Below are 56,944 nucleotides of genomic sequence, written 5' to 3'. Positions count from 1 at the left end.
CGACCGAGAAGCCGTCGAACGCGCCGCCGGTGAGCTCCTCGACCAGGTCCAGGGCCTCGAACAGGGTCGCGCCGGCCCACCACCAGTACGTGGCACCCTCGTCGCAGCTGCCGTCGGCGTCGTAGCCGGCGCGGAACCGGTCGAGGATCACGAGCGCACGGTCGATCGTCGCGGCGAGGCGATCGCGGTCGGGCTCGACCACGGCGGCGCACACGAGCACGTTCGACACGATCCACGGCGCCCAGTTGTTCGGCGGCCCGTCGACCCCGTGCCAGAAGTAGACCTCCTGCTCCCACGGGTCGAGCACGCGGCGGCGGATCTCGTGGTGGACGTGCGCGCGGATGCCGGGGCGGTCCTGCTCGAGGCGCTCCCCCGCGATCGCGTCGATCGCCGCGAGCATGCCGCCGACGTAGGCGTCGGACAGGTCGAGCACGTCCCGACCGGGCACGGGCAGGAACGGCCGGCTGCCGTCCTCGGGCAGCGCGTAGTGCGACGGCAGGCACCAGGCGCGCAGCTCCAGGATCCGCCAGACCTGGTCGCCGAGCACGTCCGCCCACTCGGCGTCGCCGGTCACGCCGAGAGCCAGGGCCGCGGTCGCGGCGGACTCGAGCAGGTTCCGCTGGGCCCGCTCGTACGGCTGGCGGTTCCCGTCGCGACTGTACGTCGCCCACAGGGCGAGGGTCGGGAAGGTGACCGCCGCGGCGGCGCGACGGTCGTGCGCGACCGCGAGCAGGGCCTCCCGGTCGGCGTCCGCGACGTGCGCCCACGCCGGGCGGTCGCTGACGGGAGGCGCGGGTCGCCACGTGCGCGGACGGAGCGCCGCGCGCGCTGCCGGGGTGAACCGGTCGGTGAAGGACGGGGCGTCGACGGTGACGGTCATGGGGTGGGTCTCCGGGTGGTGACGGTGGTGGACGGGTGGTGGCGGCTGGTGGGTGGCGGCTGGTGGCGGCGGCTGGTGGCGGGCCTCAGGCCTGGACGGCGAAGCCGTCGGGGACGATGGGGTCGGTGAACGCGCCGGTGGCCGCGAACACGATGGTCTCGCGCACCGCGTTGTCGGCGAGCCGACGCAGCTCGTTGCCAAGGGACCCGGCGATGTGCGGCGTGATGAAGGTGTTCGGCGTCGACCGCAGTCGGGCGTCCGGTGGCAGGCGTTCCGGCTCGGTGACGTCGAGGACGGCGGCCAGGTCGCCGCGGTCCAGGCGGTCGGCGAGGGCGTCCTGGTCGACGATCGCCCCGCGCGCGGTGTTCACGAGCGTGGTACCCGGCCGCATCCGCCCGATCACGGCACGGTCGACGAGCCCCCGCGTCGACGGCAGCAGCGGCGCGTGCAGGGTGACGACGTCGCTCGAGGCGGCGAGGGTGCCGAGGTCGACGGCGGTGACGCCGAGCAGAGCGGCCTCGGCGTCGTCCAGGTACGGGTCGCTCACGAGCACGCGGACGTCGTAGTCGCGGAGCCGTTCGATGACGGCCCGCCCGACGCGCGAGGCGCCGACGACACCGACGGTCACGCCGTGCATGCCGACGACCGGCCACGAGCCCTCGACGTCGACCGGGGCTTCGTCCGAAAGCAGCGCGGCGGCGCTGGCGAAGGCCCGCTTGGCGGCGAGCACGATCACGGCGACCGTGAACTCGGCGACGGGGACGGCGTTCGCGGCGGCGCTCGACGCAACTGCGATCCGTCGCGCCCACACGTCGGTGTCGACGACGGGCTTGACCGACCCGGCGGAGTGCACGACGGCGCGGAGCCGCGGCATCCGGTCCAGACGGTCCGCGGACAGCACGGGGCTGCCCCACCCGGTGACGAGCACCTCGGCGTCGGCGAGCAGCGGGAGGTCGCACGGGTCGTCCGGGTCGAGCGGACGGTCGGCGACCAGCCGGACGGCCTCGGAGGCGTGCAGGGCGGCGAGGTCGCCGGGGTCGAACACCCGGGTGAAGGTCGCCTCGGGCATCACGAAGGCGACGGGGACGGGCGAGCGGTGCGCGTGGCCGCGTGGGGCGGGGGGCACGGGCACCGCCGGGGGCGCGGGCTGCGCTCGGGGCGCGGGCTGCGCTCGGGGCGTGACGGGGCGTGACGTCATCGTCGGACGGTTCCTCTCCGGGGGTACGGCGTCCCCATGCCAGCGTTCGGCGGTGTGCGGAGTCAAGCCGCGGGGCGCAAACGCTCACGAAGTGAACACGACGGGCGCGCGGATCGCGCGCCGGCCGCTCACCGGCCGTGGACGACCGCCGCCGTGGACGCCCGCACGCTCAACGTGGGCGCCAGGGTCATGTGCCGACGGGCGAAGCCGACCTGCGCCGTCGCCGAGATGCGCTCGAAGCACATCGTCGCCGCGAACCGGCCGACGTCGTTCTTCGGGGGCGCGACCGCGGTGAGCGGCACCCCGGCGAGCGCCGCGACCTCGTCGTCGTACGCGACCACGGACAGGTCGTCCGGGATCGAGAGGCCCATCTCGGTGACGGTCTCGACGAACTCGACGGCGTACTGGTCGGAGTGCACGAAGACGGCGGTGGTGCCGGTGGCGAGGCAGCGCTCGATGAAGGCCCTGGTCGCGGCACCCACACCCTGGTCGTCCGGGATGACCTGGACCGGGGCGTCGGGGTCGAGGCCGAGTTGCCGGACGGCGCGGTCGTACCCGGTGCGGAGCTGCGGGGTGGTCGGGGTGTCGAACACGGCCATGCCGATGCGGCGGTGCCCGAGTTCGGCGAGGTGGCGGACCGCGATGCCGGCGCCGGACTCGTGGTCGCTGCGGACGGACTCGAGCGCGGAGCCGACGGGGGCCTCGACCACGGAGCGTTCGACCACGACGACGGGCATCGGTGCGTGGTCGAGGAGCTCGAGGGTGGTGAAGGCGTCGGCGACGGTGGTGGTGACGAGGAGCCCGTCGACGCCGGCGGCGATGAGGCGTTCGACCTGCTGGCGTTCGCGGGCGGGTTCGTAGCGGGAGACGCCGAGCACGACGCGTCCGCCCAGGGCCTCGGTGCGTTCGGCGACGCCGGCGACGATCTTCGGGAAGTAGTAGCCGGGGTCGGGGACGACGAGCCCGAGGGTGAAGAGCGCGCCGCTGCCGTCGGTGGTGTCCCGGTCGGGGCGCGGTGCGGGTCGGTGCGGTGCGCCGGCGGTGGGCAGGGTCTCGACGGAGACGGCGCCGCCGTGCACGCGCCGGAGCACGCCGCGGTCGGCGAGTTCGGACAGGTCGCGGCGGACCGTCATGGCCGAGATCCCCTCGCGCTCGGCGAAGTCCGAGGCGGACAGGGTCCCGTGCACGCGGAGCTCGGCGAGGATCCGTTCGTGGCGTCTGGTCGGGTGCATCGTCGCTCCCAGTGTTCGATTCGTGTGCGGGTGAATACCGCGGCTTGACCGTCATCATACGGACGCCACAGGATGACGAAACCCCCAGCCACGTGAGCAAAGGAGCCACATGAGCGCGACGCTGGTCGATCCGACCACCGAGCCCCGGACCACCCGGTCCGGTGGTGCCCCGGCCCCGCGGAAGGTCCCGTTCCTCGCTCGGCTGCGGCGCGACTACCCGCTGCTGCTCATGGTGGCGCCGGCGGTGGTCCTGCTGCTGCTGTTCGTGTACGTGCCGATGATCGGCAACGTCATCGCGTTCATGGACTACCAGCCGTACATCCCGATCGCCCAGAGCCCGTGGGTCGGGTTCACGAACTTCCAGCTGATGTTCGCCGACCCGGAGTTCTGGCGGGCGACGGTGAACACGCTGGAGATCACGTTCCTGCAGCTCATCCTGTTCTTCCCGGTGCCGATCGCGCTGGCCATCCTCATCCACTCGCTGGTGTGGCCGTGGCTCCGGGCGACGGTGCAGTCGGTGCTCTACCTGCCGCACTTCCTGTCGTGGGTGATCGTCGTGGGGTTCTTCCAGCAGTCGCTCGGGTCCGGCGGTGTGGTCAACCACACGCTGCGGCAGCTCGACATGGGGACCATCGGGGTCATGAGCGACCCGGAGACGTTCAAGCTGCTGCTGACGTCACAGGTGATCTGGAAGGACGCCGGCTGGGGCACGATCATCTTCCTGGCGGCGCTCGCGGCGATCGACGACAACCTGTACGAGGCGGCGGCGATCGACGGGTCGGGAGCGTGGAGCCGGTTCTGGCACGTCACGCTGCCGGGCATCCGTCCCATCATCGTGCTCCTGCTGATCCTGCGGCTCGGCGAGGCCCTGTCCGTCGGGTTCGAGCAGATCATCCTGCAACGGAACGCCGTGGGGGCCGATGCCGCCGAGGTCCTCGACACCTACGTCTACTACCACGGCGTCGTCGACGGGAACTGGTCCACGGGCATCGCGGTCGGTCTGGTCAAGGGCCTGGTCGGGTTCGTCCTCATCATGGCGGCGAACAAGGCCGCCCACATGCTCGGTGAGCAGGGAGTGTATTCACGGTCATGAGCACCATCGCCCGTCCGGTCTGGGCCGGAAAACCCACACCCGTCGTCCTCGCACTCAAGGCCGTCGCGATCGTCCTGATCCTCGCCGTCGTCCTGTTCCCGTTCCTCATCGTCTTCTCGACGAGCGTGTCGAGCCAGGCGGACGTCACCGCTGCCGGTGGCTACGTCGTGTGGCCGCGGTCGTTCGACCTGTCCGCGTACGTGCAGATCCTGTCCGGCGGGGTCGTCACCCGCGCCGTGGTGGTCACGTTGCTCGTCACGGTCGTGGGCACCGTCATCAGTCTGGCGTCGACGGTGCTCGCCGCGTGGGCGCTCAGCCGACAGGGATCGCTGTTCCAGCGGCCGCTGCTGACCTTCGTGCTCATCACGTTCCTGTTCGCGCCGGGGATGATCCCGCTGTACCTGATGGTGAAGCAGCTCGGACTCCTCGACAACTACTGGGCGCTGATCCTGCCGAGCGCGTTCAGCGTGTTCAACATGGTGGTCGTCCGCGGCTTCATGATGAGCATCCCGCAGGAGCTCATCGACAGCGCGAAGATCGACGGTGCCGGCGAGTTCCGCATCCTGTGGCAGCTCGTCCTGCCGCTGTCCCGCGCGGTCATCGCTGTCGTCGGCCTGTTCTACGCCGTCGGCTACTGGAACGCGTTCTTCAACGCGCTGCTCTACCTGTCGGACTCGACGAAGTGGACGCTGCAGCTGGTGCTGCGCACCTACGTCCTGCAGGGCTCCAGCCTGGTGTCCGGTGCCGGGTCCGACGCCTCGATGCAGCCGCCGGCGGAGTCGATCCAGATGGCCGTCGTGATGATCGCGATCATCCCCATCCTCGCCGCCTACCCCCTGGTGCAGCGCCATCTCACCAAGGGCGTCCTGACGGGCGCCGTCAAGGGCTGACACGGCCCCACCACCCCACTGCCACCCGACGCTTCAAGGGAGAAGCCATGACCGACACCACCACCGGCGGCCTCAGCCGCCGGACCCTCATCTCCGGCGCCGCCTTCGGCCTCGTCGCCCTCGGCGCTGCCGGCAGCCTGACCGGGTGCTCCACCGGCGGCAACGCCGCGACCATCTCGGACCAGGTGGCCGCGCTGCCGACCTACGTTCCCATCACCAAGGGGCCGAAGCCCGACCTGCCCGGCAACGGCGTCGTGCAGCCCGTGTACTACTCGTACCCGCAGGACAGCGAGCTCTTCACCTCGGTCACCGGCAAGGTCGGCGACGGCGAGAAGACCACCGGGTTCGTCGTGACCTACGCGGCGCCGCCGCCGGCGCAGAACTCGTTCCTCGACTACGTCGGGGGCCTGACGGACACCGAGTACGACCTGACGTTCGTGCCCGGCGACTCGTTCGCCGCGAAGTTCGCGACGATGACCGCCGGTAACGACATCCCCGGCATCGTCGAGTTCCTGACGTTCGCGATGCCGCCCCGGTTCCCGCAGCTGCTCGACGCGAAGTTCGCGGACCTGTCGGAGCACCTCTCCGGCGACGCCGTCAAGGACTACCCGAACCTGGCGAACATCCCCACCGCGTCGTGGCGGAGCGCCCGCATCAACGGGAAGATCTACGGCGTCCCCGAACACCGGCCGCCGTTCGGGTCGGTGATGATCTGCCGCCCCGACCTCATCGAGCAGCTGACGGGCGCAGGACCGGCCCCGAAGGACAAGGACGAGTTCACCGAGCTGTGCACGGCCGTCACCGACGCCAAGGCCGGCCGGTACGCGATCGCCGGCCAAGGCGGGGCGAGCGGCGTCGACTGGGCGTACGACTTCATCGGCGCCACCTTCGGCGTGCCGAACCAGTGGGCGATGTCGAAGGGCGGCGAACTCACCCACAAGAACGAGACCGACGCGTGGCTCGAGACCCTCGCCTACGTCAAGAAGCTCTGGAACCTCGGCGTCTTCCACCCGGACACCCCGAGCCTCGAGAGCGCGAAGGCGAAGACGTACATCAACAACGGCACCGTGCTCATGCACCTCGACGGCATCTCCGCACTGCTCGACGTGTCCATGCCGAAGGGGATCGTCACGGGTGGCATCGTGCCCTTCGGAGCGACGGGCGGCCCCGGTGCGAACTACCAGGGCACGTCGAGCTTCTCGTTCGCCGCCCTGAAGAAGACGACGCCCGAACGCATCAGGGCCCAGCTCCGGCTCATCGACTACCTCTCCGCACCGTTCGGGTCGAAGGAGGCGTTCACGCTGACCCACGGCGAGAAGGGCGTCCACCACACCGGCAGCGGCCCGGACGCGACGCTGACGAAGGCCGGCGAGCAGACCATCAACGCGAGCGCGCTGTACCGACTCGGCGCCGGCCCGCAGGTGCTGAACACCGCGGTCCGCATCGACGAGCAGCTGCGGCAGTCGCACCAGTACCAGACCAAGACGCAGGACATGCTCGTGAAGAACCCGGTGGACGGCTTCTACTCCCCCTCGGCCGCGGCGACGGCGTCGGCGAGCACCGCGTTCAACAGCGTGTGCAACGACTACGTGCTCGGGCGGACGAACCTGGCGAAGGTGAAGGCCGCGCGGGCGACGTGGGTGTCGGCCGCCGGGGACAAGATGCGCCGCGAGTACTCCGAGGCGATCGAGAAGCAGAGCTAGCCCGGGCGGCGGCTCGCACGCGTTCTGCGACGTTCCACCAGTCGATCACCGGGTGCTTCGTCGCACCATGCACACGCATCCGATGCACGTGCATGGTGCGACGTTCCACGAGTCGATCGACGCGTGGATCGTCGGAACCTGCACACGCGTCGACCCCCGCGCAGGCGGTCAGGCGGTCCAGGCAGCCGGGTGCCGCCGCTGCCAGCGCAGCCGCCGCTCGAGCTGGGCCCCGATCGCGAGCAGCACCCGCTCGCCCCCGGGACGCCCGATCAACTGGACGCCCATCGGCAGGCCGCCGCCGTCCGGGTGGTCGTCGGCGGTGACCCCGACGGGCAGGGTGATCGCGGGCAGCCCGGCCACGTTCGCCATCGAGGTCCACGGCGAGTACGCGCACTGGCGGCGGAAGTCCTCGTCCGGGTCGTCGCCGTACCAGCCGAGCGGCCGCGGGGTCAGTGCGAGGGTCGGTGACAGGACGGCGTCGAACCGGTCGAACGCACCGATCAGCGTCGCCGAGAACGTGTCGAGCACGGTCATCGCGTCGAGCACCTGCGTGCCGGTGAGCCGCTGTCCCCGCTCCACGAGCCACGCCACCAGCGGCGTGAGCGCCGTCAGGTCGATGCCGGGGACCATCGGCAGCCGCGCCGCGGAGCTCTCCCACGCCACCCGGAACGCGTCGGCGTACGGCGCCCGCGGCATCTGCACGTCCTCGACGCCGTGCCCCAGTTCGCCGAGCACCCGCACAGCGGTCTCGACGGCAGCGCGCGCCGCGGGGTCGACCACGACGTCGACGGTGTCGTCCCACGGTGAGCCGTCGAGCAGCCCGACGACGAAGCGTCCCTCACCGCGGACGGCCGCCGCGGTGAACGGGCCGTCACCGCGCGACGGCGTGACCAGGGCGTACGGCGACGGTTCCGGCAGGCCGGTCGGCGCGACGAGGGCGTCGAGCAGCATCCCTGCGTCCGCGACGGACCGGGTCAGCGGCCCGGCGACGGAGAGCCCGCCGACACCGGAGCGACCGGGCATCGACGGCACCCGCCCGCGGCTCGGCTTCAGGCCGACGAGTCCGGTCGCGGCGGCCGGGATCCGGACCGATCCCCCGCCGTCGGACCCGACGGCCGCGGGCAGCAGCCCGGCCGCCACGGCGACCGCCGCCCCGCTCGACGACCCCCCGGGCGCGCGGGTCGTGTCGTAGGGGTTCCGCGTCACGCCGAACCGCGTCTCCGACGACGAGGACATCCCGAACTCCGGCGACGCCGTCTTGCCGAGGCTCACCGTGCCGGCGGCGTCGAGCGCCGCGACGAGCGGGTGGTCGGCCCCGGCAGGGCGCTCCGGCAGACTCGCGGTGCCGGAGCGCGTGGGGACCCCGGCGCGGTCGTACAGGTCCTTGTCGGCGGACGGGAGGCCCCACAACGGTCTGGACGTCGGCACCAGGTGCCCGAGACGGTCGGCTCTCGTGCGCGCGGCGGTCGCCGTGACCGTCACGAACGCACCGAGGGCTGGGTCGAGGCGCTCGATGCGGGCGAGGTAGTGCTCCGTCACCTCGAGCGCGGTCGCCTCCCCCCGGCGGATCCAGTCCCAGAGTTCCTGCGCGGCGAGGTGGTGGAGTTCGAACACGGTTCCCGAGCCTAGGCGGCGACGGTGCCGGTCGTGCGTCAGTGCTGGTCGTACGTCAGTGCTGGTCGTACGTCAGTGCTGGTCGTACGCGTAGAAGCCGCGGCCGGTCTTCACGCCCAGGTGCCCCGCGTCGACGTACTGCCGGAGCAGCTGCCGCGGGCCCTCGGGCAGGTGCGGGTCCTCCGCCGCGTAGTGCTCCTCGATGTCCAGGACCACGTCGAGCCCCACCTGGTCCATCATCCGGAACGGCCCCGCGGGCGAACCGGTGTTCACCGCGAACATGGCGTCGACGTCCTCCGGCGTGGAGACCCCGTCGGCCACGACCGCCAGGGACTCGCGCTTGATGGCCGCCCAGATGCGGTTGAAGATGAACCCGGTCGACTCCTTGCGGGCGACGAACGGCCGGACGCCGTAGGTCGGCAGGACCTCGAGCAGCAGGTCGATGACCGCGGGGTCGGTCTCCCCGTCGCTCATCAGGTCGACGGCGTTCTGCGCCGGCGGCATGTAGAAGTGCATGTTCAGCACGCGCTCGGGGTGCTCGACCTCGTCGATCACGAGTCGGCTCGCGTACGACGACGAGTTGCTCGCCAGGATCGTGTCCGCCCCGACGGCGCGGTCGAGCTGCCCGAACACCGTCGTCTTGAGGTCGAGGCGCTCCGGGATCGCCTCGACGACGAGCCACGAACCGGCGACGGCCTCGTCCAGGTCGTCGAACGCGCGGACGGTGCCGACCGCGCCCCCGTCCCGCGCCGCGGCGAGCGCCGGGAGCTCGCGCTCGACGTACTCGACGGCGGCCGTGCGGACCGGCTCGGCGAGGTCGTACACGCGGGACTCGCCGCCGGCGCTGGCGAACACCAGGGCGATGCGACGACCGAGGGTCCCACCGCCGATCACGGTGACGGGTCGGTTGCGGATGTCGGTCGGCAGGGAGAAGCCCATGGTGTCCTTCGTTCTCGGGTGTACGTTCGATACACAACGTACTCAGTACGGAACGTATCGCAACTCGACAAGGAGTTCCCATGCAGGCCTCGGACGTCCTCCGCCACGCCACCACCCCCCTCACCGGGCCGGTCTATCCGCTGCGCCCGACGCGCTTCACCGATCGCGAGTACTTCAACGTCGTGTACCGGACCGACCCCGACGCCCTCCGCGCCGTCGTGCCGGAGCCGCTGCAGGTCGACGCGCCGCTGGTCCGGTTCGAGGTCATGAAGATGGGCGACGTCGACGGCTACGGCCCCTACGTCGAGTCCGGTCAGGCGATCCAGGTCACCCACGACGGCGAGGTCGGCGAGTACCTGCACGCCATGTACCTCGACAACTCCGCGGCGACGCTCGCCGGTCGCGAACTGAGCGCCTACCCGAAGGTGCTCGGGACCCCGGGGTTGCGCGTCGACCAGGGCGCCCTCGTCGGCACGCTCGACCGCGGTGCCGAACGCGTGGCGACGGCGACCATGGCGTACCAGTGGGAACCGATGGACCCGGTCGAGGCCGCGGCGCAGATCACGGTGCCGACCTGGATGGTGAAGCTCGTCCCCGACGTGACGACCCTGGGGCTGCGCGCCGCCGATCTCGTGCGGACCGAGATCACCGACATCGTCGTGAAGGGGGCCTGGACCGGGCCCGCCCGCCTGCAGCTGTTCGAGCACGCCCTCGCGCCGATGGCCGACCTGCCGGTGCTCGAGGTCATCAGCGCCTCGCACGTCCTGACCGACCTGACGCTCGCGCCGGTGCGGTCCGTGCACGACTACCTGGCCGACCCGCGCCGGTCGGACGACGCCTCCTAGGATGAGCCGATGTCCCCACGAGTGAGCGACGACACCGCCGCACCCGCCCGCCCCACCCGGCGGCGCAGCAGCACCCGCGCGGAGCTCGTCCGCGCGGCCGAGGCGCTGTTCGACGAGACCGGCTCGGCCTCGGCCAGCGTCGAGGCGATCGTCGCACGTGCGGGGTTCACGCGCGGGGCCTTCTACTCGAACTTCGCGACGACCGACGAGCTCTTCTTCGCGGTGTACGAAGCGCAGGAGGCCGTGGTCGTCGAGCGGCTCGAGGACGGCTTCCGGGCCGCGCTCGGCACGACCGACCCGCAGTCCGTCGACGCGATCGTCTCCGGGGTCCTCGGCGGCCTGCCCCCCGAGGGCAAGTGGTACGCGATCCGCTCGGTCCTGCTGTCCCGGGCGCGACACGAACCCGAGCTCCGGGCACTGCTCCGAGCGCACACCGACGCCTTCCACGCGGCACTCGAACCGCTGCTCGTCGAGTCGGTCACGGCACAGGGCCGGCGCCTCACCGTCGCCCCGGACGTCTTCACCCGGGCGGTCGTCGCCGCGCACGTCGGCGCGGTCAGCCAGACGGTGCTGTACGACGACGCCGCGACCATCCGCGTCGCCGCGGTGCGGGGTGCACTCCTCGGACTCAGCGAGCCCGCGCGCGAGCCCGACGGTGCCGACGACACCGCCGACTCGGGAGGTACAGCGTGATCGTGCCCGAAGCCGCGGTCCCGCTGTTCCTGCGGGCCACGCACGCGAACGCGCCGTTCGTCACCGAAGCGGGAGCGCACCGAGCCGTCCGCCGACAGGCCCTCCGCCCCGAGCCGTTCGGACCACCGAAGCGCCTCCGGCCCGACGTGCGCGTCGACGTCCACCGGCAGGGTGGCACCCCGGTGTACACCGTGACGCCGAGCCGCCAGCCACCGCTCCGCGACGTCGTGTACGTGCACGGCGGCGGGTGGGTCCACGAGATCGCCCCGCAGCACTGGGCGCTCATCGCCCAGCTCGCCGCTGAGGCGCGCGCCACCGTGACCGTGCCGATCTACCGACTCCTGCCGGACGGCAACGCTCGGCAGGCGCACGACCTGGTCCTCGACGTCGCACGCCGCGTCATCGACCGGCGCGGACGGGTGCAGCTCGCCGGCGACTCCGCCGGTGGGCAGATCGCGCTTTCCGTCGCCCAGACCCTGCGCGACCAGGGCGTCCCGTCGCTCCGGACCGTCCTGGTGTCACCGGCGCTCGACCTCGGCTTCTCGAACCCGCGCATCCCCCAGGTCCAACCGAGCGACCCGTGGCTCGGTCGCGACGGGGGCCGTGTCCTCGGTCACCTGTGGGCCGATGGCCTGTCGATCGACGACCCGGTCGTCAGTCCCCTGGCCGGCTCGTTCCTCGGCCTCGGCCCGATGCTCGTCCACACCGGGACCCACGACGTGCTGAACCCCGACGCGCACCTGCTCGTCGAGGCCGCCCGGTCCGCGGGCGTGGACGTCACGCTGCGCGAGCGCCCCGGCGCCCTGCACGTGTTCCCCCTGCTGCCGACGCGCAGCGGACGAGCAGCACGGCAGGAGATCGTCGCGGCCGTCCGCAGAGCCTGACGGTCAGCGCAGGACCCGGCCGCGTGCCCGAGACGGCCACGGCGGCGGACCGCCGGCCGTCCTGCGCGACGCGGGGCGGGCCTCCCGGTCGGACCGTCAGACGCCCAGGTGGGCGGCGAGCACGTCCCGGACGCTCGTCCACCCGTGCGGACCGGAGCGGTCGTCGTCGACGTGGTGGAGCTCGGCCTCGCCGCTGAACATGCTCACGAAGTACTGCATGCCCTGCCAGGCCGGGAACGGTTCGGTGTCGTCCTTCGACAGCCGACGGCCGATCCGTGCCATCGCCGACAGCGTGCCGGTCGTCCCCGCCCACTGCAGCCGGAACGGGGTGCCGGTCAGTCGGGACATCGTGTCGACGATCGACCGTGCCGTGACGCGGTCACCGGCGACCTCGACCACACGGGGTGCGTCCGCGTCGAGTGCGACGAGCGCCGTCACGCGCGCGACGTCGTCCTTCGTGGTGAAGTCGAGGACCTGGTCGGCCGACGACCAGTAGAGCACCCGCTGGCGGTCGAACAGGATCAGCGGTGCCTGACCGGTGAGCATGTCCGTGAACGCCCCGTTCAGCACCGAGGTCGCACGGATCGGTGCGGCGTCGAGGGCGGCGGCGAACTCGCGGCGGAGCTCGAAGTTCCGGTTCGAGCCGGGCGTGATCGAACGGTAGTCGGCGGCGTAGTCCGAGGGGATGAACCGCGGGACGCCGGCCTGGACCGCGGCGTCGAGCAGGGCGCGCTGGGCGTCCACGATCACCGCTCGGGTACCGCTGACCGCGGAGACGACGACGTCGAACCCGGCGAGCGCCGTGACCAGCGCCGGTGCGTCCGTGTAGTCCGCGGTGACGACGTCGATGCGGTCGTCGTCGGCGAACTGCCGCTGGGCGCCGGTGCTGGACGGGCGGGTGAGGACGCGGACGCGGGTGTCGTGCTGCAGGAGCTCGCGGACGATGCGTCCGCCGAGGTCTCCGGTGGCGCCGGCGACGAGGACGGTGGTGGTCATGGCCGCCACGCTACGGGTGCGCGGGTGCGGCGGGCACAGGTGCGCTGGCGGCGGCGCCGGTGCGCTGGCGCCGGGTTCTGTGGCCCTATCCTGCGGAGGTGGACACGACTCTCCCCTCCGGCACGACGAAGCGCCGGATCGAGCTCCGGCTCGCTCGCCCCCTGCTCACCTGGTTCGCCCGCCCGACCGTCACGATCGACGGGGTCGGACACCCGGCGCAGTGGGGCACCGGCACGTGGACCGTGGCCGACGACGGCCGGACCGTGATCGGGGTGTACCTGTTCAACCGGGCATGGCGCTTCGGTGCGGCGACGGTGACGGTCGGCGATGCCGAGGTGCTCGAGTACCGCGCGGGTGTGCTGCCCGTCGGCGTGGGCCGGTTGGCGCCCGTGCCGATGCCGGGCCTGCCGGGCCTGCCGGGCCTGCCGGGCCGAGATTCGCGCTGAGCGACACTCCACGCGGCGCGGGACCCGAGGAGTGTCGCTGAGCCCGAGACCCGGGCACGGGCCCGGCGCGGCCCGGCCCTGCACCCGGCCAGGCCCGGCCCGGTGCTACTCGTGCTCGATGTCGGAGAACAGGCCGGTGAACGTGGCGCCGGTGCCGCCGAGCTGCTGGAAGAACGCGCCGGCCTCGGTGGTCGCCACCGCGTCGGAGGCGTCCCCGTACGAGGCGAAGTACAGGTCGAGGGTGCGGTGCGCCGGTGTGGGCGTGCCGTCCTCCTTCGGCCAGACCTTCGCCGCCTCGAGCCGCTGCAGGCCGGGCAGCTTCGCGGCGAGTGCCTCGAGCTCCACGTAGGACTGCTCGAACGCCGACGGGTCGGCCGGGTTGTCGATGATCAGGGTGATCTTCGTGGTCATGGTGTGCTCCTGCGGGTGTCGGTGGGACGGGTGAAGGTGCAGCGCCCACTCCACTCCGTTCCGCGCACCGCTGCCCGGGATCGGCTACTCGAACATCTCGGCGAGGAGTGCGTGCGGGTCACCGTCGACGACGTGTGCCGAGGGCGGCTCCGGCCAGTGCGTCGTGCCGTCGTCCGGCCAGCACGGCACGACGTGGAAGTGCAGGTGCCGCACGCTCTGCCCGGCATCGGCGCCGGAGGCCTGCAGCACGACGGTGCCGGTGGCGCCGAGTGCGCCCCGCATCGCCCGTGCGACACGCTGCGCGAGCGCGACGGTGGCGGCCAGTGCCACCGGGGCGGCACCGAGCAGGTCGTCGGCGTGCTCGACCGGTACGACGAGGGTGTGCCCGGGTGCAAGTGCGGACCCGGGCAGCGGCGCGAACGCGACGGCGTGTTCCTCGCGCTCGACCCACACGGCCGGTTCGTCGCCGGCGATGATCGCGCAGAAGACGCAGGATGCCATCCGTCCAGTGTGCTGCACCCGGAGCACCGGGCGCTCCGAGGGCGGTGCCGTGCGCGCGCCGCCGCGTGGGACGATTGGCGCATGACCGCCACGCTCGTCGCCAAGGGCCTGTCCGGCGGGTACGCCGCTCGCACGCTGTTCGACTCCCTCGACCTCACGGTGGCACCGGGCGACGTGATCGGCGTCGTCGGCGTGAACGGTGCCGGCAAGTCCACCCTGCTCCGACTGCTGGCGGGTGTCGACGAGCCCCTGGCGGGCACGGTGTCGCTCGCGCCGACCGACGCGTTCGTCGGCTGGCTCCCCCAGGAGCACGAACGGATCGCGGGCGAGACCGTCGCCGCGTACATCGCCCGACGGACCGGCTCGGCCGAGGCGACCGAGGCCATGGACGCCGCGGCTGCCGCGCTCGGCGACCCGGACGCCGGCGACGCTGCCGCGGACCGCTACTCGACGGCGCTCGACCGCTGGCTCGCCGCGGGCGCCGCCGATCTGGAGGACAGGATCCCCGCCGTCCTGGCCGACCTCGGCCTCGAGACCGGAACCGATGACGACGGCGTCGGGCCGGACTCGCTCATGACCGCGCTGTCCGGTGGGCAGGCCGCTCGGGTCGGGCTGGCGGCGCTGCTGCTGTCGCGGTTCGACATCGTCCTGCTCGACGAGCCCACCAACGACCTCGACCTCGACGGGCTGGACCGGCTCGAGGGGTTCGTCCGGGGCCTGCGCGGCGGGGTCGTGCTCGTCAGCCACGACCGGGAGTTCCTGGCACGGTCGGTGACGAGCGTGCTCGAGCTCGACCTGGCGCAGTCGTCCAACCGGCTGTTCGGCGGCGGCTACGACTCGTTCCTCGAGGAGCGCGAGATCGCCCGGCAGCACAAGCGCGACGCGTACGAGGACTACGCCTCCACCAAGGCCGACCTGGTCTCCCGCGCCCGCACACAGCGCGAGTGGTCGAGCCAGGGCGTGCGCAACGCCATGAAGAAGGCCCCGGACAACGACAAGATCCGGCGCAAGGCCGCCTCGGAGTCGAGCGAGAAGCAGGCGCAGAAGGTCCGCCAGATGGAGTCCCGCATCGCGCGGCTCGACGAGGTCGAGGAGCCCCGCAAGGAGTGGCAGCTCGAGTTCACGATCGGCAGCGCGCCCCGGTCCTCGGCCGTCGTGGCCACCCTGTCCGACGCCACCTTCACGCAGGGCGACTTCACGCTCGGCCCGGTGTCGTTGCAGGTCGACGGCGGCGACCGCATCGGCATCACCGGACCGAACGGCGCCGGCAAGTCCACGTTGCTCCGGGCACTGCTCGGCAAGCAGGCGCCGACGACCGGCACCGCCTCGCTCGGGTCGAGCGTCGCCGTCGGCGAGGTCGACCAGGCCCGTGCGGCCTTCACCGGCGACCAGTCGCTCGCCGCGGCGTTCGAGGCGATCGTGCCCGAGTCCACCACCGCCGACGTCCGGACGCTGCTCGCGAAGTTCGGGCTGAAGGCCGACCACGTCGGACGGCCCGCGTCGGCGCTCTCCCCCGGCGAACGGACCCGCGCCGGACTCGCGCTGCTGCAGGCCCGCGGGGTGAACGTGCTCGTGCTCGACGAACCGACGAACCACCTCGACCTGGTGGCCATCGAGCAGCTCGAACAGGCACTGGAGTCGTACGACGGCACCCTGCTGCTCGTCACGCACGACCGGCGCATGCTGGAGACCGTCCGCCTCGACCGGCAGTGGCACGTCGACGCCGGCCGGGTCACCGAACGCTGACGACACCAGGAGCACACACCCAGACGACGAGCGCACGCTGGACCAGGAGCACAGGGGGATGCCGATGCGACGCAGGGGCTGGATCGCCGTGGTCGGGGCTGCTGCTGCGCTCGCCGTCGCGGCCGCCGTCGTCGTCGGGGTGACCGCCGACCGGCCGGACGCCGACCCGACCCACGTCGCACGGGCCACACCGACCGCGACGCCGACGCCGACCCCCACCCCGACGCTCGCGGCCGTCCCCCGAGCACCGTCGGCCGCCGCCCTCGCCGCCCTGCCGTTGGCGTTCCACGACGGCGTCGTCCCCGAACTGCTCGACGGCGGGGACGTCCGCCCCGCGGACACCTGGCAGATAGCCACCCCACGGCACGACCTCGTGGCCCTGTACGCCAGCCCGTCCAGCCGCGCCCGCCCGGTGGCCACCCTGTCGCACCGGGTGTCGACGATCGACCTGCCCGCCGCCACCGCCGTCTGGGGCCGGTCGCCCGGCGTCGACGGCGGCATGCTCCTCGTCTCGACCCCGGCCCGGAACCGCACCCCGGGCGACGGCGGTGACCCGGACGCGCCGAGCGCCACGTTCGCCTGGGCACGGGCCGCCGACTTCACGGTCGCCGACACCGACCGGATGATCCGCGTCGATGTCGCCCGGAGCACGGTCTCCGTCGTCACCCGGAGCGGCCAGGTCACCGCGACCGAGGCGGCCCGGCTCGGCACCCCCGAGGACCCCACACCGTCCGACACCGCCACCTACGTCGAAGCGGCGTACGTGGACACCCGCGTGACCTACACGCAGGGCAACCCGATCATCCTGACCGGCGCGCACTCGTCGCGGATCCCGTCGTACGGCGGCAACGCGGCACTGACGGCGCTGCACTACTACCCCGACCCGACCGGCAGTTCGCACGGGTGCGTGCGGATCTCGGCGGAGATGACCCGCACCCTCGCCGCCCTGCCCGTCGGCACCCCGATCCGGTTCAGCTAGCGGCCGCCGCCGAGCCCGAGCCGCTCGACGACCTCGGCGCTCTCCTCCTCCGGAGTGCGGTTGGCCGCGATCGTCAGGTGCGCCTCGTCGTCCTGCGGCGGCTCGAGCGTCGCGAGCTGGGACTGCAGCAGCGACATCGGCATGAAGTGGCCCGACCGCTGCGACATGCGCTGCTCGATCAACGCGCCGTCACCGGCCACGTGCACGAACACCACGCCGGGCGCCCGCAGCACGTCGCGGTACGACCGCTTCAGCGCCGAGCAGGTCACGACACCGTGGGTGCCGGCGTCGAGGTGCCCGCGGATCCAGCCGGCGACGACGTCGAGCCACGGCCAGCGGTCCTCGTCCGTCAGTGGCGTACCGGCGTGCATCTTGTCGACGTTGGCCTGCGGGTGCATGGCGTCGCCCTCGGCGAAGTCCCACCCGAGCTGCTCGGCGACCATCGCGGCGACGGTCGACTTGCCGGAACCGGAGACCCCCATGACGACCAGGACACTCGCATCCAGAGCGGAGTCGCCGCTCATCGGATGAAGACCCCGGCCAGCAGCACCCCGAGCAGACCGAGCACCGAGATGAGGCACTCGAGCACCGTCCACGTCTTGAAGGTCTGTCCCACGGTGGTGTTGAGGTAGCCCTTGACGAGCCAGAACCCGGCGTCGTTGACGTGCGACAGGAACACCGAGCCCGCACCGATCGCCAGCACGAGCAGCGAGGTCATCGGCGTGGACAGGTCGGCGGCGATCGGGGCCATGATGCCCGCCGCGGTCACGGTGGCGACCGTGGCCGACCCGGTGGCGACGCGCACCAGGGCCGACACGACCCAGGCGACGAGGAGCACCGAGACGCCGGAGTCCTTCACGGCGTCGGCGATCACCCCGCCGATGCCCGTGTCGATGAGCACCTGCTTGAACCCACCGCCGGCACCGACGATGAGCAGCACCCCGGCGACCGGGGGCAGCGCGCTCTCGAGCGACTTCGCCACGGCGGACCGGTCCATGCCGCCGCCGATCGCGAAGAAGACCATCGCGTAGATCGCCGCGATGCCGATCGCGATCATCGGCGACCCGAGGAAGTCGAGCAGGCTCACCCACGAGCCAGCGGCGTCGGGCATCGTGGCCTCGCGGACGGCCTGGGCGAGCATGAGGACGACGGGCAGCAGGATGCCGATGAGCGCGACGGTGAACGACGGGCTGCGGGGCTCGCTGATGACGCGCGTGAAGTCGCTCTTGCCGTTGGGAAGGGACGCGGTGTCCTGCGTGGCGGGGCCGCGCCGGGCCTCCCGTCCGCCCGAGGCGGGGTCCTGCGGACCGGACGCCGAGCCGGAGTCCGACCCACGCGACCCGAACATGTCGGGCGCGGGGATGTCGACCCAGCGGGCCGCGAACTGGGCGAACACCGGACCGGCCAGGATGATGACCGGGATCGCCAGCACGATGCCGAAGGCGAGCGTGGTGCCGAGGTTCGCGCCGACCGTCGAGATCGCGACGAGCGGGCCGGGGTGCGGCGGAACGAACGCGTGCATCGTCGACAGGCCGACCAGGGCGGGCACGGCGATCTTCATGATCGGCACGGAGCTGCGCTTCGCGACGAGCACGATGATCGGGATGAGGAGCACGAGGCCGACCTCGAAGAACATCGGCAGGCCGATCAGCGCACCGATCAGGGCCATCGTCCACGGCAGCGCGGCCTTCGACGACCTGCGCACCAGGGTGTCGACCACGCGGTCGGCGGCGCCGGAGTCGACGAGCATCTTGCCGAACATCGACCCGAGCCCGACCAGGATGCCGACGCTCGTCATCGTCGCACCGAAGCCGTTGCCGAAGCTCACGACGGCCTTGTCCGGTGCGAGCCCCGCACCGATGCCGACGCCCAGGGCACCGATCACGAGCGCGATGAACGGGTGCACCTTGAGCCAGGTGATGAGCGCGATGATCACGACGATGCCGACGAGGGCCGCGATGATCAGCTGCGGGATCGGCCCGGACGGGTCGACGGTCTCGGTGCCGCCGCCCTCGGCCGCGAGGACCGTGCCCACGGGGTGGGCGAGCAGGTGGACTGGAGCGTGAGGCATCGGTGCCCCTTCCTGGAGCCGCTGCCGCGCGGCTCCGTCGCCTTCGTGTCGAGGGGCAGCTGGCGCTGCGCGAGCCGACCCTCAATAATCTGATTAATCAGACTATACGACGATCCGCCGCGCGCCATCCGCCCTCGGACGCAGTCTGCCGTTTCGATGGGACCGACGTCACGCCGATCGCGCGACCCGTACTGCACGGAGGAACGATGCCCCCAGCCCGCGGACTCCACGCCCACGTGCTCGACACCCTCGGGCAGCGCATCGTCGACGGTGCGCTCGACCCCGGCACGGTGGTCCGCCCCGAGCTCGTGGCGGACGAGTTCGGCGTGTCCCGGTCGGTCGTGCGCGAGGCGCTCCGCGTCCTGCAGTCGCTCGGACTCGTCGAACCCCGGCAGCGCGTCGGCACGCAGGTGCTCGGCATCGGGTCGTGGGAACTGCTCGCCCCGACGGTCATCCGGTGGCGTGGCGCCTCGCCCGCCTACTTCGTGCAGCAGCGGGAACTCCTCGAACTGCGGCTCGGCGTCGAACCCGTCGCAGCGTCGCTCACCGCCGGCGGCTCCGGGGCGTCCGCCGTCCTCGACGCCGCGCAGGACATGCTCGCCGCCTGCGCGCGCGAGGACAGCCGCGCGTACCTCGAGGCCGACGTCCGCTTCCACCGCGCCCTGCTCACCGGCTCCGGCAACGCCGTCTTCGCGCACTTCGCCGGCACCGTCGAGGCGCTGCTGCGCACCCGCACGTCGGAGTCGCGCGACACCATCACGCGCTGGACGCGCGAGGCAGCACTCCGCCACGAGGCCGTCGGGCACGCGCTCGTCGCGGGTGACGGGGCCGCCGCGGCGGCCGCGACGACGGCGCTCGTCGGCGTCACGCGCGACGAGTTCATCGCGGAGGCCCCGCGGCCCTGACGGGGTGTGCGGGGTGCGGGGCGGGCGCGGGGCGGCACGCCGTGCGCTGACCGTCGAGGTTCCACAACGCGCCGTGCGCTGGTCGTCGAGGTTCCACAACGCGCGCGATCGCACGCCGAGATGCGCAGATCTCGGAACCTCGGCGCGGCCCGAGACGCGACCAGACGACGGACGGGAGGCCCGTGGCAACGCGCCCACGGGCCTCCCGTCCGACAGCCGCCCGGGTTCCACAACGCGCCGTGCGCTGGTCGTCGAGGTTCCACAACGCGCGCGATCGCACGCCGAGATGCGCAGATCTCGGAACCTCGGCGCTGCCTGAGACCGCACCGAACGACGACGGACGACGGACCGGCTACTTGCGCGCGAAGAGGCGGGGACCGCGCAACCGCAGGCGCATCGTCACCGTGCCGAGCCACCGGTCGTACTTGTAGCCGACCTTGCCCATCCGGCCGACCTCCTCGAAGCCGAGCCGCTCGTGCAGGCGGATCGAGGCCTCGGCCTGCCGGTCGGCGATCACGGCGACGACCTCGCGGACCCCGGCGGACCGGCACTCGTCGAGCAGGGCTTCCATGAGCGCACGGCCCAGCCCCTTGCCACCCGAGGCCGCTCCGAGGTAGATCGAGTCCTCGACCACCCGGTTCGACCGGTCGCGCGGGTTCCAGGCGTCCACGAGCGCGTAGCCGAGGATCTGCCCGGCGGGGTTCTCGGCCACCAGGAAGGGCAGCTTGCGCTTCCGGATGTCGTCGTAGCGCTGCTTCCACCGGGCGAAGGTGAACGCCGACGGGTCGAAGGTCACCGACGAGTTGCGGACGTAGTGCGTGTGGATCTCACGGACGTCGGGCAGGTCGCTCGCCTCGGCGGCACGGATCCGGTACTCGAACGCGGTCTCGCTCGCCGGCCGGGCACGCAGGTGTCGCGGCAGGACCCGCCGTCGCTGGTATTCCTCCTCGAGCACGTGCCGAGCCTACTGAGCGGGCAGCGACCAGTCGACCGGTGCCGCGCCCTGTTCCTGCAGCAGCGCGTTGACCTGCGAGAACGGCCGGCTGCCGAAGAAGCCCCGCGACGCACTCAACGGGCTCGGGTGCGCCGACGCCACCACCGGGGTGTCGCCGAGCAGCGGCCGGACGGACGCGGCCTGCGCGCCCCACAGCACGGCGACGAGCGGGGTCCCCCGGGCGACGAGTGCGCGGACCGCCTGGTCGGTGACGGCTTCCCAGCCCTTGCCGCGGTGACTGCCGGCGTCGCCCGCACGGACCGTGAGCACACGGTTGAGCAGCAGCACGCCCTGGTCCGACCACGCACGCAGGTCACCGTGCGCCGGCGGGGCCACGCCGACGTCGGCGCTGAGCTCCTTGTAGATGTTCGCCAGGCTGCGCGGCACCGGACGAACTGCCGGGTCGACGGCGAACGACAGCCCGATCGGGTTGCCCGGCGTCGGGTAGGGGTCCTGCCCCACCACGAGCACCTTCACGGCGTCGAACGGCGTGGTGAAGGCCCGGAGCACGTCGGCGCCGGCCGGCAGGTAGGTGCGGCCGGCCGCTGTCTCGTCACGGAGCCAGGCACCCATGCGGTGCACGTCGGCCTCCACCGGAGCGAGCGCCGACGCCCAGCCCGGGTCGACCAGGTCGGCGAGCGGTCGTGGTTCCACGACGGCTACGCGCCCATCGTGGCGACGGCCACCGACTCCTCGCCGGCCATGACCCGCCAGACGCTGCCGGTGCCCCGGACCTCGAGCGCGCCCTCGCCGACGACGAGGGCGGTGTCCTCGTCGATCGCCAGGCCGGCGGTGACGAACTCCGCCTCGGCGCTCGCGATCAAGCGGGCGAGGGTGCCGGCCTGCACCGCGTGGACGTCGATGGTCAGGTCGACCAGGCCGAGCCCTTCGCGGAGTTCGACCTCGTCGAGTCCTTCAGAGGCTGCCTCGGGGCAGATCTCGACGCCGCCGATGCGCCAGCCGCCCACGAGCGCGCGGTCGGCGGCGATCATCGCACCGGCCGAGTAGCCCAGGTAGGGCAGGCCGTCGGCGACGAGCAGCCGAAGCTGGTCGACGAGTGGGGCGATCGCGCCCAGGTAGTCGGGGGTGACGCCGCCACCGACGACGAGCGCGTCGACGTCGCTCAGGACGGTCGTGTCGAACACCTGGCCGGCCGCGACCTCGGTGACGACGACCTCGGCCGCGCGGGCACCACCGAGCACCTCGGCGATGTCGGCGGTCGACGACGGACTGCCGCCGTCCGGGCCGGCGACGGAGAGCAGGGCGATGCGCGGGACCGTCCGGCCGACGGCGGCCGAGCGTGCGGTGGCCTCGGCGAGGAAGGGCGCTGCGGCGTCCGAGGCGGCGAAGAGTCCGCCGCCGACGAGGTGGATGCTCACGACTCGGCCGTCACCGGTGCGAGGGCGCTCCACGGGAACGTGATCCAGCCGTCGACCCGGCGCCACACGTGGTCGGGCTCGAGGACGGTGCCGGGCTTCGAGTACAGGCAGGCGCTGCGGACGTCGGCACCGGCGTTCCGGATGATGTCGACCACCAGGCGCAGGGTCCGACCGGAGTCCGACACGTCGTCGACGACGAGCACGCGCTTGCCGGCGAGGCTCGGGGCGTCGAGCGCGGGTGCGAGCACGACGGGCTCGTCCAGGCGCTGCTCGACGTCGGTGTAGAACTCGACGTTGATCGAGCCGCACTCCTTGGTGCCGAGCGCGTAGGCCACGGCACCGGCGATGATCAGCCCGCCGCGGGCGACGGCGACGACGACCTCGGGCTCGAAGCCGGAGGACAGCACGTCCTTCGCGAGCAGGCGTGCGGCGTCACCGAACTCCAGCCATCCGAGCACCTCGGGCCCGCTCGTCACGGTCACGGTCGACTGAGCCGGGGCCGTGGGCTCGGGTTCGCTGCTGATCGGCATCCGTCCACGGTACCGGCAGGGACCCCGCGCCCGCGACCCGTGGCCACCGCCCGGGCGCTGCGCAGGCGATCAGCGCGGCGTGAGCGTGCCGCGCGCGAGCTTGTGCTGCGCCGACTGCGCGACCGGTCGGATCGTGACGAGGTCGAGGTTCACGTGCGGCGGCAGTTCCACCGCGTGCACGATCGCCTCGGCGACGTCGTCGGCCACGAGCGGGTCCGGCACGTCGTCGTAGACCGCAGCGGCCTTCTGCTCGTCGCCGCGGAAGCGGGTGAGCGCGAACTCGTCGGTCTTCACCAGGCCGGGGGCGATCTCGACGACGCGGATCGGTTCGCCGTTCAGCTCGAGCCGGAGCGCGCCGACCAGGGCGTGCTCGGCGAACTTCGCGGCGTTGTAGCCGCCGCCGTTCTCGTACGCCACGAACCCGGCCGTGCTCGTCACCGTGACGATGTCCGCTCCCCCGCTGTCGCGTGCACGGTCCCGCAGGTGCGGCAGCAACGCGGCGACGACGCGCTTCGTACCGATCACGTTCACCTCGAACATGGCCCGCCAGTCGTCGACGTCGGACTCCTCGACGCTGGCCGAGCCGAACGCGCCACCGGCGTTGTTGACGAGGACGTCGGCGCCGCCGAGCTCGGCGACGCGGGCGGCGAGCTCCTCGACGTCGGCGGCGCTCGTGATGTCCGCCACCAGGACCTCGGCCCCGGTCTCCGCGGCGAGCGCCTCGAGCTTCGACGCCCGGCGGGCGACGGCGAGCACGTCCCAGCCCCGCGAACGGAACAGCCGGACGGTGGCCGCCCCGATGCCCGAGCTCGCTCCGGTGACGACTGCGCGCCGTGCTGCCATGTGATCTGCCTCCTGCGTCGGTGTCGGGGCAACGGATCGCCCCGGTGTCGGGACGACTGCTCGCCCCGGTGTCGGGACGACTGCTCGCCCCGGTCCCCACCGTACCGACCCTCCCAGGTCACGATCCGGTAACGTGACCGACGATGACGACGGATGCCGCCCCTCCCGCACCCTCGGCCCCGGCGACGCAGCTCGAACCCGGCCGGGCACCGCGCCGTATCCCGATGTGGGACACCGCGCGGTTCGTCGCGGTGACCCTCGTGGTGATCGGCCACGCGATCCAGCGCCAGACGACGGCGAGCGAGCACGCCCTGGCGCTCTACACGTTCATCTACGCGTTCCACATGCCCGCGTTCGGTGTGATCAGCGGCTACTTCTCGTCGGCCGACACCCCGACGGCGAAGCGCATGCGCCGGACGATCACCGACATCGTCGTGCCGTACATCATCATGCAGACGATCTGGACCGTGGTGCAGGGCATCGTCGAGGGCGGCAAGGACTTCAACCCGACGCAGCCGACCTGGACCCTGTGGTTCCTGCTGGCCCTCGGCATCTTCAAGCTGATCCTGCCGTACCTGGCGCAGCTGCGGTGGCCGTTGTTCTGGGCCGTCGTGTTCAGCATCGGCGTCGGCTACTTCGACAACGTCGACTCCACGCTCTCGTTGTCCCGTGCGATCAGCCTGCTGCCGTTCTTCCTGCTCGGGTGGCAGGTCAAGCAGTGGGGGCTCTTCGACCGCTGGTACGAGGCCTCGCGCCGCACCGTGGTCCGGGTGCGCGTCGCCGCCGGCGCCGTGTTCGCCGCGTGGGCCGTGTCGTGCGCGGTGTGGATCCCGCAGTTCAAGGAGTTCGACCTGCACCACTGGTTCTTCTACGACGACTCGTACTCGGGTCTCGGCGAGGACGCGTGGTGGGCCGGCGCCGTCCGCTTCGGCCTGATGCTGCTCGCGACACTGCTGACCGCGTCGTTCCTGGTGCTCATCCCCCGCCGGAACATCTGGCTCACGCAGTTCGGTGCGGCGACGATGTACGTGTACCTGCTGCACACGTTCGTGCTCTACCCGATTCGCGAGTCCGGCGTGCTCGCCGGTCCGCACTCCGCGTGGCCGTTCGTGCTCCTGATGGTCGCGATCGCCTGCGCGGTGAGCCTCTTCCTCGCGCAGCCCTTCGTGCGGCGCGGGATGCGCTGGCTGCTCGAACCGAACGTCGGCTGGCTGTTCCGTCGCGACAATTGACATTTCCGCGCAAGCAGTCGTCTTCGCTGCGCTCAGTCGGCAGCGCGCGACGTCGCGGCAGGCCGCGACCGATCCCCGTGGTCGCCGCCGTCAGACGAGCGCGCAGGCTCGACCGGGAGGCCCGTGGTGCGTCGGGCGTGCGCGTTACGTCCCGAGGCGGGTGCGCTGGTACCAGCGCGACCACCTGCGTACCGTGACACCCGACGCACAGTCGCGCCGCGCCTCCGGGCCGAGCGCAAGGCGACCCGACGACCAGCCGCACCGGACAGGAGCACCAAGATGACCGAGCACGACGCCGCGCAGTGGCGGTTCGAGACCACGCAGGTCCACGCCGGCGCACAGCCGGACCCGACCACGGGCGCCCGCGCCACCCCGATCTACAAGACGACCTCGTACGTCTTCGCGAACTCGGACGAGGCCCGCGACCTGTTCGCCCTCGCCAAGCCGGGCAACATCTACTCCCGCATCATGAACCCGACGAACGACGTCGTGGAGCAGCGCATCGCGGCACTCGAGGGCGGCAGCGGCGCACTCCTCGTGGCGTCCGGCCAGGCGGCGGAGACGTACGCCGTACTGAACATCGCGGGTGCTGGCGACCACATCGTGTCGTCGTCGTCGATCTACGGCGGCACGTACAACCTGTTCAAGTACACGCTGGCGAAGCTCGGCATCGAGACCACGTTCGTCGAGGACCAGGACGACCTCGAGGAGTGGCGCCGCGCCGTCCGCCCGAACACGAAGCTCTTCTTCGCCGAGACCATCGGCAACCCGCGGATCAACGTCCTCGACATCACCGGCGTCAGCGACGTCGCGCACGAGTCCGGCGTCCCGCTGATCGTCGACAACACGATCGCGACGCCGTACCTGATCCGTCCGTTCGAGCACGGGGCCGACATCGTCGTGCACTCGGCGACGAAGTTCCTCGGCGGCCACGGCACGGTCATCGGCGGCATCATCGTCGACGGCGGGAAGTTCGCCTGGTCCCAGCACCCGGACAAGTTCCCGGAGTTCAACACGCCCGACCCGTCGTACCACGGCGCGGTCTTCGCCGAGGCAGTCGGCAACGAGCTCGCCTACATCGTGAAGGCCCGCGTGCAGCTGCTCCGCGACCTCGGCGCGTCGAACTCGGCGGACACCGCGTTCGCACTCCTGCAGGGCATCGAGACGCTGTCGCTCCGCATCGAGCGCCACGTGTCGAACGCCCAGGAGATCGCCGAGTGGCTCGACCAGCACCCGGACGTCGCGACCGTCGCCTACGCCGGCCTGCCGACGTCGCCGTGGTACGCCGCGGCGAACCGGTACGCGCCGAAGGGCGTCGGCGCCGTGCTGTCGTTCGAACTCAAGGGCGGGGTGCCCGCGGGCAAGGCGTTCGTCGACAACCTGCAGCTGTTCTCGCACCTGGCGAACATCGGCGACGTGCGCTCGCTGGTGATCCACCCGGCGTCGACCACGCACTCGCAGCTCACGCCCGAGCAGCAGCTCACGACCGGGGTGACGCCGGGCCTGGTGCGCCTGTCCGTCGGCATCGAGAACATCGAGGACCTGAAGGCCGACCTCGAGGCCGGGCTCGCCGCGGCCCGTGCGGTCTCGCAGGAAGGGCAGCGCGCCTAGCGTTCCTCCCGCCCGGGCACCGAGGCACGGCGCGCTCGATGCCTGTGCATGTTGCGACGTCCCACGAGTCGATCGACTCGTGGGACGTCGCTCGTTGCGCACGCATACGGTGCGTGTGCATGGTGCGACGATCCACGAGTCGAACAACGCGCACGATGTCGGAACATGCGCACGCACGCAAACGGCGAGCGCGGCCCGGGACCCGGCCACGGGGTGGGCGTGACGTAACACGGCGGCGGCGACCCGCGCCTCCCGGCAGACTGGACGCACCATGGACTGGCAGACGACCCCCGAGGACTCCGTGCCGTCCACCCTGGTGCCCGGCGCCGAACTCGGCACCATCGGCAAGCCGCCGGTCACCGGCGCCTGGCGCCCCGGGGACCACCCGGGTGCCCGCCACTTCGCGTCCCTCGGCGAGCAGTGGGTGCGCGGCGGGCGGCTCCCGGCCGTGCGGGTGGCGTACGAGTCGTGGGGCACGCTCAACGCGGCGCGCGACAACGCCGTCCTGCTGTTCCACGCGCTGACCGGTGACTCGCACGTCTCGGGCGCACCCGGTCCGGGGCACCGCACCGCCGGCTGGTGGGGCGACGTCGTCGGACCCGGCCTGGCGATCGACACCGACCGCTGGTTCGTGATCGCGCCCAACATGCTCGGCGGCTGCCAGGGCACGACCGGGCCGTCGTCGGTGGCACCCACCGGGGTCGAGTGGGGCTCGCGGTTCCCGTTCGTCACCGTGCGCGACCAGGTCGAGGTGCAGCGCCAACTCGCCGACCGGATCGGCATCGACGTGTTCGCGGCCGTCGTCGGCGGGTCGATGGGCGGGATGCACGCCCTCGAGTTCGCGGTGTCGCACCCCGCACGCGTCCAGCGGCTGGCGGTGCTGGCATCGACGGCGCAGACCACGGCGGACCAGATCGCGGCGAACTCCCTGCAGCGCTCGGCGATCCAGATGGACCCGGCGTTCGCGGGCGGCGACTACTACGAGGCCGACGCCGGCGAAGGCCCGCACCGCGGGTTGGCGCTCGCGCGGCGGATGGCGTTGATGACCTACCGGGCGTCCGACGAGCTGAACGGCCGGTTCGCCCGGTCGTGGCAGAGCGACGTGTCCCCGCTCGGCGACGACGGGCGGTTCTCGGTCGAGAGCTACCTCGACTTCCACGGCAACAAGTTCACCCGGCGCTTCGACGCGTCGTCGTACATCACGCTCACGCATGCGATGGACTCCCACGACGTCGGGGCCGGGCGGGGCGGTGTCGCTGCCGCGCTCGAACTCGTGACGGCCCGCACGCTCGTCGTGGGGATCTCGAGCGACCGACTGTTCCCGATCGAGGACCAGCACCGGATCGCCGCGGGGGTGCCGGACACGCTCGACGGTGACACGGCCGCGGTGATCGAGAGCGAGTTCGGGCACGACGGGTTCCTCATCGAGCACGAGCAGGTCGGCGCGCACCTGCGGCGGTTGCTCGACGGCTGAGCGCGACACGGCGCGCCGGGGCGGCGGCACGCACCGGGGCGGCGGCGGTACGCACCGGGGCGGCGGCGGCACGCACGCCACCCGCGGCGGCACGCACCGGGGCAGCGGCACGCGCGGCACGGCGCGCCGAACACCCCCCAACGGGTGTCGCCCGTGGTTGGATGGCTGCGAGCCCGGACTGAACGAGGCTCGGTTTCCCCGCACGACCCGTCACACCAGCTCGTCACCAACCAGGACATCGATGGAATTCATCGCACAGGAACGCGACCGCTTGCTGCGGGCGACGACCCGTGTCGTGGGCATCGTCTGCGCGCTCATCAGCGTCGTCGGCGTGGTCTCCGCCGCCGCGGTCTCCGCCCTGCCGCTCGTGGGCGCCCTGCTGTGCATCGCCGCGATGGTCGCCGCGTTCGTGTTCTTCGGGCGCAGTGGCACCGTGTGGTGGACCGCCGCGATCCTCGTCACGGGCCTCGCCTCGCTCGCGCTGCTGTTCTCCGGCGTGGACGAGTCGGTCCGCCCGCTCGTCGCCAGCGCCGTCATGCCGCTCGCGGGCGGCTCGCTGTCCGCCCCGCTGATGGCGCAGCGCGGCCAGCCGTTCGGCCTCGGACTCACGATCGGCACCGGCGCGATCGTCGTCGTCGTGATGGTGTGGGCCACCGGCGGGCTCCTGTCGACGCCCGTCAGCGGCGCCCTGCTCGGCTGGGTGCTCATCGCGGTCGTGGCCGTGTGGATCTCGCGCAGCATCCCCCGCGTCGCCCGACGGATCTACAGCATCGGCACCGCGCACCGCGCTGAACGCCAGGCCAGCGAGACCGAGGCGCAGCGGCGGCAGGGTGCTCGGCTGCTGCACGACACGGTCCTCGCGACGCTCACGCTCCTCGCCCACTCCGGCGTCGGGGTCTCCGAGCAGGCCATGCGCGAGCAGGCCGCCGAGGACGCCAGACTCCTGCGCCACCTGCGACTCGGCGCGACCCCGCAGCCGTCGCAGTCGGGCGACTACTCGCTCACCCGCGAAGAGGAGTCGCCGCTCGGCCAGACCCTCGAGTCGGTGAAGCAGCGCTTCGGGCGGATGGGCCTCGAGGTCAGCTGGCACGGCACCGGCCAGGTGCTGCTGCCGTCGCACGTGCTCGACGCCTTCCTGCTGGCGCTGGGCGAGTGCCTCGAGAACGTCCGCCGGCACGCCGGTGTCGGCGAGGCGCACGTCACGATCGTCCACGACAACGACATGGTGCGGGCCATGGTCACGGACTCCGGCGTCGGGTTCGACCTGACCACCGTCAGCGCCGAACGACTCGGCTTCAAGGAGAGCGTCGTGAGCCGCCTGCGCGAGGTCGGCGGCGACGCGAAGCTGTTCTCCGCGCCGGGCTCCGGCACCACCGTCGTCCTGGAGGCACCGCGATGACCCGGGTCCCCGAGGACACCATCAGCCGAGGCCTGCCCGGCGAGTCGACCGGCCAGCAGCCGCCCCGCACCCGCCGCGAGGCGCGCGAGCGCTACCGCACCAGCGAGCGTCGGCAGGCCCGCGGGCTCCCCTCGACCTCGACCGGCGCACGGTCGCTCCGCCAGGCCGCCAAGCCCGGTGCCTCGCTCGGAGCCGGGTACCTCGGCCTCGGCGCCGCGGTGCTCACCGCGATCGAGGCCGTCTCCGGCATCGTGTACTTCCTGGTCCGCTGGTCCGACTTCTCCGACCCGTGGTTGCCCGCAGCCGCCTGGATGCTCTACATCGTCGCCGCGGTCGGTGTCGGCCTGAGCGTGCTGACTTACGGCGAGCGGTTGACCGGGCTGGCCTTCGTGCTGATCTGCGTCGTGCTCGCCTGCGTCGTGACCCTCGACTTCATCGGCATCTGGCCCGAGCACGACATCGCGCACACGGCGTCGGCGTCGATCGCCGCCGGGTTCGCCCTGTTGCCGATCGCGACGCTCCGACCCGCCCGCGAGGTCGCCGCGGCCATCGCGGTCCTCGGTCTGGCCTTCGTCGGCATGAGCGTCGCGTCGACCCCGATCACCAACGACACGCTGCCGGGCATCGTGTCCCTGCTGGCCCTGGTCGTCGTGCCGCCGTCGATCGCCCTGTACGTCGTGCAGCGGTTCCGGCAGCTCGTGCAGCGGGAACTCGACCGGGTGCTCGTGCAGAGCAACGTGCAGGCGCCGCAGTTCGCCGTCGGCATGCTCGCCTCGGACGAGCTCGCCCGACTCGACCTGGCCGCCGAGAAGCTGCTCGACGCCGTCGCGAACGGCACCGATCCCCTGCCGCTGTCGGACGCCTCGAGCTCCGTCGCGGCCTCACTCGCGACCGAGCTCCGCCTGCACCTCATCGAGGGCCGACGCGAGACCTGGCTCTACCACGCGATCACGGAGTCCGACCACCTCGGGCGTTCGGTGAGCGTCGCCGATCCGGGCGCCCTCGCCGGACACCTCTCGCCCGCCCAGCGCGACGGACTGCTGCAGGCTCTGTGGCAGATGGTCGGCGACGGCCGCACCGCCACCCCAGGCCTGCCGGTCGTCTCGGTCACGCTCGGCCCGGTCGGGTCCGACGGCCACCCCGTCACCGACGAGCGGATGGACGTGCCGGTCGTGATCGAGTCCCGCGGCGTCCAGCGCCGACGCCTCGGCCCCACCGCCTGGAGTGCCCTGCAGCGCATCGGTCCGTACACCGAGACCGTCCGCGACGGCGCGCTCCACATCGTCGCCCACTGCGTCGTGGACCGACATCCGTCGATGTAGCTGCCGGACACCCGGACAGCCTGCCCGTGCCACGTGCCCCTCCCTCCTAGGATCGGGCACGAACTGCCCCCGAGAAAGGACGCCCGCATGGCGACTCCAGAGGAACCCATCCGACTCGCACTGGTCGACGACCACAGGATGCTCCTCGGCGCGCTCACGGAGTGGATCCGGAGCGCCGCCGACGACATCACGTTGGTGGCCGCGGTCACGACCTGGCCCGAGCTCCTGACGAGCCCGGCGTTCCCGGTGGACGTGGTGCTGCTCGACCTGGACCTCAAGGACTCCATCCCGGTGTCGCTGAAGATCTCGACGCTCAAGACCGCCGGTGTGAAGACCGTCGTGATGAGCACCTACTCGGAGCCGAACGTCGTGCGCGAGGCCCTGGCGGCCGGCGCACTCGGCTACCTGGTGAAGAGCGAGGACGCCGACATGATCGTCGAGGCGATCCGCTCCGCCCAGCGCGGCGAGCAGTACGTCTCCGCCGAGCTCGACCTGGCCATCAACAGCGGCGACGTCGGTGGCGTCCCGAAGCTCAGCGCCCAGGAGCGCCGCGTGATGGCCCTGTACGGCGGTGGCGAGCCCGTGAAGAGCGTCGCGTACCAGCTCGGCATCTCCGAGGAGACCGCGAAGAGTTACCTCAAGCGCATCCGCGAGAAGTACCGCGTCGCGGGCTTCGACGTGGGCACGAAGGTGGCGCTCCGGAAGCGGGCGATCACCGACGGCATCATCGTGCAGGACGGCGGCCCGCTGGGCCTGTAGCGCGGCGCGCGCGCACTCGCTTCGTGAGCACAAATGGTCGGGTCCCATCACGGGACCCGACCATTTCTGCTCACCATGGGCGGTCTGCCGCACACCACGTCGGACGGGAGGCCCGTGGCGGCGTCGCCACGGGCCTCCCGTCCGGTGCGTGGGCACGCCCACTGCGCGCGGTCAGTGGATGGGGACCGGCCTGCGGTCTGTCCCGCCACAGCGACACGGTGCCGCCGATGCCGGCGGTCCGTTCCACGAAAGCGACAGTCTGCCGCGAACAGTTCGCGGCAGACTGTCGCTTTCGCGAACCGCGCTGGCGGCGCCTGCGCGCGATCAGTGGATGGGGACCGGCGCGGTGATCGGGCCGGTGCTCGGCGACGGGGAGCGCAGCGCGGCACGGCGCGTGGTGCGACGCTCGACCGAGTAGCTGAACATCGTGACGAGGACACCGAGCAGCGCGAGGACGATGCCGAGCCAGCCCGGTGCGACGAACCCGAAGCCGGCAGCGATGACCGCACCGCCGAGTGCTGCGCCGAGCGAGTTGCCGATGTTGAACGCCGAGTGGTTGAGCGCCGCGGCGATCGTCCGGGCGTCGCCGGCGACGTCCATCAGGCGGGACTGCACCGCCGGCGGGATCGCCGACGAGGTCGCACCGAGCAGGAAGGCGCCGAGCAGCATGCCCCAGAGCCACTGCGCGGTCAGCACCGTGAGCAGCAGCGCGCCGATGAGCGAGAACATGCCGAAGTAGATCGTGCGCTTCACGCTGTGGTCGGCGAGGTGTCCGCCGAGCACACCACCGACGACCATGCCGATGCCCACGACCACCAGGACGATCGGCACGAACGACTCCGGCATGCCGGTGACGTGCTGCACGAGCGGGGAGATGTACGAGTAGACGGCGAAGAACCCACCGAACCCGACGGCGCCGAGGCCCATCACGATCCAGACCTGCGGCACGCGGAAGGCGCGGAGCTCCCGGCCGATCGTCGCGTGCTCGTCACGGGCGCTCTTCGGCACGAAGGCCGCGACGGCGAGGAACGTGAGCGCGAACAATGCGGCGACGACGCCGTAGGCGATCCGCCAGCCGGCGAGCTGGCCGACCCAGGTGATCGCGGGGACACCGACGACGTTCGCGACCGACAGTCCGAGCAGCACCATCGCGATGCCCTTGCCGCGCTTGCCCGGGCCCATCATGTCGCCCGCGACGATCGAGGCGATGCCGAAATAGGCGCCGTGCGGCAGGCCGGCGACGAAGCGGGCGACGAGCACCAGTCCGAACGACGGCAGGAGCGCGCTCGCGATCGTCGCGAGGACGAACCCGACGAGCAGCACGAGGATCAGGCCCTTGCGCGGGAACTTCGCCGACATCGCCGCGATGGTGGGAGCACCGACGACGACCCCGAGGGCGTAGGCGCTGACGAGCCAGCCCGCGTGCGCGATGCCGGCATCCGGGTCGAGGCCGTACTGCTGCGGCAGCAGCGCCTGCGCGATGTTCGGCAGCAGGCCCATCGCGACGAACTCGGTCGACCCGATGGCGAAGCCGCCGAGGGCGAGCGAGATGAGCGCGGCGGTGCGACGCGCAGGCGTGAGCTGTGACATGGGGCCTGTTCTCGGACGACGTCCTGCACGGGCGGCGTCGGATCGGGGTGTCGGCTGGACGGTGTCGCCTGGGCGACGGTGGTGACGGAGGCGTCCCGCGGTCGTCGCGGTCCACGTGCCGATCGGCAGCGCGGCCACGCCCGAACGGGGTGCCGGTCCGGGTTCAGCAGCGAACGGGACGGTCCGGGTGGCGACGACCATCCGGTCCGAGCAGTGTAGACCGCTCCAACGGCCGAACGGAAGTCGCCGTGCGCGGCCAGCACGGGTCGCACCGGGCTTGCCCGGTCGTACCCGAGGTGAACCGGGTCAGGCCGCCTGGCGCTCCGTGTGGGCGGGACGCGTCGACGCGGGTGTGAGATCGGGCAGCTCGTCGCGGTGCGTCCAACCGGCGCCGCACTCGGCGCACGTGGCCCAGGCGTTCTCGCCCTGTTCGTCCGTGTCGATGACGACCGTTCGCAGGTCGCAGTCGGGGCACCAGCCGTCGTGGGTCATCACGCGCTCCTCGTCGTCTCGGGGCCACCGGATGTGGCTCGACACGGGCCATGAGACACCCGACCACCGACATCCGAGGGAGGGCGTCGGCGTGTCGCGCGGGCCCTCGTTGTTCAATGAGCACGTGACCCTCGCCGCCACCGTGCTCGCCTCGTGCCGCGCCGGCGCGCCCGTGAACTGCGAGGACGCCACCGACCCGATGGGCATGGTCATCGTGCTCATCGCGGTGCTCGCCGGCATCGCGCTGCTGACGGTGTTCGTGGTGCTCGGACCGGGCCCCCGCCGTCGGACCCGGGCACGGCGGCGCGACAAGCGCTGAGCGCTGCAGCCGCAGCGCGCGCCAGCGGGTTCAGCGCTACTCGCCGAGCGCAGCCTCGAGCCGCTCGAGCTTGCCGTCGATCTCGCCGGTGTGCCCCGGTCGGATGTCGGCCTTGAGCACGAGCGACACCCGCGTGCCGTAGACGCCCACGGCCTCGGTGGCGCGCTTGACGACGTCCATGACCTCGTCCCACTCCCCCTCGAGCTCGGTGAACATCGACGACGTGCGGTTCGGCAGGCCGCTCTCACGGACCACCCGCACGGCTGCGGCGACGGCGTCGTGCACGGAGCCGTCCGCCTGTTCGGAGGGACCACCGGACGGAGCAACGGAGAAGGCGACGATCATGCGTCCATCCTGCCCGCGCCCCGGCCCATCCGCACCAGCTCGACCACGGTCCACGCCAGGATCGCCACCTCGAGCACGTTCCGCAGCGTCAGCACCACGAGCATCCACGGCTGCAGCGTGAGCACCTGGTCGTAGTAGGCCGGGTAGATCAGCTGCGTCAGCACGGCGGTGGGGAGCGCGGCGATCGCGATCGGCACGAACCGGCGCACACTCGGCGTCCCGGCGGCCAGTCCCCACACGATCGGCACGGCGAGCCACCCGATGTACTGCGGCGACCCGACCTTGTTGGTGGCGATGAGCGTGGCGACGAACAGCAGCGCGAGCACGGGAGCGAGCTCGGCCCGACGGGCGCCACGGCGTGCGGCCCACAGCGCGAGCACGACACCGGCGACGACCACGAGGGCCATCAGCGGCGTCGAGACCGCGGCAGCGGCGTGCGTGCCGGCCCCGGAGACCTCGAACGTCAGGATCTGCTGGTTGTAGAACACGGCCGCACCGGGAGCCCCGAACGCTGCCGCCCACATGAACGGCGTCGCGAGCGGTGACTCGATCTGCAGCGCCCGACCGGTCTGCTCCCCGATGAACGACAGCAGGTACGGCGCTCCGCCCCAGAGCACGTCGACGAGCACGATGAGCGCGCTGAGCACGAGGGCACCGGCCAGCACACCGCGGCGGTGCCCCTTGCGCAGGAGCAGCAGCACGGCGACGAGGGCGGCCGGCCAGACCTTCGTCCACGCACCGGCGGTGAACAGCGCCGAGGCGACCGCCGGCCGCGAGGCGACGAAGGCCACCCCGACCAGCGCGAACACCGTCGCCACCGTGTCGATGCGACCGAGCGCGATCGGCCCGAGTGCGAGCAGGAACGCGAGCCACCACCACACGACCCGCACGCCACGCGACGACGAGCCGTCCGCACGCGAGCCGAACGCACCGCGCGCCCGGAACCGCCACAGGAACGCACACGCGACGGCGTCGAGCAGCACCATCAGCAGCAGCCACCCAGAGCCGATCGACGCGATCCCACCGAGTGCTGCGGCGGCCATCGGCACGATCGCCAGGATCGGGTAGACCCACTCGCCGTCGATCCCGACCCAGAAGTCCGCGCTCCGCCCGGTCTCGATCCACCGGCTGTAGGTGATGGTGACGTCGCCGAGCGGCAGGTTCGCCGAGATCGCGGTCAGCCACCACAGCGCCGCGTGCACGGCGGCGAACGCCAGGACGAACCCGACGCGTTCGATCCACGGGTTCCCGGTCCTGCGCACCGAACGAGCGTACCGGCAGGGAGCGCACCCGAACCCGCAGCGAGCGCACCCGAACCGGCTGAGAATCCCAGGCTCCCCCAACCATGACGTGTCACCGTCTTGCTCGTGACCACCGAAACCCCGCGCGGGCGCCGCAAGGCCGTCATCTGGATCTCCGTCATCGCCGCCGTCGTCGTGCTCGGCGTCATCGGGGCGATCGTCGCGACGAACGTCTACACGAGCAACGAGAACGCGAAGGCGTCGGCGGCACCGTCCGTGGCCGCCAGCCGCGAGGCCTCCACCCTCGACGACTCCGACCTGTCCGGCGCGTGGACGGTCGGCGGCGACTCCGAGGCCGGATACCGCCTGCACGAGGTCCTCAACGGCTCCGACGTCACCGTCACCGGCCGCACCGACAGCGTCTCCGGCAGCGCCACCGTCGACGGCACGAGCATCACGAAGGCGACGATCACGGTGCAGGTCGCCGACATCGCCACCGACTCCGACCAGCGCGACTCCTACTTCCGCGACTCCGCGATGGACACCGCCGCCTTCCCCGAGGCCACGTTCGAACTCACCGAGCCGATCGCCGACGCGGTCCCGAGCGGCTCGGACACGACGAAGGTCACCGCTGCCGGCAAGCTCACGCTGCACGGCGTCACGAAGGACGTCACCGCCGACCTGCAGGTCGGCCTGAACGGCGACGGCGTCGACATCTCCGGCTCGATCCCGGTCACGTTCTCGGACTACGGCGTGCAGGCGCCGAGCCTCGGCTTCGTGAAGGTCGACGACTCCGGCACGGTCGAGTTCCTGGTGCACGCGACCCCCGCGAGCTGACGTCCGCGACGCGCGTCACGCCCGTGACGTGCGCGACAGGCGGACGGGAGGCCCGTGGCGGCCCCGCCACGGGCCTCCCGTCCGTCCCCTGCTCGCGTCCCAGGCCGCGCCCGCGCACGCATGCGTGCGCATGTTGCGACCTTCCACCTGTCGAACCCGCGGTGTCCCGTCGGAACATGCGCACGTACCCATTGCGTGCGCATCTTCCGACAGAACACGCGTCGATCACCTCGTGGATCGTCGGAAGGTGCACGCGCACCGACCGCTACCCGCGCGCGTCGCCGTCGATGACCAGGTCCCGCACGACCCCGGGCAGCTCGGCGATGAGCCCGGTCATCGGGAACGGCCCGCCACCGGAGGCCCGCCGCGCCGCGAGCCCGTGCACCACCGCGGCCGACGCGGCCAGGTGCGCGAGGTCCGACGGCGTCAGGGACGACCCCGCAGCCTCGACGGAGCCCTGCCGCGCTGCCACGAGCGCACCGAGGACCCCGCCGAGGACGTCCCCGGCACCAGCCGCAGCGAGCCACGGCGTCGCCGACGACGCCACCAACCGGACCGACCCGTCGGGCGTGACCACGTGCGTGCGCTCGCCCTTGAGCAGGACGACGCTGCCGGTCTGCGCGGCGGCACGGAGCGCTGCTGCGGCGGGATCCTGCTCGATCGACTCGCGGGAGACGCCGAGCAACGACGCGAGCTCCCCCGCGTGCGGGGTCAGGACGGCGAGCGGGCCGAGGTCGACGAGCGGGATCGCGCCCGCGTCGACCACGACGGGGACGCCGTCGTCCGAAGCGTGCGTGAAGGCCGAGGCGGTCGTGTCGTCCAGGTCACCGAGCGACGACGCCGAGATGCCCGAGCCGACGAGCCAGGCCTGCACCCGACCGACGCCGGCGACGGACTCGGGGCGACGCGCCAGGACGTGGTCCGACGCCCGCGACGGCCCGACGTACCGGACCATGCCGACACCGGTGTGGACCGCGGCGTCGACCCCGAGCACCGCGGCACCCGGGTACTGGTCGGAGCCGGTCGCGATGCCGAGCACCCCGCGGCGGTACTTGGTGGACTCCCCCGTCGGCGCGGTGACCCACGCGGCGGCATCGGACGGCTGGACGGGCACGAAGTCGTTCACCGGCCCCACGTTACGGTGGAGCGCATGAGCCTGTTCCTGCCTGGTCGCGTGGTCGTCTTCGACTACGGCGAGGTGATCAGCCGGACGCCGCACGCGTCGCGCGATGCCCTCGTCGAGTTGACCGGGGTGCCCGCCGACGAGCTGTTCCCGGTCTACCAGGAGCTCCGCCACGACCTCGACCGCGGCGACCTGTCCGTCGTGGCGTACTGGCGGGCGATCGGCGAGCGCGTCGGGCGGACCTGGAGCATCACGGACATCCACCGGTTCTGGGCGGTCGACTTCACCGGGTGGTTCGAGGTCGAACCGGAGACCCTGGCGATCGTCGAGGAGCTGCACGACGCGGGGACCCGGGTGGCGCTGCTGTCGAACGCCGGCTTCGACTTCGGTGACCCGTACCGACGCTCCCCGATGGGCTCGCTGTTCGAGACGGTGGTGGTGAGCGCCGAGGAGCACGTCCTGAAGCCCGACGCATCCATCTACCGCGACACGTGCGCGCGTCTGGGAATCGAGCCGCAGCAGATGGTGTTCGTGGACAACAGGGCCGAGAACGCCACCGGCGCGGAAGCGATCGGGGCGGTCGGCCACCACTACACGTCGTCGGCGTCACTGCGGTCGTTCCTGGCGGAACTCGCGGCCGAGCCGGCGCCCGTCCCCTGAGGAGTCCCGCGTGACGCACGCCCTGTTCGAGCCGATCACCATCCGCGACCTGACGGTCCGCAACCGCATCTGGGTCTCCCCGATGTGCCAGTACTCGGCCGAGGAGCAGGACGGCGTGCCGACCGCGTGGCACCTCGTCCACCTGGGCGGCTTCGCCAAGGGCGGTGCCGGTGCGGTGGTCGTCGAGGCGACCGGCGTGGTGCCGGAAGGCCGGATCAGCCCGCAGGACCTCGGGCTCTGGAACGACCAGCAGCGCGACGCCTTCAAGCCGATCGTCGACTTCCTGCACGCGCAGGGCGCTGCCGCCGGTGTCCAGCTCGCGCACGCCGGCCGCAAGGCGTCGACGTTCCGCCCGTGGGAGTCCACGCACGGTTCGGTCCCCGCCGACCAGGGCGGCTGGTCCACCGTCGCCCCGTCCGCCGTGGCCTTCGACGGCTACGCGGTCCCGCGCGAGCTGGAGACCGAGGACATCCGGGTCGTCGCACTGGCGTTCGCGCAGTCCGCTCGCCGCGCCGTCGAGGCCGGGTTCGACCTGGTCGAGATCCACGCCGCCCACGGGTACCTGCTGCACCAGTTCCTCTCGCCGCTGAGCAACCACCGCACGGACCAGTACGGCGGGTCGCTCGAGAACCGCGCCCGGGCACTGCTCGAGGTCCTCGACGCCGTCCGTGCCGAGGTCGGCGAGGGCTTCCCGATCGTCGTGCGGTTCTCGGCGACCGACTGGGTGGACGGCGGGCTCACGCTCGACGAGACCACGGAGGTCGCTCGGTGGGCTGCGGAGCACGGCGCGGACCTGGCAGACGTCTCGACCGGCGGCAACGTCGCGAGCGCACCGATCCCGGTCGGCCCCGGCTACCAGGTGCCGCACGCCGCGGCGATCAAGCGCGACGCCGGCATCGGCACCATCGCGGTCGGCATGATCTCCGAGGGCTTCCAGGCCGAGCAGATCGTCGCGACCGGACAGGCCGACGTGGTGATGGTGGGCCGCGAGTTCCTGCGCGACCCGGGCTTCCCGCTGCGCGTGGCTGTCGAGCTCGGCGTGACCGTCGACTACGAGCCGCAGCAGTACCACCGCGCGCGGGTCACGGCGTAGACGCGCGGCCTTCCTGAACGAGTTCTCGGTCGGCCCCTCGGGCAGGCAGTACGATTGGCAGCACTGTGGACGATCCCCCGAATAGTTCTTCGCCTCACTCATCCGCCGCTCACTCGGTGAGCTGCACGTCATCCCCGTGCGCGGACGGGGGTGAATCATGAGTCCGATCGACATCGTCATGCTCGTCGGCGGCATCCTGCTGACACTCGGCACCGGCGTCTTCGTCGCGTCCGAGTTCGCGCTGGTCAACCTCGACCGCGCCGACGTCGAAGCGCGTCGCGACCGCGGTGAGCCGGGCCTGGCACCCGTCATCGGGGCGTTGAAGGTCACCTCGACGCACCTGTCGAGTGCGCAGCTCGGCATCACGCTGACCACGCTGCTCACCGGCTACCTGCTCGAGCCGTCCATCGCGAAGTTGCTCGAGGCACCGTTCCTGGCGATGAACCTGCCCGAGGGCATCGTCGAGACCGTCGGATCGATCATCGCGCTCGTCATCGCGACCCTGCTGTCGATGATCCTCGGCGAACTGGTACCGAAGAACTTCGCGCTCGCGCTGCCGCTGCAGACCGCGAAGCTCGTCGTGCCGTTGCAGATCGCCTTCACGACGGTGTTCAAGCCGGCGGTCGCGGTGCTCAACGGCACCGCGAACGCCGTGCTGCGGTCGATCGGCATCGAGCCGCAAGAGGAACTCTCCGGTGCTCGCAGCGCCGAGGAGCTCACCTCGCTGCTCCGCCGTTCGGCGTCCGAGGGGTCGCTCGAGCAGGACACCGCGACGCTCCTCCAGCGGACGATCTCGTTCTCGGAACTCAGCGCCAGCGACGTCATGACACCACGCCCGCGGCTCTCCACCATCCGGGTGTCCGAGTCCGCGCAGGACGTCATCGCCCTCGCCCGCAAGACCGGCTTCAGCCGCTTCCCCGTCATCGAGGAGGACGCGGACGACGTCGTCGGCATCGTGCACGTGAAGCAGGCCGTCGCCGTCCCCCGCGAGAAGCGCCCGGAGGTCCCCGTCGGGGCACTCATGACCGACGCCGAACGCGTGCCCGAGACGATGCCGGGCGACACCCTGCTCGCCGAGGTCCGCGGCCGCGGCTACCAGATGGTCATCGTGGTCGACGAGTACGGCGGCACCGCCGGGGTCGTCACGCTCGAGGACCTCATCGAGGAGATCGTCGGCGAGGTCTCCGACGAGCACGACCGCGCGCGCATCGACGTAGTCCGCTCCCGCGACTGGCTGACCTTCCCCGGTCTGCTGCGTCCCGACGAGCTCGAGGACCGCGCCGGCGTGAAGGTGCCGGAGGACGGCCCCTACGAGACCGTCGGCGGCTTCCTCATGTCGACGCTCGGCCGCCTGCCCGTCGTCGGTGACGAGGTCCCGCTCGACAGCGGCGTCTTCCGGGTCGAACGTCTGGACGGCCGTCGGATCGACCGCATCCGCTGGACCCCGACGCCCCCGCCGACGGACACCGCGGCGACCGCCATCATCATCCCGGCCACGAAGACCGGCACCAAGACCGCGAAGCGGTCCGAGACGAAGGAGAGCACCCGATGAGCTCCGACTGGTGGGGGATCTTCTGGCTCTTCGTGCTGCTGCTCGGCAACGCGTACTTCGTCGCCGCCGAGTTCGCCGTCATCTCCGCCCGCCGCTCCCAGATCGAACCGCGCGCAGAAGAAGGCTCGAAGGCCGCGCAGATGACCCTGTGGGCCATGGAGCACGCCACCCGCATGCTCGCGACCACGCAGCTCGGCATCACGGTCTGCTCGCTGCTCATCCTGAACGTCTCCGAGCCGGCGATCCACCACCTGCTCGAGGTGCCGTTGCACCTGACGGGCTGGAGCGTCGAGGTCATCGGCACCGTGGCGTTCGTGGTCACGCTGCTGCTCGTCTCGTTCCTGCACGTGGTGTTCGGCGAGATGGTCCCGAAGAACATCTCGTTCTCGATGCCGGACCGGGCAGCACTGCTGCTCGTGCCGACGCTCTGGTACATCGGCCACGGCCTGCACTGGGTCATCGTCGGCCTGAACGAGGTCGCGAACGCCGTGCTGCGCCTGTTCCGCGTCGAGCCCAAGGACGAAGCCGTCAGCGCCTTCACGGTGGAAGAGGTGCAGACGATCGTGGAGCAGTCCCGCCGCGAGGGCACCCTGACCGACGACGGCAAGCTCGCCCTGGCGTTCGAGTTCACCGAGAAGAAGGTCCGCGACGTGGCCGTGCCGATGGCCGAGCTCGTCACCCTGCCCGAGGACGCCACCCCGGCGGACGTCGAGCGTGCGGTGGCGCAGCGCGGGTTCTCGCGGTACGTGCTCGTCGGCGAGGACGGCTCCCCCACGGGCTACGTGCACGTGAAGGACGTCATCGACCTGCGGCCGGACGAGTTCGACGACCCGGTGCCGCCGAAGCGCATCCGCCAGCTCATCTCGCTCTACACGGAGATGGACCTGGAGGACGCCCTGGCCACCATGCGGGCTGCTGGCCGCCACGTCGCGCGGGCGTTCGACGCCGATGGCCGGACCCTCGGCGTGCTCTTCCTCGAGGACATCCTCGAGGAGCTCGTCGGCGAGGTCGAGGACGCGACCCGACGCCGGTAGCCACACCGCCAGTCCCGCCAGTTCCGCCAAAGCGACAGATTCCCGCGAACGTTCCGCAGGGAACTGTCGCTTTCGCGATGGTGGACGGGAGGCCCGTGGCAACGCAGCCACGGGCCTCCCGTCCGACGTGTGGTCGCGACCAGGGCCGCGCCCGCCGGCGCGCTACCAGCTGACGGGGAGCGGCTTGCCCTCTTCGTAGCCGGCGGCGGACTGGATGCCGACCAGGGCACGCTCGGAGAACTCGGCCAGCGACGCGGCGCCCGCGTAGGTGGCGGAGCTCCGGACGCCCGTGGTGATCATGTCGAGCAGGTCCTCGACGCTCGGGCGCTCCGGGTCGAGGTAGATCGTCGACGACGAGATCCCCTCGGCAAAGAGCTCCTTGCGGGCCCGCTCGTACGGGTCGAGCCGCTCGAAGCGCTCGCGGACGGCCTTCGCGGACGCCATCCCCCAGCTCTCCTTGTAGGCCTTGCCGGCGGCGTCGCGACGGAGCACGCCCGGCGCTTCGAGGGTGCCGGCGAACCACGAGCCGATCATCACGGCCGAGGCGCCGGCCGCCAGGGCGAGGGCGACGTCGCGGGGGTACCGGACCCCGCCGTCGGCCCAGACGTGCGCGCCGAGGGACCGTGCGGCGGCGGCGGTCTCGAGGACGGCGGAGAACTGCGGCCGACCGACGGCGGTCATCATGCGCGTGGTGCACATGGCGCCGGGTCCGACACCGACCTTGATGATGTCCGCACCCGCGTCGACGAGGTGGGCCACGGCGTCGGCGGTGACGACGTTGCCGGCGACGAGCGGGATGCCGAGCCGGAGCCCCGCGACGGTGCGGAGCGCGCGGAGCATGCTCTCCTGGTGTCCGTGCGCCGTGTCGAGCACGAGCACGTCGACCCCGGCGGCGGCGAGGGCCTGCGCCTTGGCGGCGACGTCGCCGTTGATGCCGATCGCGGCGGCGACGCGCAAACGACCCGACGCGTCGACGGCCGGTGTGTAGATGTCCGAGCGGATGGCGCTGGTCCGGCTCGTGGTGCCGACGACCTTGCCGTGCCGCACGACGGGTGCGAAGTCGACCTCGGCGCCGCTCAGCACGTCGTAGACGTGGCGGGGCGTGCCGGCGTCCTCGGCGTCGATCGCGGTCGAGGCGCCGTGCAGCAGGTCGCCGAGCGTCGCGTCGGGACCGGCGTCGCCGAGCCGGTTGGCGGGGACGCACCCGAGGTACTCCCCGGCGGCGTCGCGGACCACCACGCCCCGACCGGCGACGGGCAGCAGCTGCTCGAGCGACTCGGCGACGGTGGTGGACGAGCCCATGTCGTAGGCGGTGTCGTAGTCGACCGGCTGGTCCTTCACCCAGCGGATCGCGGCGTCGAGGTCCTGCAGGTGCATGTCCTGTGGCAGGACGCCGAGGCCCCCACGCCGGGCCAGGGTCGCGGCGAGGCGCGGACCCGTGACCGAGTTCATGTTGGCGCTCACGATCGGGATCGTCGCACCGCTGCCGTCGTTCGACGCGAGGTCGACGTCGAAGCGGCTCGTCACGCCGGAACGGCTCGGGACGAGGAAGACGTCGGAGTAGGTCAGGTCGTGTGTCGGCCGCGTCTCGTAGAACCTCATGGGCCCCACTGTACGGCTCCGCCCGGAGGCCGGACCGGGCCCCGACTCGCGCCGCGGCTGACACCGAACGGACATGTGCGAGCGGCTAGGCTTGGCACCTGTGCGGGGCAGGGTTGCACCGCACGACACACACGAGCATCTATCGACGGAGAGTGGGCGATCGGCTGTGTCGAGCCATCTGACCGGAACGGACGAGACCGCGGGCGAATTCGGGGCGAACGAGTGGCTCGTCGACGAGCTCTACGAGCAGTTCGTCGCGGACAAGGAGTCGGTCGACAAGTCCTGGTGGCCGGTCCTCGAGAGCTACCACCGCACGCAGGTCGGCGGCGTTCCGGCAGTTGACCAGCAGTCCTCGACGCCCGCGCAGTCGACCACGCAGCAGCCCGCGACCGGCGACGCGCCGGCCCCGCAGCAGGCGGCAGCGCAGGGTGGTCCGATCCAGGCGAAGACCACGTCGCGCCAGCCGACCCCGCCGCCGATCCCGGCCGAGGCCAACGACGCCGCCGACGACCACGAGGAGACCCACGAGGACGTGGCGACCCCGCTCCGGGGCATGGCGAAGACCCTGGCGTCGAACATGGACGCCTCGCTGACCGTCCCGACGGCAACGAGCGTCCGGACGATCCCGGCGAAGCTGATGATCGACAACCGGATCGTCATCAACAACCACCTGCGCCGTGCCCGCGGCGGCAAGATCTCCTTCACCCACCTCATCGGGTGGGCGATGGTGCAGGCACTCAAGGACTTCCCGAGCCAGAACGTGTTCTACGAGGAGCGCGACGGCAAGCCGTTCGTCGTCGCCCCGGCGCACGTGGGCCTCGGCATCGCGATCGACGTCCCGAAGAAGGACGGCACCCGGTCGCTCCTCGTGCCGAGCATCAAGCGTGCGGAGACCCTGACCTTCGGCCAGTTCCTGTCGGCCTACGAAGACCTGGTCAAGCGGGCCCGCGACAACAAGCTGACGCCGGCCGACTTCCAGGGCACCACGATCTCGCTCACGAACCCGGGCGGCATCGGCACCGTGCACTCGGTCCCCCGCCTGACCAAGGGGCAGGGCGCGATCATCGGCGCCGGAGCCCTCGAGTACCCGGCGCAGTTCCAGGGCTCGGCCTCGAAGACCCTCGTCGAGCTCGGCATCGGCAAGACCATCACCCTGACGAGCACCTACGACCACCGGGTGATCCAGGGCGCCGGCTCGGGCGAGTACCTCAAGCACGTGCACGAACGCCTCATCGGCGAGCACGGCTTCTACGACGGCATCTTCGCGGCGCTCCGGATCCCGTACAAGCCGATCCAGTGGGCGAACGACATCAACGTCGACCTGGCACACCGGGTCAACAAGACCGCACGCGTGCAGGAGCTCATCAACAGCTACCGCGTCCGCGGGCACCTGATGGCCGACATCGACCCGCTCGAGTACCGCCAGCGCACGCACCCCGACCTCGAGATCGAGAGCCACGGGCTGACGTTCTGGGACCTCGACCGCGAGTTCGTCACGGGCGGGCTGGCCGGCACGACGAGTGCTCCGCTGCGCGACGTCCTCGGGATCCTGCGCGACGCCTACTGCCGCACCGTCGGCATCGAGTACATGCACATCCAGGACCCGGAGCAGCGCCGCTGGGTGCAGGAACGCATCGAGGTCCCCTACTCGAAGCCGTCGAAGGACGAGCAGCTGCGCGTCCTCGGCAAGCTCAACGAGGCCGAGGCGTTCGAGACCTTCCTGCAGACCAAGTACGTCGGGCAGAAGCGCTTCTCGCTCGAGGGCGGCGAGTCCACCATCGCCTTCCTCGACACGCTCATCCAGCACGCCGCCGGTGTCGGCCTTGCCGAGGTCGCGATCGGCATGGCCCACCGCGGTCGCTTGAACGTCCTGACGAACATCGCCGGCAAGACCTACGGCCAGATCTTCCGTGAGTTCGAGGGCTCGTCCCTGCCGGGCTCGGTGTCCGGTCAGGGTTCCGGCGACGTGAAGTACCACGTCGGCACCGAGGGGCTGTTCCGCACCTCGGACGGCTCGAGCATCCCCGTGACGATCGCGGCGAACCCGTCCCACCTCGAGGCCGTCGACGGCGTGCTCGAGGGCATCGTCCGGGCCAAGCAGGACAAGCAGGGCCCCGGTTCGACCAACGTCCTGCCGGTGCTCGTGCACGGCGACGCGGCGATGGCCGGTCAGGGCGTGGTCGTCGAGACGCTGCAGATGTCCCAGCTCCGCGGCTACCGCACGGGCGGCACCGTGCACCTGGTCATCAACAACCAGGTCGGGTTCACCACCCCGCCCGAGTCGGCGCGCAGCTCGGTGTACTCCACCGACGTCGCGAAGACGATCCAGGCGCCGATCTTCCACGTGAACGGCGACGACCCCGAGGCCGTCGCACGCGTCGCCGACCTGGCGTTCGCGTACCGCGAGGCGTTCCACCGCGACGTCGTCATCGACCTCATCTGCTACCGCCGCCGTGGCCACAACGAGGGCGACGACCCCTCGATGACCCAGCCGCTCATGTACAACCTGATCGAGGCGAAGCGGTCCGTCCGCACGCTGTACACCGAGGCCCTCGTCGGCCGCGGGGACATCACGCAGGAAGAGTACGACGAGGCCCACCGCGACTTCCAGGACCGCCTGGAGCGGGCCTTCGCCGAGACGCACGAGGCGCAGACCGGCACCATCCCGGTGATCCAGGTCGACGACGACGGTGCCGTGCAGGGGCTCGAACGCCCGGCGGCGCAGCAGGACGACACCGAGGTCGAGGTCCGCGAGACCGCAGTGTCCGAAGAGCTCGTCCGCTCCATCGGTGACGCGCACAGCAACCCGCCGGCCGGCTTCTCGATCCACCCGAAGCTGCAGCAGCTGCTGTCGAAGCGCACCGACATGACGCGCAACGGCGGTGTGGACTGGGCGATGGCCGAGCTCATGGCCATCGGTTCGCTGCTGGTGGAGGGCAAGCCCGTCCGGTTCGCCGGCCAGGACGCCCGCCGCGGCACCTTCGTCCAGCGCCAGGCGGTGTTCCACGACCGGTCGAACGGCCAGGAGTGGCTGCCGCTGTCGAACCTCACCGAGGACCAGGCCCGGTTCACCATCTACGACTCGCTGCTCAGCGAGTACGCGGCGATGGCGTTCGAGTACGGCTACTCGGTCGAGCGGCCCGAGGCACTCGTGCTGTGGGAGGCGCAGTTCGGCGACTTCGCGAACGGCGCCCAGACCGTCATCGACGAGTTCATCTCGTCGGCAGAGCAGAAGTGGGGGCAGCGCTCCGGCCTCGTCCTTCTGCTGCCGCACGGCTACGAGGGCCAGGGACCGGACCACTCGTCCGCCCGCATCGAGCGCTACCTGCAGCTGTGCGCCGAGGACAACATGGTCGTCGCCCGCCCGTCCACTCCGGCGTCGTACTTCCACCTGCTGCGTCGTCAGGCGTGGGAGCGTCCGCAGAAGCCGCTGATCGTGTTCTCCCCGAAGGCCATGCTCCGCCTGCGCCAGGCGACGAGCGCGGTCGAGGCCTTCACGAACGGCACCTTCGAGGAAGTCATCGACGACGACCGCGTGGCCGACAAGGCGGCGGTGCGTCGCGTGGTCCTGCACTCCGGCAAGGTGCACCACGACCTGCGCGCCGAGGCGGACAAGCGCGGGGTCACCGACGTCGCCCTCGTCCGGCTCGAGCAGCTCGCACCGCTCCCCCTCGAGCGGATCCTCGAGGTGCTGGCCGGCTACCCGGACGCCGACGTCGTGTGGGCGCAGGAGGAGCCGGAGAACCAGGGCGCCTGGCCGTTCGTCTGCATGAACCTGTCGCCGCACCTCGACGGTCGGCCGCTGTCCGTCGCCGCCCGTGCCGCGAGTGCCGCGCCGGCCACCGGGTCGTCGAAGCGCTCCGCACAGGAAGCCACCGAGGTCATCGAGAAGGCGTTGAGCGCGTCGGCCTGAGCGTCAGGAAGCGCCCCGTGCAGGAGTCCAAGGGGCTCCTGCACGGGGCGCTTCAACGTTCGCGAGGAACGTGACGGCTACGCGATCTTCGTGTAGCGCACACCTGCGTCGTGGTAGCCGCGCTTCTGGTAGAACCGGTGCGCGCTGTCCGTGGCAGCCGCACTGACGGCGCTCAGGCGACGCGCGCCCTGCTCGACGGCCCACGCTTCGAAGGTGCCGATGAGCGCCGAACCGGTGCCGAGCCTCCTGGCCGTGTCGTCGACCACCAGCAGCAGGAGCTGCGCCGTCGGCTCGTCGCTCGCGTACGCCCAGGTGACCTGCGCGCCCGCGACGGCGACCGGCCGTCCGTCGTCCCCACGCACCACCCAGGTGCGGTGTCCGGCCTCGGGCGTGAGCCGTTCGAGGCGTGCGCGCATCGCGGCGTCGTCGACCTCGTGGCCGAGCAGGCGGACGAGGGCAGCGACGTCGGAGACGTCCGTGTCGGACCAGGTGGTGATCGACTCGACGAGGAGGGTCATGTCCGTGACACTACCGACCCGACCCGCCGTGTGACGACGGAGCCGAGGACCTCAGTGGGTCGACTGCTCCAGCCGGATGCGCGCGAGGATCTCGCCACGCAGTTCTTCCGGAGCGGTCTCCTTGCACGCGCGGCGCACGGTCTCGATCAGGACGACGCCGACGCGGTGTTCGGTCGTGCAGTCCTCGCAGTCGTCCATGTGCTCACGGATGTCCGCCGCGTCCTCGCGGCAGAGCTCCCCGTGCAGGAACTCCTCGAGCTCGGCCTTCGCCTTGGAGCAGTCGCAGCCGCTCATCGTGCTTCCTTCCCATCGACGCGACCCTCGGTCGCGGCAGTCTTCCGACCTCGTCCGCGCATCGTCGCCGTCGACGCTGCGTCCGGGACGATGCCGGTCTCACGGGCGTGGTCCGCCAGGAGCCCCCGGAGGAGCCGGCGACCACGGTGCAGACGGCTCATGACCGTCCCCACGGGGGTCTTCATGATGTCGGCGATCTCCTGGTACGAGAAGCCCTCGACATCGGCGAAGTACACGGCCATCCGGAAGTCCTCGGGGATGGCCTGCAGGGCGTCCTTGACGGCGGACGACGGCAGGTGGTCGATCGCGTCCGCCTCGGCGGACCGTGCGGAGATCGACTGGGTGACGCTCTCGGCGCCGCCGAGCTGCCAGTCCTCGAGCTCGTCGATGGTGCCCTGGTACGGGTTCCGCTGGTTCTTGCGGTACGTGTTGATGAACGTGTTCGTCAGGATCCGGTACAGCCAGGCCTTCAGGTTCGTGCCCTGCTTGAACTGGCGGAACGCGGCGAACGCCTTGACGAAGGTCTCCTGCACCAGGTCCGAGGCGTCGGCCGGGTTGCGGGTCATCCGCATCGCCGCGCCGTACAGCTGGTCCATGAAGGGCAGTGCCTGGGTCTCGAAGAGGGCCCGGAGTTCGTCGGCCGACACGGTCTTGGCGTCGACGAAGGACTCGTCGTCCGCTTCTTCCGCCTCGACCGCGTCGAGCTGCTCCTCGGTCTCCTCGACCAGGTCGTGCGGTGCTGCCTGCGGCTCGTCGGTCGTCATCGCGGGCCAGTCTAGAGCGAGCGACGTGGACACGCCGGGCAGGCGCGTCCGCGAGGGTGCGAGTGCTGTCGCCAAGGGTCCTCCCGATCGTTTCAGTAGTCTTGTGAACCGATGGCAGACACGACGCATTCCCAGAGCGGTGCACAGGCCGCCGCGGACCCGGCCCCCTGGATCGCCCCGCTCGCGCGCGGTCCCCTGCGTGGCGACGTCGCGCTGCCCGGCTCGAAGTCGCTGACGAACCGCGAGCTCGTGCTCGCCGCCCTCGCCGACGGCCCCTCCGTCATCCGCCTGCCGCTGCACTCGCGCGACTCGGCGCTCATGATCGCGGCGCTCCGGCAGCTCGGCGTCGGGATCGACGAGGTCGAGCCGGCACCGGGCACGCAGCCGAACCCCTACGGGCCCGACCTCCGGATCACCCCGGCACCGATGCACGGCGACGTCCGCGTCGACTGCGGCCTCGCCGGCACCGTGATGCGGTTCCTGCCGCCGCTGGCCGCCCTGGCGGTCGGCCCGGTCGTCGTCGACGGCGACCCCTACGCCCGCAAGCGTCCGATGCACGCGATCATCGGGGCGCTCGTCGACCTGGGCGTCGACGTCACCGACGACGGCGACGGCTCGATGCCGTTCGCGTTCACCGGCACCGGTTCGGTGCGCGGAGGCGCCCTGTCGATCGACGCGTCGGCGTCGTCGCAGTTCGTGTCGGGCCTGCTGCTCTCCGCGCCGCGCTTCGACGAGGGGCTGCACCTCACCCACGTCGGGGAGCGCCTGCCGAGCCTGCCGCACATCGAGATGACCGTCGCCGCGCTCCGTGCCCGCGGCGTGACCGTCGACGAACCCGCGGTCGGCGAGTGGGTCGTCCACCCCGGTCCGATCGCCGCGCGCGACGTCACCATCGAGCCCGACCTGTCGAACGCCGCGCCGTTCGCGGTCGCCGCGCTCGTCGCGGGTGGCACCGTCCGCATCCGCACCTGGCCGCGCGAGACCACGCAGGTCGGCGCCGACCTCGAGACGCTCCTGCCACTGTGGGGCGCGACCGTGGCCCGAGACGGCGACGACCTGGTCGTCGACGGCGGCGTCGGGGTCCGGGGTGGGGCCTCCTTGCCGGGTCTCGACCTGGACCTCAGCCGCGGCGGCGAGCTCGCACCGGCGCTCGTCGCACTGGCCGCGCTGGCCGGCGGGCCGACCGAGATCACCGGGATCGGCCACCTGCGTGGGCACGAGACGGATCGTCTCGCCGCGCTCGCGGCGGACGTGAACCGGTCGGGAGGCGCGGTGCACGAACTCGACGACGGCCTGCGCATCGAGCCTGCCGCGCTCCACGGCGGCGACTGGGCCGCGTACGACGACCACCGGATGGCGACGGCCGGCGCCGTCGTGGGCCTCGTCGTCGACGGCATCGCCGTCGACGACATCGGGTGCACGGCCAAGACGCTGCCGCAGTTCCCCGAGCTGTGGGCGGCGCTCGTGTCGACCGGGGACGCGGGGGCCTGACGCATGAGCTGGTGGGACGACGTCGACGGTGACGACTCCGACGCGGACGAACCGTACGGACAGTACGACGAGTCGAGCGTGCGGGTGCGTCCGAACCCGAAGGGCAACCGGCCCCGAACGAAGACCCGGCCGACGTACGACGACGCGCCCGTGGGATGGGTCACGAACGTCGACCGTGGGCGCTTCGGCGTGCTGGTGGGGACGGGGTCCGGCTCCGATTCCGAGCACGTCATCACGGCGACGAAGGCGCGCGAGCTCGGCAAGAAGTCGGTCGTCACCGGCGACCACGTGTCGCTCGTCGGCGACGTCTCGGGTGACCCCGGATCGCTGGCGCGCATCGTGAAGGTCGCCGAGCGCACCACGCTGCTCCGCCGCAGTGCCGACGACTCCGACGAGGTCGAGCGCGTCATCGTGGCGAACGCCGACCAGATGCTCATCGTCGTGGCGGCCGCCGACCCCGAGCCCCGCACCCGGCTCATCGACCGGTACCTGGTCGCCGCGTTCGACGCCGGGCTCGACCCGATCCTCTGCATCACGAAGACCGACCTCGCCGACCCGGCACCGTTCCTGGCGCACTTCGCCTGCCTCTCCTTGCGGATCGTGACGAGCCGGTCCGACGACGTCCCGTTCGAGGCCCTGCACGACCTGCTCGACGACAAGGTCACCGTGACCGTGGGGCACTCCGGTGTCGGCAAGTCGACGCTCGTGAACGCCCTGACCGGGTCGGCGCGGGCGATCGGCGTCGTGAACTCGGTGACCGGGCGCGGGCGGCACACCTCGTCGTCGTCGATCGCGCTGCGGGTCCGTGACGGCGGGTGGATCATCGACACCCCGGGCGTCCGGTCGTTCGGCCTCGGGCACGTCGACCCCGCGAACGTGTTCCGCGCCTTCGCCTCGCACGCGATCCCGGTGCGCCCCGCTCGGGACGGCATCCCCCTGGCGCAGGCGCACGACTGGGAGATCGTCGACCGGGTGCAGGACGGCGAGCTCGGCGTCACCGGTGTCGAACGGCTCGACTCGTTCCGCGCGCTCCTGACGGGCATGGGCGCCTCCGACCCCGGCCTGGAGTAGCCCGCGGCGCGCGCCCGCGCCCGCGCCCGCGCCCCGTCGCGCCCGCGCCCGTCGGCGTGCGCCGATGGGTCACGAACTGTCGCCTGACAGAGCAGCATTCGACGGTTCGTGGCCGCTCGACCTCCGACGCACGGCATGTCGTGACCACTCCGGCGCCCCGACCCGCCCGCCCGTCCTGTCCAGGCGTGGCCAGTCCCGCCCGTCCCGTCCAGTCGCGGCCCTCCAGTCGCGGCCCGTCGAGGTTCCGAAATCTGCACATCTCGGCGGTGGTTCGGGCCGTTCGTGGAACCTCGGCGAACGGCGTGCGGCATGTTGTGGAACCTCGGCGGAGGGCGCTCGGGCGTGGCACCTCGTCCCACCGTGCCCGACCCCACCGCAACCCGCCCCACACGCGTCGACAAGTGTGCAGCGGTGTTGTACAGTGAACCCTCGTGTCTGAAGTTGCAAAGTACAACTTTGCGCCGACCCCCGCCGTCGACGCCCCGTCCTCGAGCACGACAACGACGTCGCACGCGCACCACTCCCCCACCCACAAGTCCTCCCGAGCACCGCGACCGCAGCGCACCGACAGCGTCCTGCGCCCGGCCGGCCTCGGACGGGTGCTCCTGACCTTCGCCACGCACATCCTCGTGCCGCTGTTCCTCGCCGCCGGCATGGGCCTCGCCTACCTCGGTGCCTTCCACGCCCCCGCGCCGAAGGAACTGCCCGTCGGCATCGTCGGTCAGTCCGCCGCGACCCAGGTGTTCGCCCAGACCGTCACCGACGAGTCCGACGGTGCCCTCGTCGCCCACGTCGTCCCCTCGACCAAGGACGCCGAGCGGCAGATCCGCGACCGCGACCTGGCCGCCGTGTACGCCCCGACCACCACGGGCGCGACGCTCTACGAGTCGACCGCGGCATCGGAGACGACCGCGAGCGCCGCACAGAAGGTCTTCCTGCCGATCGCGTACGAGCAGCACGTGCCGTTCCGGGTCGTCGACGTCGTCCCCACGGGCGAACAGGACAGCACCGGCCAGGGGCTGTTCTTCCTGCTCGTCGCCCTGAGCGTCGGCGGCTACGCATCGGCCATCGCCGTGGCGTCCGTCGCGACGAAGCTCCGCGCGGTGTGGACCGCGGTGGTCGGCCTCGCCACCGCCGGGGTCGTCGCCGGCATCGGGATCATCGTCGCCGGACCGATCTACGGCGTCATCACCACGCACCACTGGCAGGTGTTCCTGTTCGCCTGGCTGTACGACGCGATCATCGTCGCGATCGGCGTCGGCCTGCACCCGGTCCTCGGGCGGTGGACGACGCCCGTGCTCACCATGCTGTTCGTGATGCTCAACTTCACGTCGTCCGGCGGCATCTTCCAGGCGTCGTTCGTGCCCGGGTTCTTCTCGGCGCTCCACTCCTTCTGGAGCGGCGCCGCGTGGCTGCAGGCGGCACAGGACCTGCAGTACTTCCCGGACGCCTCGCTCGGCCGGTCGTCCCTGGTGCTCGCGCTCTGGCTCGCAGCAGCCGTCCTGCTCTGCGTGGTCGTGCACGGCCTCGTCGCCCGCCGCACCCGCATCGCCCGCGAGCGTGAGGTCACCCGGCTCGAAGAGGAAGAGGTCGTCGCCGCGTAGCCCCGCTACGCTCGACCCGTGGACCTCAGCGCCGACCTGGACTTCGCCCGCTCGCTCGCCGACATCGCCGACACGATCAGCCTCGAGCGGTTCCGCGCCGCCGACCTGCACGTGTCGAAGAAGGCCGACAGCACGCACGTGACCGACGCCGACCAGGCCGTCGAACACGCCCTGCGCGAGCGGATCGCGACGGAACGACCCGACGACGCGTTCCTCGGCGAGGAGACCACGGCGGACACCGGTGCCGAGGCGACCAGCGAGGGGCACCGTCAGTGGGTCATCGACCCGATCGACGGCACTGCGAACTACCTGCGCGGCGTGCCGGTGTGGGCGACGCTCATCGCCCTGGCGGTCGACGGCCGCCCCGTGCTCGGCGTCGTGAGCGCCCCCGCGCTCGGCAAGCGCTGGTGGGCGGCCGAGGGCCTCGGCGCGCACTCGTTCGACGGCGACCTCCGCGTCTCCGGTGTCGCGGACCTGTCCGACGCGAGCCTGAGCTACAACAGCATCCAGCAGTGGGACGACGACGACCGGCTCGAGTCCCTCGTCGACCTGTCCCGCAAGGTCTGGCGGACGCGCGCCTACGGCGACATGTGGTCGTACATGCTGGTCGCCGAGGGGGTCATCGACATCGCGGGCGAGCCCGACCTGAAGCCGTGGGACATCGCGGCCCTCGTGCCCATCGTGGAAGAAGCCGGCGGGCGCTTCAGTTCACTCGACGGCGACCCCGGGGCCTGGCACGGCAGTGCACTCGCGACGAACGGCCTGGTGCACGACGCCGTCGTCGAGGTCGTCCGCCGCTAGCACGACCCCGAACGACACGCTCGACGTCGGATGACGTCGCGGGTGTCGGTCCGAGTCGATCAGGCGGCCGCAGCCGCCGCCTCACGCCGAGCCGCACGCCGACGCACCACCAGGTCCCCGACCGCCAGCACGAGCGCGAGGGCCATCAGCGAGACCGTGAACGTCGTGCCGCTCCGGAACGCGTCGTGGTACGCATCGAGCCGACTCCCGCCGGAGCCCCCGGCAGCAGCACCCCGCACGATCCCGTAGAAGATGCTCGTCGCCACCGCGGTCCCGATCGCGGTCCCGACGCGCTGCCCGAGCTGCTGCATCGACCCGGCGACCCCGGACTGCTCCACGGGGATCTCGGCCAGGGTGAGCGTCTGGTTCGGCGACACCACGAACCCGCCGCCGAGCCCGCCGACCAGGAAGGCCCCGGCCATCGCCCACGGCGTGACCTCCGGCGGGGTCAGCACCGCGGCGAGCATGAGGAGCACGAAGCCGACGACGACCATGAAGAGCCCGAAGACCACCAGGGCCCGTCCGACCCGGTCGACGATCCGTCCGCCGATGTAGGACCCCACGGCGCTCGTGGCCGCGAACGGGATGCTCACCATGCCGGCGAACAGCGGTGACAGCCCGAGCCCCTCCTGCAGGAACAGCGTCACCATCAGGAAGGACGCCGGGATCGCCGCGAAGTAGACGGCCACGATCGACAGCCCGTTGCGGTACGACGACAGCCGGAACAGCTCGAAGTGCACCACCGGTGACTTGCCCTGCTGCTTGTACCGGACCTCCCAGAGCACGAACAGGCCGAGGAACACGACGAAGGCGATCAGCCAGAGCCACCGGGCACCGGAGTCGCCGGCACCCGTGGTGAGCACGAACGGCAGCATCAGCGTGATGATGGCGGCGCCGAGCAGCAGGATGCCGACGATGTCCAGCTCGCGGTCCTTCGCCTGTCCCTGCGCCCCCTTGGGCAGCAGCCGCATCGCGAAGAACAGCGCGACGAGTCCGAGCGGCACGTTCATCCAGAACAGCAGCCGCCACCCGTTCTCCTCACCGCCGATCGCGATGAGGCCACCGCCGATCGTCGGGCCGAGCGCCGTCGAGATGCCGATCATGGCGCCGAAGAGCCCGAAGGCCCGTCCGCGCTCCGGGCCCCGGAACAACTGCTGCACGAGCCCGATCACCTGCGGCATCTGGGTGCCGGCGGCGAAGCCCTGCAGGATCCGCGTGACCATGAGCACCTCGATGGTCGGCGCCACGGCGCAGAGCAGGCTCGACACGGTGAACGCCACGAGTCCGATGATGAACAGGGCACGGCGGCTCTTCAGGTCGCCGAGCCGACCGGCGGGCACGAGGGCGAGGCCGAACGCCAGCGCGTACCCCGCCACGATGAGCTGCAGCGACGAACTGGTGGCGCCGAGGGACTTCTCGATCGACGGCAGACCGACGTTGACCTTCGACAGGTCGAGGATCGTCAGGGCAGCCACCGCGACGCACACGGCGAAGGCCCTCCAACGCGTGCGGTCGTCGAGGCGGGCGTCGGTCGGGTCAGCGCTGGACATCACCATCGTTCGTACACCGACCGGCCTCCGGGCGGGCGAGACCCACCCCCCGGGTGGGTGACACCCCCTCGTCATGGCCCCCCGGACTGGGGGCACCGTTGCCGGATACGCGGTGCGCGGGGCGGCTCAGATGGTCAGGACCTGAGTTATCGTGCTCGTACGGAAGGTCACGCAAGCACCTGGATTCCCTAGATCTGAGTGCACGTGCACGGCCTCCCGTGTTCGTCCGAAGACCCTAACCCGAGGGGTGATACAGACGATGACATCATCGTTCCCGAGCGGAACCGAGTGCACACTCACTCGTCGACCGCATTCAATCCACGACAGCTCCGGCGCGCGCGCAGTCGCCGCCATCCGTCCGCACTCCGACACGGCCACCCACCGTGCAGCAGTCCGGTCCGCCTCACGGCGCCCCGTCGCAGCGCTCGCAGCGTTCGCCGACGACCTCTCCGCAGGATCCGCTTCCGGGCCCGGAGGCCGGTGAGTCATGGCACTCACCGGTCGACGTCTCGAGGTCGACCGGATCGCGACCCTCGCTGTACTCCCTCGGGAGTCCGCGATGGTCGTGGTCGGCGACCCTGGTTCCGGACGCAGCAGCGTCCTCGACGCGGTCTCGAACCGCGTTTCCCTCCCCGTCGTGCGGGTCGGTGTCAACGGGAGTGAATCCCGTTGGCCGCTGGCCGGCGTGACCTCCTTGTTCACCGCGCTCGACGACCCTCGTGCGACGGCCCACATCGCCCATCTCCTGCAGACGGGTGAGACGGCGGTCCCCGTGACCGCCGGACTGGCGGCGGCGCACGACTTCCTCGACGCCGTGCACGCCCTCACCCTGCCGCCGACGCTCGTGCTGATCGACGACCTCGACCGCATGGACGTCGAGAGCCAGGAGCTCATCGCGTTCCTCGCCGGCCGACTCGCAGGCACCGCCCTGCGCGTCGTGGCGACGGTCCGTTCGGTGCCGTCGGACGGTCCGCTCGCGGCCCTGCCGGCGCTCCGCATCGAGCCGCTGCCGTCCGACGAGGCACTCGTCCTCGCCCGGACCATGGCACCGGAAGAAGCGAACGACGGCGTCCTCGCCGTCCTCGCCGCGGAGACCGGTGGCAACCCCGGCGCGCTCCGCGAACAACTCGCGGTGCTCAGCCGCGAGCAGCTCACCGGCGCGGAGCCGATCGTGCTCCCGCTCCGACCCACTCCGACGACCGAGGCCCTCGCAGCCCTCGCACTCGGGTCCGCCGCGGGACGAGATCTGGACGTCCTCGCGAAACTCGCCCTGGTGCCGGTCGCGAAGACCACGGCCTGGGACCGCGACGAGTTGGACGACCTGGTCGGAGCAGGCCTCGCCACCGTGCGGGGGCAGAGCGTGACGGTCCGCGACCCCCTGGTCCGGTCCGCGCTGTACTGGCGGATGCCCGCCCGTGACCGCCGCGCGGCGCACGCCGCGCTGGCCACGGCGAGCGCCGAGTCCGACCCGCGGGCAGCCG

General features: G+C 71.7%; 53 protein-coding genes (2 of these 53 running past the window's edge). 28 read left to right on the top strand and 25 right to left on the bottom strand.

Going from position 1 to position 56,944, the window contains the following annotated elements; all coding sequences use genetic code 11:
- From EDF47_RS11675 to EDF47_RS11665, 3 genes are all read right to left on the bottom strand, one after another.
- On the bottom strand, positions 1-880 hold the 5' end (the start) of the coding sequence (locus tag EDF47_RS11675; RefSeq protein ID WP_133937073.1) for a heparinase II/III family protein. Its footprint begins 1,019 nt before the window's first position; 880 of the gene's 1,899 nt are visible here — the first part of the coding sequence; its start codon is at positions 878-880; the stop codon falls past the left edge of the window.
- Positions 881-965: 85 nt separating this feature from the next.
- Positions 966-2,006, bottom strand: coding sequence for a hydroxyacid dehydrogenase (locus tag EDF47_RS11670; protein WP_133985708.1), 1,041 nt, complete (start codon positions 2,004-2,006; stop codon positions 966-968).
- 200 nt (positions 2,007-2,206) lie between these two features.
- Positions 2,207-3,310: a substrate-binding domain-containing protein gene (locus EDF47_RS11665; protein WP_133937077.1), complete on the bottom strand. Its 1,104-nt coding sequence runs from the start codon at positions 3,308-3,310 to the stop codon at positions 2,207-2,209.
- A 109-nt stretch (positions 3,311-3,419) separates the two neighbouring features.
- Between EDF47_RS11665 and EDF47_RS11660 the strand changes: the two genes are divergently transcribed.
- The 3 genes from EDF47_RS11660 to EDF47_RS11650 are packed head-to-tail and all read left to right on the top strand — an operon-like array spanning position 3,420 to position 6,996.
- Positions 3,420-4,403 (top strand): ABC transporter permease subunit, encoded by a 984-nt coding sequence (locus tag EDF47_RS11660; protein ID WP_133937079.1) that lies wholly within the window; start codon positions 3,420-3,422, stop codon positions 4,401-4,403.
- Positions 4,400-5,293 carry a carbohydrate ABC transporter permease gene (locus EDF47_RS11655; RefSeq protein WP_123294247.1) on the top strand — a complete coding sequence of 298 codons (894 nt, stop codon included), beginning with the start codon at positions 4,400-4,402 and terminating at the stop codon, positions 5,291-5,293. The genes EDF47_RS11660 and EDF47_RS11655 overlap by 4 nt, the downstream gene beginning before the upstream one ends.
- A 47-nt stretch (positions 5,294-5,340) precedes the next feature.
- Positions 5,341-6,996, top strand: a complete 1,656-nt coding sequence (locus EDF47_RS11650; protein WP_133937081.1) for an extracellular solute-binding protein — start codon at positions 5,341-5,343, stop codon at positions 6,994-6,996.
- Positions 6,997-7,164: 168 nt separating this feature from the next.
- Here the strand turns inward: EDF47_RS11650 and EDF47_RS11645 are convergent, their stop codons facing one another.
- Both EDF47_RS11645 and EDF47_RS11640 read right to left on the bottom strand, forming a co-directional pair.
- Positions 7,165-8,610 carry an amidase gene (locus tag EDF47_RS11645; RefSeq protein WP_133937083.1) on the bottom strand — a complete coding sequence of 482 codons (1,446 nt, stop codon included), beginning with the start codon at positions 8,608-8,610 and terminating at the stop codon, positions 7,165-7,167.
- A 72-nt stretch (positions 8,611-8,682) separates the two neighbouring features.
- Positions 8,683-9,549 (bottom strand): 3-hydroxyacyl-CoA dehydrogenase NAD-binding domain-containing protein, encoded by an 867-nt coding sequence (locus EDF47_RS11640; RefSeq protein WP_123339781.1) that lies wholly within the window; start codon positions 9,547-9,549, stop codon positions 8,683-8,685.
- A gap of 80 nt (positions 9,550-9,629) precedes the next feature.
- On the opposite strand from EDF47_RS11640, the gene EDF47_RS11635 reads away from it, so the two are divergent.
- The 3 genes from EDF47_RS11635 to EDF47_RS11625 are packed head-to-tail and all read left to right on the top strand — an operon-like array spanning position 9,630 to position 11,971.
- Positions 9,630-10,394: an acetoacetate decarboxylase gene (locus tag EDF47_RS11635; protein WP_123294243.1), complete on the top strand. Its 765-nt coding sequence runs from the start codon at positions 9,630-9,632 to the stop codon at positions 10,392-10,394.
- Between the two features lie 9 nt (positions 10,395-10,403).
- Positions 10,404-11,087, top strand: coding sequence for a TetR/AcrR family transcriptional regulator (locus tag EDF47_RS11630; protein WP_133937085.1), 684 nt, complete (start codon positions 10,404-10,406; stop codon positions 11,085-11,087).
- Positions 11,084-11,971, top strand: a complete 888-nt coding sequence (locus tag EDF47_RS11625) for an alpha/beta hydrolase (protein ID WP_133937087.1) — start codon at positions 11,084-11,086, stop codon at positions 11,969-11,971. Before EDF47_RS11630 ends, EDF47_RS11625 begins: the two co-directional genes overlap by 4 nt.
- Before the next feature lie 96 nt (positions 11,972-12,067).
- On the opposite strand, the gene EDF47_RS11620 is transcribed toward EDF47_RS11625, so the two are convergent.
- A complete protein-coding gene (locus EDF47_RS11620; protein ID WP_133937089.1) occupies positions 12,068-12,967 on the bottom strand; it encodes an NmrA family NAD(P)-binding protein in 900 nt (299 codons plus the stop codon).
- A 98-nt stretch (positions 12,968-13,065) separates the two neighbouring features.
- On the opposite strand from EDF47_RS11620, the gene EDF47_RS11615 reads away from it, so the two are divergent.
- On the top strand, positions 13,066-13,413 hold the full coding sequence (locus EDF47_RS11615; RefSeq protein ID WP_133937091.1) for a hypothetical protein: 348 nt from the start codon (positions 13,066-13,068) through the stop codon (positions 13,411-13,413).
- A 105-nt stretch (positions 13,414-13,518) separates the two neighbouring features.
- Here EDF47_RS11615 and EDF47_RS11610 read toward each other — a convergent pair whose 3' ends face one another.
- Positions 13,519-13,824, bottom strand: coding sequence for an EthD family reductase (locus EDF47_RS11610; protein ID WP_123937738.1), 306 nt, complete (start codon positions 13,822-13,824; stop codon positions 13,519-13,521).
- 84 nt (positions 13,825-13,908) lie between these two features.
- On the bottom strand, positions 13,909-14,325 hold the full coding sequence (locus EDF47_RS11605) for an HIT domain-containing protein (RefSeq protein ID WP_133937093.1): 417 nt from the start codon (positions 14,323-14,325) through the stop codon (positions 13,909-13,911).
- An 81-nt stretch (positions 14,326-14,406) separates the two neighbouring features.
- On the opposite strand from EDF47_RS11605, the gene EDF47_RS11600 reads away from it, so the two are divergent.
- Both EDF47_RS11600 and EDF47_RS11595 read left to right on the top strand, forming a co-directional pair.
- Positions 14,407-16,071: an ABC-F family ATP-binding cassette domain-containing protein gene (locus tag EDF47_RS11600; RefSeq protein WP_133937095.1), complete on the top strand. Its 1,665-nt coding sequence runs from the start codon at positions 14,407-14,409 to the stop codon at positions 16,069-16,071.
- A 64-nt stretch (positions 16,072-16,135) separates the two neighbouring features.
- The gene (locus tag EDF47_RS11595; protein WP_133937097.1) at positions 16,136-17,050 is read left to right on the top strand and encodes a L,D-transpeptidase; all 915 of its coding nucleotides are present in this window, start codon (positions 16,136-16,138) and stop codon (positions 17,048-17,050) included.
- Here the strand turns inward: EDF47_RS11595 and EDF47_RS11590 are convergent.
- Both EDF47_RS11590 and EDF47_RS11585 read right to left on the bottom strand, forming a co-directional pair.
- Positions 17,047-17,574: a gluconokinase gene (locus EDF47_RS11590; RefSeq protein WP_133937099.1), complete on the bottom strand. Its 528-nt coding sequence runs from the start codon at positions 17,572-17,574 to the stop codon at positions 17,047-17,049. The two genes, EDF47_RS11595 and EDF47_RS11590, sit on opposite strands and share 4 nt — an antisense overlap.
- The gene (locus tag EDF47_RS11585; RefSeq protein WP_208320946.1) at positions 17,571-19,121 is read right to left on the bottom strand and encodes an SLC13 family permease; all 1,551 of its coding nucleotides are present in this window, start codon (positions 19,119-19,121) and stop codon (positions 17,571-17,573) included. Before EDF47_RS11585 ends, EDF47_RS11590 begins: the two co-directional genes overlap by 4 nt.
- A 206-nt stretch (positions 19,122-19,327) precedes the next feature.
- On the opposite strand from EDF47_RS11585, the gene EDF47_RS11580 reads away from it, so the two are divergent.
- A complete protein-coding gene (locus EDF47_RS11580; RefSeq protein WP_131846445.1) occupies positions 19,328-20,026 on the top strand; it encodes an FCD domain-containing protein in 699 nt (232 codons plus the stop codon).
- A gap of 352 nt (positions 20,027-20,378) precedes the next feature.
- Here the strand turns inward: EDF47_RS11580 and EDF47_RS11575 are convergent, their stop codons facing one another.
- The 5 genes from EDF47_RS11575 to EDF47_RS11555 form a co-directional block, all read right to left on the bottom strand.
- Positions 20,379-20,981 carry a GNAT family N-acetyltransferase gene (locus EDF47_RS11575; protein WP_123294233.1) on the bottom strand — a complete coding sequence of 201 codons (603 nt, stop codon included), beginning with the start codon at positions 20,979-20,981 and terminating at the stop codon, positions 20,379-20,381.
- Positions 20,982-20,990: 9 nt separating this feature from the next.
- Entirely contained in the window at positions 20,991-21,674 is a 684-nt protein-coding gene (locus EDF47_RS11570; protein ID WP_133937101.1) for a uracil-DNA glycosylase, read from the bottom strand.
- 5 nt (positions 21,675-21,679) lie between these two features.
- Entirely contained in the window at positions 21,680-22,399 is a 720-nt protein-coding gene (locus EDF47_RS11565; RefSeq protein ID WP_111086446.1) for a Type 1 glutamine amidotransferase-like domain-containing protein, read from the bottom strand.
- Positions 22,396-22,929 (bottom strand): phosphoribosyltransferase, encoded by a 534-nt coding sequence (locus tag EDF47_RS11560; RefSeq protein ID WP_173168683.1) that lies wholly within the window; start codon positions 22,927-22,929, stop codon positions 22,396-22,398. The genes EDF47_RS11565 and EDF47_RS11560 overlap by 4 nt, the downstream gene beginning before the upstream one ends.
- 69 nt (positions 22,930-22,998) lie before the next feature.
- Positions 22,999-23,772 (bottom strand): SDR family oxidoreductase, encoded by a 774-nt coding sequence (locus EDF47_RS11555; protein ID WP_133937103.1) that lies wholly within the window; start codon positions 23,770-23,772, stop codon positions 22,999-23,001.
- A gap of 143 nt (positions 23,773-23,915) precedes the next feature.
- Between EDF47_RS11555 and EDF47_RS11550 the strand changes: the two genes are divergently transcribed.
- From EDF47_RS11550 to EDF47_RS11520, 6 genes are all read left to right on the top strand, one after another.
- On the top strand, positions 23,916-25,004 hold the full coding sequence (locus tag EDF47_RS11550) for an acyltransferase family protein (RefSeq protein ID WP_123937729.1): 1,089 nt from the start codon (positions 23,916-23,918) through the stop codon (positions 25,002-25,004).
- A gap of 279 nt (positions 25,005-25,283) precedes the next feature.
- Positions 25,284-26,615, top strand: a complete 1,332-nt coding sequence (locus tag EDF47_RS11540; RefSeq protein WP_111086406.1) for a bifunctional o-acetylhomoserine/o-acetylserine sulfhydrylase — start codon at positions 25,284-25,286, stop codon at positions 26,613-26,615.
- A 271-nt stretch (positions 26,616-26,886) separates the two neighbouring features.
- Positions 26,887-28,089, top strand: coding sequence for a homoserine O-acetyltransferase (locus EDF47_RS11535; protein WP_133937105.1), 1,203 nt, complete (start codon positions 26,887-26,889; stop codon positions 28,087-28,089).
- Between the two features lie 241 nt (positions 28,090-28,330).
- Positions 28,331-29,488, top strand: a complete 1,158-nt coding sequence (locus EDF47_RS11530) for an ATP-binding protein (protein ID WP_123294227.1) — start codon at positions 28,331-28,333, stop codon at positions 29,486-29,488.
- Entirely contained in the window at positions 29,485-30,810 is a 1,326-nt protein-coding gene (locus EDF47_RS11525; RefSeq protein ID WP_123339799.1) for a hypothetical protein, read from the top strand. The genes EDF47_RS11530 and EDF47_RS11525 overlap by 4 nt, the downstream gene beginning before the upstream one ends.
- Positions 30,811-30,897: 87 nt before the next feature.
- Entirely contained in the window at positions 30,898-31,569 is a 672-nt protein-coding gene (locus EDF47_RS11520; RefSeq protein WP_111086410.1) for a response regulator transcription factor, read from the top strand.
- Positions 31,570-31,893: 324 nt separating this feature from the next.
- On the opposite strand, the gene EDF47_RS11515 is transcribed toward EDF47_RS11520, so the two are convergent.
- Complete coding sequence (locus tag EDF47_RS11515; protein WP_123312344.1) at positions 31,894-33,159, bottom strand: MFS transporter; 1,266 nt, start codon at positions 33,157-33,159, stop codon at positions 31,894-31,896.
- A 306-nt stretch (positions 33,160-33,465) separates the two neighbouring features.
- Positions 33,466-33,651: a hypothetical protein gene (locus tag EDF47_RS11510; RefSeq protein WP_133937107.1), complete on the bottom strand. Its 186-nt coding sequence runs from the start codon at positions 33,649-33,651 to the stop codon at positions 33,466-33,468.
- Between the two features lie 124 nt (positions 33,652-33,775).
- Here EDF47_RS11510 and EDF47_RS11505 point away from each other — a divergent pair, with 124 nt between their 5' ends.
- Positions 33,776-33,970: a hypothetical protein gene (locus EDF47_RS11505; RefSeq protein ID WP_133937109.1), complete on the top strand. Its 195-nt coding sequence runs from the start codon at positions 33,776-33,778 to the stop codon at positions 33,968-33,970.
- A gap of 36 nt (positions 33,971-34,006) precedes the next feature.
- Here the strand turns inward: EDF47_RS11505 and EDF47_RS11500 are convergent, their stop codons facing one another.
- Positions 34,007-34,315 carry a thiamine-binding protein gene (locus EDF47_RS11500; RefSeq protein WP_123294222.1) on the bottom strand — a complete coding sequence of 103 codons (309 nt, stop codon included), beginning with the start codon at positions 34,313-34,315 and terminating at the stop codon, positions 34,007-34,009.
- Entirely contained in the window at positions 34,312-35,577 is a 1,266-nt protein-coding gene (locus tag EDF47_RS11495) for a glycosyltransferase 87 family protein (protein ID WP_131879760.1), read from the bottom strand. Before EDF47_RS11495 ends, EDF47_RS11500 begins: the two co-directional genes overlap by 4 nt.
- Before the next feature lie 105 nt (positions 35,578-35,682).
- On the opposite strand from EDF47_RS11495, the gene EDF47_RS11490 reads away from it, so the two are divergent.
- A complete protein-coding gene (locus tag EDF47_RS11490) occupies positions 35,683-36,393 on the top strand; it encodes a YceI family protein (RefSeq protein WP_243698084.1) in 711 nt (236 codons plus the stop codon).
- A gap of 265 nt (positions 36,394-36,658) precedes the next feature.
- On the opposite strand, the gene EDF47_RS11485 is transcribed toward EDF47_RS11490, so the two are convergent.
- Positions 36,659-37,519 (bottom strand): ADP/ATP-dependent (S)-NAD(P)H-hydrate dehydratase, encoded by an 861-nt coding sequence (locus EDF47_RS11485; protein WP_133937111.1) that lies wholly within the window; start codon positions 37,517-37,519, stop codon positions 36,659-36,661.
- Positions 37,520-37,543: 24 nt separating this feature from the next.
- Here EDF47_RS11485 and EDF47_RS11480 point away from each other — a divergent pair, with 24 nt between their 5' ends.
- The 4 genes from EDF47_RS11480 (at position 37,544) to EDF47_RS11465 (ending at position 41,855) form a co-directional block, all read left to right on the top strand.
- A complete protein-coding gene (locus EDF47_RS11480) occupies positions 37,544-38,176 on the top strand; it encodes an HAD family phosphatase (protein WP_123937723.1) in 633 nt (210 codons plus the stop codon).
- A gap of 10 nt (positions 38,177-38,186) precedes the next feature.
- Positions 38,187-39,269 (top strand): NADH:flavin oxidoreductase/NADH oxidase, encoded by a 1,083-nt coding sequence (locus tag EDF47_RS11475; protein ID WP_132100233.1) that lies wholly within the window; start codon positions 38,187-38,189, stop codon positions 39,267-39,269.
- A 157-nt stretch (positions 39,270-39,426) separates the two neighbouring features.
- On the top strand, positions 39,427-40,821 hold the full coding sequence (locus EDF47_RS11470; protein WP_123294217.1) for a hemolysin family protein: 1,395 nt from the start codon (positions 39,427-39,429) through the stop codon (positions 40,819-40,821).
- Positions 40,818-41,855, top strand: a complete 1,038-nt coding sequence (locus EDF47_RS11465; RefSeq protein ID WP_123294216.1) for a hemolysin family protein — start codon at positions 40,818-40,820, stop codon at positions 41,853-41,855. The genes EDF47_RS11470 and EDF47_RS11465 overlap by 4 nt, the downstream gene beginning before the upstream one ends.
- Before the next feature lie 162 nt (positions 41,856-42,017).
- Here the strand turns inward: EDF47_RS11465 and EDF47_RS11460 are convergent, their stop codons facing one another.
- Positions 42,018-43,457: a GuaB1 family IMP dehydrogenase-related protein gene (locus tag EDF47_RS11460; protein ID WP_133937113.1), complete on the bottom strand. Its 1,440-nt coding sequence runs from the start codon at positions 43,455-43,457 to the stop codon at positions 42,018-42,020.
- 166 nt (positions 43,458-43,623) lie between these two features.
- Between EDF47_RS11460 and EDF47_RS11455 the strand changes: the two genes are divergently transcribed.
- Positions 43,624-47,370, top strand: coding sequence for a multifunctional oxoglutarate decarboxylase/oxoglutarate dehydrogenase thiamine pyrophosphate-binding subunit/dihydrolipoyllysine-residue succinyltransferase subunit (locus tag EDF47_RS11455; RefSeq protein WP_208320947.1), 3,747 nt, complete (start codon positions 43,624-43,626; stop codon positions 47,368-47,370).
- A 77-nt stretch (positions 47,371-47,447) separates the two neighbouring features.
- On the opposite strand, the gene EDF47_RS11450 is transcribed toward EDF47_RS11455, so the two are convergent.
- From EDF47_RS11450 to EDF47_RS11440, 3 genes are read right to left on the bottom strand one after another with little or no spacing between them, the layout of a single operon-like run.
- Positions 47,448-47,888 carry a GNAT family N-acetyltransferase gene (locus EDF47_RS11450; protein WP_111086422.1) on the bottom strand — a complete coding sequence of 147 codons (441 nt, stop codon included), beginning with the start codon at positions 47,886-47,888 and terminating at the stop codon, positions 47,448-47,450.
- A gap of 51 nt (positions 47,889-47,939) precedes the next feature.
- Positions 47,940-48,182: a zf-HC2 domain-containing protein gene (locus EDF47_RS11445; protein ID WP_111086426.1), complete on the bottom strand. Its 243-nt coding sequence runs from the start codon at positions 48,180-48,182 to the stop codon at positions 47,940-47,942.
- Positions 48,179-48,946: a sigma-70 family RNA polymerase sigma factor gene (locus EDF47_RS11440; protein ID WP_123294769.1), complete on the bottom strand. Its 768-nt coding sequence runs from the start codon at positions 48,944-48,946 to the stop codon at positions 48,179-48,181. The genes EDF47_RS11445 and EDF47_RS11440 overlap by 4 nt, the downstream gene beginning before the upstream one ends.
- A 111-nt stretch (positions 48,947-49,057) precedes the next feature.
- Between EDF47_RS11440 and aroA the strand changes: the two genes are divergently transcribed.
- The 4 genes from aroA (at position 49,058) to EDF47_RS11420 (ending at position 53,913) form a co-directional block, all read left to right on the top strand.
- Positions 49,058-50,437 (top strand): 3-phosphoshikimate 1-carboxyvinyltransferase, encoded by a 1,380-nt coding sequence (gene aroA, locus EDF47_RS11435; protein WP_133937115.1) that lies wholly within the window; start codon positions 49,058-49,060, stop codon positions 50,435-50,437.
- A gap of 3 nt (positions 50,438-50,440) precedes the next feature.
- Complete coding sequence (gene rsgA, locus EDF47_RS11430) at positions 50,441-51,508, top strand: ribosome small subunit-dependent GTPase A (protein ID WP_133937117.1); 1,068 nt, start codon at positions 50,441-50,443, stop codon at positions 51,506-51,508.
- Between the two features lie 431 nt (positions 51,509-51,939).
- Positions 51,940-53,112 (top strand): hypothetical protein, encoded by a 1,173-nt coding sequence (locus EDF47_RS11425; protein WP_133937119.1) that lies wholly within the window; start codon positions 51,940-51,942, stop codon positions 53,110-53,112.
- Between the two features lie 18 nt (positions 53,113-53,130).
- The gene (locus EDF47_RS11420; protein ID WP_133937121.1) at positions 53,131-53,913 is read left to right on the top strand and encodes an inositol monophosphatase family protein; all 783 of its coding nucleotides are present in this window, start codon (positions 53,131-53,133) and stop codon (positions 53,911-53,913) included.
- Positions 53,914-53,972: 59 nt separating this feature from the next.
- On the opposite strand, the gene EDF47_RS11415 is transcribed toward EDF47_RS11420, so the two are convergent.
- Positions 53,973-55,463 carry an MFS transporter gene (locus tag EDF47_RS11415; RefSeq protein ID WP_131879783.1) on the bottom strand — a complete coding sequence of 497 codons (1,491 nt, stop codon included), beginning with the start codon at positions 55,461-55,463 and terminating at the stop codon, positions 53,973-53,975.
- 487 nt (positions 55,464-55,950) lie between these two features.
- Between EDF47_RS11415 and EDF47_RS11410 the strand changes: the two genes are divergently transcribed.
- On the top strand, positions 55,951-56,944 hold the 5' portion of the coding sequence (locus EDF47_RS11410; RefSeq protein ID WP_123937714.1) for a LuxR family transcriptional regulator. Its footprint extends 1,703 nt past the window's final position; only the first 994 of its 2,697 coding nucleotides appear in the window; its start codon is at positions 55,951-55,953; the stop codon falls past the right edge of the window.

The sequence above is a fragment of the Curtobacterium sp. PhB190 genome, from assembly GCF_004365385.1.
Lineage (GTDB): Bacteria > Actinomycetota > Actinomycetes > Actinomycetales > Microbacteriaceae > Curtobacterium.
The sequence above is the reverse complement of the archived record's forward strand: the minus strand, read 5'-3'. Positions and strand labels throughout refer to the sequence as shown.

Bases quoted from the DNA above. Each gene is read 5' to 3' on its own strand.
- EDF47_RS11535 (WP_133937105.1), top strand. From the start codon at position 26,887: ATGGACTGGCAGACGACCCCCGAGGACTCCGTGCCGTCCACCCTGGTG.
- EDF47_RS11600 (WP_133937095.1), top strand. From the start codon at position 14,407: ATGACCGCCACGCTCGTCGCCAAGGGCCTGTCCGGCGGGTACGCCGCT.
- EDF47_RS11635 (WP_123294243.1), top strand. From the start codon at position 9,630: ATGCAGGCCTCGGACGTCCTCCGCCACGCCACCACCCCCCTCACCGGG.
- EDF47_RS11655 (WP_123294247.1), top strand. From the start codon at position 4,400: ATGAGCACCATCGCCCGTCCGGTCTGGGCCGGAAAACCCACACCCGTC.
- EDF47_RS11530 (WP_123294227.1), top strand. From the start codon at position 28,331: ATGGAATTCATCGCACAGGAACGCGACCGCTTGCTGCGGGCGACGACC.
- EDF47_RS11445 (WP_111086426.1), bottom strand. From the start codon at position 48,182: ATGAGCGGCTGCGACTGCTCCAAGGCGAAGGCCGAGCTCGAGGAGTTC.
- EDF47_RS11525 (WP_123339799.1), top strand. From the start codon at position 29,485: ATGACCCGGGTCCCCGAGGACACCATCAGCCGAGGCCTGCCCGGCGAG.
- EDF47_RS11660 (WP_133937079.1), top strand. From the start codon at position 3,420: ATGAGCGCGACGCTGGTCGATCCGACCACCGAGCCCCGGACCACCCGG.
- EDF47_RS11650 (WP_133937081.1), top strand. From the start codon at position 5,341: ATGACCGACACCACCACCGGCGGCCTCAGCCGCCGGACCCTCATCTCC.
- EDF47_RS11550 (WP_123937729.1), top strand. From the start codon at position 23,916: ATGACGACGGATGCCGCCCCTCCCGCACCCTCGGCCCCGGCGACGCAG.
- EDF47_RS11540 (WP_111086406.1), top strand. From the start codon at position 25,284: ATGACCGAGCACGACGCCGCGCAGTGGCGGTTCGAGACCACGCAGGTC.
- EDF47_RS11415 (WP_131879783.1), bottom strand. From the start codon at position 55,463: ATGTCCAGCGCTGACCCGACCGACGCCCGCCTCGACGACCGCACGCGT.
- EDF47_RS11610 (WP_123937738.1), bottom strand. From the start codon at position 13,824: ATGACCACGAAGATCACCCTGATCATCGACAACCCGGCCGACCCGTCG.
- EDF47_RS11500 (WP_123294222.1), bottom strand. From the start codon at position 34,315: ATGATCGTCGCCTTCTCCGTTGCTCCGTCCGGTGGTCCCTCCGAACAG.
- EDF47_RS11520 (WP_111086410.1), top strand. From the start codon at position 30,898: ATGGCGACTCCAGAGGAACCCATCCGACTCGCACTGGTCGACGACCAC.
- EDF47_RS11595 (WP_133937097.1), top strand. From the start codon at position 16,136: ATGCGACGCAGGGGCTGGATCGCCGTGGTCGGGGCTGCTGCTGCGCTC.
- EDF47_RS11630 (WP_133937085.1), top strand. From the start codon at position 10,404: ATGTCCCCACGAGTGAGCGACGACACCGCCGCACCCGCCCGCCCCACC.
- EDF47_RS11465 (WP_123294216.1), top strand. From the start codon at position 40,818: ATGAGCTCCGACTGGTGGGGGATCTTCTGGCTCTTCGTGCTGCTGCTC.
- EDF47_RS11620 (WP_133937089.1), bottom strand. From the start codon at position 12,967: ATGACCACCACCGTCCTCGTCGCCGGCGCCACCGGAGACCTCGGCGGA.
- EDF47_RS11450 (WP_111086422.1), bottom strand. From the start codon at position 47,888: ATGACCCTCCTCGTCGAGTCGATCACCACCTGGTCCGACACGGACGTC.
- EDF47_RS11440 (WP_123294769.1), bottom strand. From the start codon at position 48,946: ATGACGACCGACGAGCCGCAGGCAGCACCGCACGACCTGGTCGAGGAG.
- EDF47_RS11665 (WP_133937077.1), bottom strand. From the start codon at position 3,310: ATGCACCCGACCAGACGCCACGAACGGATCCTCGCCGAGCTCCGCGTG.
- EDF47_RS11515 (WP_123312344.1), bottom strand. From the start codon at position 33,159: ATGTCACAGCTCACGCCTGCGCGTCGCACCGCCGCGCTCATCTCGCTC.
- EDF47_RS11585 (WP_208320946.1), bottom strand. From the start codon at position 19,121: ATGCCTCACGCTCCAGTCCACCTGCTCGCCCACCCCGTGGGCACGGTC.
- rsgA (WP_133937117.1), top strand. From the start codon at position 50,441: ATGAGCTGGTGGGACGACGTCGACGGTGACGACTCCGACGCGGACGAA.
- EDF47_RS11555 (WP_133937103.1), bottom strand. From the start codon at position 23,772: ATGGCAGCACGGCGCGCAGTCGTCACCGGAGCGAGCTCGGGCATCGGG.
- EDF47_RS11510 (WP_133937107.1), bottom strand. From the start codon at position 33,651: ATGACCCACGACGGCTGGTGCCCCGACTGCGACCTGCGAACGGTCGTC.
- EDF47_RS11480 (WP_123937723.1), top strand. From the start codon at position 37,544: ATGAGCCTGTTCCTGCCTGGTCGCGTGGTCGTCTTCGACTACGGCGAG.
- EDF47_RS11560 (WP_173168683.1), bottom strand. From the start codon at position 22,929: ATGCCGATCAGCAGCGAACCCGAGCCCACGGCCCCGGCTCAGTCGACC.
- EDF47_RS11640 (WP_123339781.1), bottom strand. From the start codon at position 9,549: ATGGGCTTCTCCCTGCCGACCGACATCCGCAACCGACCCGTCACCGTG.
- EDF47_RS11460 (WP_133937113.1), bottom strand. From the start codon at position 43,457: ATGAGGTTCTACGAGACGCGGCCGACACACGACCTGACCTACTCCGAC.
- EDF47_RS11590 (WP_133937099.1), bottom strand. From the start codon at position 17,574: ATGAGCGGCGACTCCGCTCTGGATGCGAGTGTCCTGGTCGTCATGGGG.
- EDF47_RS11470 (WP_123294217.1), top strand. From the start codon at position 39,427: ATGAGTCCGATCGACATCGTCATGCTCGTCGGCGGCATCCTGCTGACA.
- EDF47_RS11605 (WP_133937093.1), bottom strand. From the start codon at position 14,325: ATGGCATCCTGCGTCTTCTGCGCGATCATCGCCGGCGACGAACCGGCC.
- aroA (WP_133937115.1), top strand. From the start codon at position 49,058: ATGGCAGACACGACGCATTCCCAGAGCGGTGCACAGGCCGCCGCGGAC.
- EDF47_RS11580 (WP_131846445.1), top strand. From the start codon at position 19,328: ATGCCCCCAGCCCGCGGACTCCACGCCCACGTGCTCGACACCCTCGGG.